The organism is Micromonospora sp. CPCC 205739 (assembly GCF_036906795.1).
Lineage (GTDB): Bacteria > Actinomycetota > Actinomycetes > Mycobacteriales > Micromonosporaceae > Micromonospora.
Genome location: NZ_JBAKHS010000007.1, coordinates 283,810 through 336,102 on the forward strand (window position 1 = coordinate 283,810; position 52,293 = coordinate 336,102).

At 72.5% G+C, this 52,293-nt stretch carries 46 protein-coding genes (1 of these 46 only partly in view); 25 read left to right on the forward strand and 21 right to left on the reverse strand.

Going from position 1 to position 52,293, the window contains the following annotated elements; translation table 11 throughout:
* Positions 1 to 1,233 carry the 3' portion of a hypothetical protein gene (locus V6U88_RS13665; RefSeq protein WP_334452962.1) on the forward strand. Its footprint begins 291 nt before the window's first position, so the window shows 1,233 of its 1,524 coding nt (coding positions 292–1,524); its start codon lies off the left edge, out of view; the stop codon is at positions 1,231 to 1,233.
* A gap of 133 nt (positions 1,234 to 1,366) precedes the next feature.
* Here V6U88_RS13665 and V6U88_RS13670 read toward each other — a convergent pair whose 3' ends face one another.
* Complete coding sequence (locus V6U88_RS13670) at positions 1,367 to 2,428, reverse strand: NAD-dependent epimerase/dehydratase family protein (protein WP_334452963.1); 1,062 nt, start codon at positions 2,426 to 2,428, stop codon at positions 1,367 to 1,369.
* Between the two features lie 181 nt (positions 2,429 to 2,609).
* On the opposite strand from V6U88_RS13670, the gene V6U88_RS13675 reads away from it, so the two are divergent.
* Together V6U88_RS13675 and V6U88_RS13680 are read left to right on the forward strand one after the other, a co-directional pair.
* A complete protein-coding gene (locus V6U88_RS13675; RefSeq protein ID WP_442934625.1) occupies positions 2,610 to 4,010 on the forward strand; it encodes a molybdopterin-dependent oxidoreductase in 1,401 nt (466 codons plus the stop codon).
* Entirely contained in the window at positions 4,003 to 4,446 is a 444-nt protein-coding gene (locus V6U88_RS13680; RefSeq protein WP_334452964.1) for a hypothetical protein, read from the forward strand. The genes V6U88_RS13675 and V6U88_RS13680 overlap by 8 nt, the downstream gene beginning before the upstream one ends.
* Positions 4,447 to 4,492: 46 nt before the next feature.
* Here V6U88_RS13680 and V6U88_RS13685 read toward each other — a convergent pair whose 3' ends face one another.
* On the reverse strand, positions 4,493 to 4,735 hold the full coding sequence (locus tag V6U88_RS13685; protein ID WP_334452965.1) for a hypothetical protein: 243 nt from the start codon (positions 4,733 to 4,735) through the stop codon (positions 4,493 to 4,495).
* Between the two features lie 194 nt (positions 4,736 to 4,929).
* On the opposite strand from V6U88_RS13685, the gene V6U88_RS13690 reads away from it, so the two are divergent.
* The 5 genes from V6U88_RS13690 (at position 4,930) to V6U88_RS13710 (ending at position 10,777) form a co-directional block, all read left to right on the forward strand.
* Complete coding sequence (locus tag V6U88_RS13690) at positions 4,930 to 5,619, forward strand: hypothetical protein (protein ID WP_334452966.1); 690 nt, start codon at positions 4,930 to 4,932, stop codon at positions 5,617 to 5,619.
* Complete coding sequence (locus V6U88_RS13695; protein WP_334452968.1) at positions 5,616 to 6,026, forward strand: phage holin family protein; 411 nt, start codon at positions 5,616 to 5,618, stop codon at positions 6,024 to 6,026. Before V6U88_RS13690 ends, V6U88_RS13695 begins: the two co-directional genes overlap by 4 nt.
* A gap of 17 nt (positions 6,027 to 6,043) precedes the next feature.
* A complete protein-coding gene (locus tag V6U88_RS13700; protein ID WP_334452969.1) occupies positions 6,044 to 6,730 on the forward strand; it encodes a DUF3618 domain-containing protein in 687 nt (228 codons plus the stop codon).
* Between the two features lie 160 nt (positions 6,731 to 6,890).
* On the forward strand, positions 6,891 to 8,225 hold the full coding sequence (locus V6U88_RS13705; RefSeq protein ID WP_334452971.1) for an SWIM zinc finger family protein: 1,335 nt from the start codon (positions 6,891 to 6,893) through the stop codon (positions 8,223 to 8,225).
* Positions 8,222 to 10,777, forward strand: a complete 2,556-nt coding sequence (locus tag V6U88_RS13710) for a DUF6493 family protein (RefSeq protein ID WP_334452973.1) — start codon at positions 8,222 to 8,224, stop codon at positions 10,775 to 10,777. Before V6U88_RS13705 ends, V6U88_RS13710 begins: the two co-directional genes overlap by 4 nt.
* A 52-nt stretch (positions 10,778 to 10,829) precedes the next feature.
* Here the strand turns inward: V6U88_RS13710 and V6U88_RS13715 are convergent, their stop codons facing one another.
* Complete coding sequence (locus tag V6U88_RS13715) at positions 10,830 to 11,906, reverse strand: PIN domain-containing protein (protein ID WP_334452974.1); 1,077 nt, start codon at positions 11,904 to 11,906, stop codon at positions 10,830 to 10,832.
* A gap of 417 nt (positions 11,907 to 12,323) precedes the next feature.
* Here V6U88_RS13715 and V6U88_RS13720 point away from each other — a divergent pair, with 417 nt between their 5' ends.
* A complete protein-coding gene (locus tag V6U88_RS13720; protein WP_334452977.1) occupies positions 12,324 to 12,557 on the forward strand; it encodes a hypothetical protein in 234 nt (77 codons plus the stop codon).
* An 89-nt stretch (positions 12,558 to 12,646) separates the two neighbouring features.
* Positions 12,647 to 13,294, forward strand: a complete 648-nt coding sequence (locus V6U88_RS13725; protein ID WP_334452978.1) for an aspartate/glutamate racemase family protein — start codon at positions 12,647 to 12,649, stop codon at positions 13,292 to 13,294.
* A 72-nt stretch (positions 13,295 to 13,366) separates the two neighbouring features.
* Here V6U88_RS13725 and V6U88_RS13730 read toward each other — a convergent pair whose 3' ends face one another.
* From V6U88_RS13730 to V6U88_RS13760, 7 genes are all read right to left on the reverse strand, one after another.
* Positions 13,367 to 17,023, reverse strand: a complete 3,657-nt coding sequence (locus V6U88_RS13730) for a discoidin domain-containing protein (protein WP_334452980.1) — start codon at positions 17,021 to 17,023, stop codon at positions 13,367 to 13,369.
* Positions 17,024 to 17,144: 121 nt separating this feature from the next.
* On the reverse strand, positions 17,145 to 20,003 hold the full coding sequence (locus V6U88_RS13735; RefSeq protein ID WP_334452982.1) for a galactose-binding domain-containing protein: 2,859 nt from the start codon (positions 20,001 to 20,003) through the stop codon (positions 17,145 to 17,147).
* Between the two features lie 185 nt (positions 20,004 to 20,188).
* Entirely contained in the window at positions 20,189 to 21,829 is a 1,641-nt protein-coding gene (locus V6U88_RS13740; protein ID WP_334452984.1) for a glycoside hydrolase family 13 protein, read from the reverse strand.
* Positions 21,830 to 21,940: 111 nt separating this feature from the next.
* The gene (locus V6U88_RS13745; protein ID WP_334452985.1) at positions 21,941 to 22,828 is read right to left on the reverse strand and encodes a carbohydrate ABC transporter permease; all 888 of its coding nucleotides are present in this window, start codon (positions 22,826 to 22,828) and stop codon (positions 21,941 to 21,943) included.
* 13 nt (positions 22,829 to 22,841) lie between these two features.
* Complete coding sequence (locus tag V6U88_RS13750; RefSeq protein ID WP_334452987.1) at positions 22,842 to 23,798, reverse strand: carbohydrate ABC transporter permease; 957 nt, start codon at positions 23,796 to 23,798, stop codon at positions 22,842 to 22,844.
* Between the two features lie 83 nt (positions 23,799 to 23,881).
* Positions 23,882 to 25,261, reverse strand: a complete 1,380-nt coding sequence (locus tag V6U88_RS13755; RefSeq protein WP_334452988.1) for an ABC transporter substrate-binding protein — start codon at positions 25,259 to 25,261, stop codon at positions 23,882 to 23,884.
* A 561-nt stretch (positions 25,262 to 25,822) separates the two neighbouring features.
* Positions 25,823 to 26,824: a LacI family DNA-binding transcriptional regulator gene (locus V6U88_RS13760; protein WP_334452989.1), complete on the reverse strand. Its 1,002-nt coding sequence runs from the start codon at positions 26,822 to 26,824 to the stop codon at positions 25,823 to 25,825.
* Positions 26,825 to 27,208: 384 nt separating this feature from the next.
* Here V6U88_RS13760 and V6U88_RS13765 point away from each other — a divergent pair, with 384 nt between their 5' ends.
* The 3 genes from V6U88_RS13765 to V6U88_RS13775 all read left to right on the forward strand — a co-directional run bounded on the left by V6U88_RS13765 (position 27,209) and on the right by V6U88_RS13775 (position 31,164).
* Positions 27,209 to 29,173, forward strand: coding sequence for a glycosyl hydrolase family 28-related protein (locus tag V6U88_RS13765; RefSeq protein ID WP_334452990.1), 1,965 nt, complete (start codon positions 27,209 to 27,211; stop codon positions 29,171 to 29,173).
* A 288-nt stretch (positions 29,174 to 29,461) separates the two neighbouring features.
* Positions 29,462 to 30,370 (forward strand): TIGR03620 family F420-dependent LLM class oxidoreductase, encoded by a 909-nt coding sequence (locus tag V6U88_RS13770; protein ID WP_334452991.1) that lies wholly within the window; start codon positions 29,462 to 29,464, stop codon positions 30,368 to 30,370.
* Between the two features lie 44 nt (positions 30,371 to 30,414).
* The gene (locus V6U88_RS13775) at positions 30,415 to 31,164 is read left to right on the forward strand and encodes an SDR family oxidoreductase (protein ID WP_334452992.1); all 750 of its coding nucleotides are present in this window, start codon (positions 30,415 to 30,417) and stop codon (positions 31,162 to 31,164) included.
* Positions 31,165 to 31,249: 85 nt separating this feature from the next.
* Here V6U88_RS13775 and V6U88_RS13780 read toward each other — a convergent pair whose 3' ends face one another.
* Positions 31,250 to 31,723, reverse strand: coding sequence for a molybdenum cofactor biosysynthesis protein (locus V6U88_RS13780; protein WP_334452993.1), 474 nt, complete (start codon positions 31,721 to 31,723; stop codon positions 31,250 to 31,252).
* Between the two features lie 214 nt (positions 31,724 to 31,937).
* Here V6U88_RS13780 and V6U88_RS13785 point away from each other — a divergent pair, with 214 nt between their 5' ends.
* From V6U88_RS13785 to V6U88_RS13815, 7 genes are all read left to right on the forward strand, one after another.
* Complete coding sequence (locus tag V6U88_RS13785) at positions 31,938 to 32,666, forward strand: alpha/beta fold hydrolase (RefSeq protein WP_334452994.1); 729 nt, start codon at positions 31,938 to 31,940, stop codon at positions 32,664 to 32,666.
* Positions 32,667 to 32,801: 135 nt separating this feature from the next.
* Positions 32,802 to 33,425, forward strand: coding sequence for a TetR/AcrR family transcriptional regulator (locus V6U88_RS13790; protein WP_334452995.1), 624 nt, complete (start codon positions 32,802 to 32,804; stop codon positions 33,423 to 33,425).
* A gap of 177 nt (positions 33,426 to 33,602) precedes the next feature.
* Positions 33,603 to 34,523 (forward strand): alpha/beta fold hydrolase, encoded by a 921-nt coding sequence (locus V6U88_RS13795; protein ID WP_334452996.1) that lies wholly within the window; start codon positions 33,603 to 33,605, stop codon positions 34,521 to 34,523.
* Between the two features lie 230 nt (positions 34,524 to 34,753).
* The gene (locus tag V6U88_RS13800; RefSeq protein ID WP_334452997.1) at positions 34,754 to 37,654 is read left to right on the forward strand and encodes a ricin-type beta-trefoil lectin domain protein; all 2,901 of its coding nucleotides are present in this window, start codon (positions 34,754 to 34,756) and stop codon (positions 37,652 to 37,654) included.
* A gap of 164 nt (positions 37,655 to 37,818) precedes the next feature.
* Positions 37,819 to 38,241 carry a hypothetical protein gene (locus V6U88_RS13805; protein ID WP_334452998.1) on the forward strand — a complete coding sequence of 141 codons (423 nt, stop codon included), beginning with the start codon at positions 37,819 to 37,821 and terminating at the stop codon, positions 38,239 to 38,241.
* Between the two features lie 148 nt (positions 38,242 to 38,389).
* Complete coding sequence (locus V6U88_RS13810; protein ID WP_334452999.1) at positions 38,390 to 38,560, forward strand: hypothetical protein; 171 nt, start codon at positions 38,390 to 38,392, stop codon at positions 38,558 to 38,560.
* A gap of 186 nt (positions 38,561 to 38,746) precedes the next feature.
* Positions 38,747 to 39,700 (forward strand): TerC/Alx family metal homeostasis membrane protein, encoded by a 954-nt coding sequence (locus V6U88_RS13815; RefSeq protein WP_334453000.1) that lies wholly within the window; start codon positions 38,747 to 38,749, stop codon positions 39,698 to 39,700.
* A gap of 26 nt (positions 39,701 to 39,726) precedes the next feature.
* Here V6U88_RS13815 and V6U88_RS13820 read toward each other — a convergent pair whose 3' ends face one another.
* Positions 39,727 to 40,239 carry a MarR family winged helix-turn-helix transcriptional regulator gene (locus V6U88_RS13820; protein WP_334453001.1) on the reverse strand — a complete coding sequence of 171 codons (513 nt, stop codon included), beginning with the start codon at positions 40,237 to 40,239 and terminating at the stop codon, positions 39,727 to 39,729.
* Positions 40,240 to 40,351: 112 nt separating this feature from the next.
* Between V6U88_RS13820 and V6U88_RS13825 the strand changes: the two genes are divergently transcribed.
* The 4 genes from V6U88_RS13825 (at position 40,352) to V6U88_RS13840 (ending at position 43,692) form a co-directional block, all read left to right on the forward strand.
* Positions 40,352 to 41,401, forward strand: coding sequence for an LLM class flavin-dependent oxidoreductase (locus V6U88_RS13825; protein WP_334453002.1), 1,050 nt, complete (start codon positions 40,352 to 40,354; stop codon positions 41,399 to 41,401).
* Entirely contained in the window at positions 41,394 to 42,425 is a 1,032-nt protein-coding gene (locus V6U88_RS13830) for an LLM class flavin-dependent oxidoreductase (protein ID WP_334453004.1), read from the forward strand. Before V6U88_RS13825 ends, V6U88_RS13830 begins: the two co-directional genes overlap by 8 nt.
* 40 nt (positions 42,426 to 42,465) lie before the next feature.
* Positions 42,466 to 43,194 carry an NADPH-dependent F420 reductase gene (locus V6U88_RS13835; protein WP_334453005.1) on the forward strand — a complete coding sequence of 243 codons (729 nt, stop codon included), beginning with the start codon at positions 42,466 to 42,468 and terminating at the stop codon, positions 43,192 to 43,194.
* A 99-nt stretch (positions 43,195 to 43,293) separates the two neighbouring features.
* Positions 43,294 to 43,692: a hypothetical protein gene (locus V6U88_RS13840; protein ID WP_334453006.1), complete on the forward strand. Its 399-nt coding sequence runs from the start codon at positions 43,294 to 43,296 to the stop codon at positions 43,690 to 43,692.
* Between the two features lie 41 nt (positions 43,693 to 43,733).
* On the opposite strand, the gene V6U88_RS13845 is transcribed toward V6U88_RS13840, so the two are convergent.
* The 4 genes from V6U88_RS13845 to V6U88_RS13860 form a co-directional block, all read right to left on the reverse strand.
* Positions 43,734 to 43,898, reverse strand: coding sequence for a hypothetical protein (locus tag V6U88_RS13845; RefSeq protein WP_334453008.1), 165 nt, complete (start codon positions 43,896 to 43,898; stop codon positions 43,734 to 43,736).
* A gap of 96 nt (positions 43,899 to 43,994) precedes the next feature.
* A complete protein-coding gene (locus tag V6U88_RS13850; protein ID WP_091094605.1) occupies positions 43,995 to 44,201 on the reverse strand; it encodes a helix-turn-helix domain-containing protein in 207 nt (68 codons plus the stop codon).
* Positions 44,201 to 44,635, reverse strand: coding sequence for a DUF2975 domain-containing protein (locus V6U88_RS13855; RefSeq protein WP_334453011.1), 435 nt, complete (start codon positions 44,633 to 44,635; stop codon positions 44,201 to 44,203). Before V6U88_RS13855 ends, V6U88_RS13850 begins: the two co-directional genes overlap by 1 nt.
* Positions 44,636 to 44,701: 66 nt before the next feature.
* The gene (locus V6U88_RS13860) at positions 44,702 to 46,246 is read right to left on the reverse strand and encodes a flavin-containing monooxygenase (RefSeq protein WP_334453013.1); all 1,545 of its coding nucleotides are present in this window, start codon (positions 46,244 to 46,246) and stop codon (positions 44,702 to 44,704) included.
* Between the two features lie 332 nt (positions 46,247 to 46,578).
* Here V6U88_RS13860 and V6U88_RS13865 point away from each other — a divergent pair, with 332 nt between their 5' ends.
* Positions 46,579 to 47,541, forward strand: coding sequence for an AraC family transcriptional regulator (locus tag V6U88_RS13865; protein ID WP_334453015.1), 963 nt, complete (start codon positions 46,579 to 46,581; stop codon positions 47,539 to 47,541).
* A gap of 9 nt (positions 47,542 to 47,550) precedes the next feature.
* On the opposite strand, the gene V6U88_RS13870 is transcribed toward V6U88_RS13865, so the two are convergent.
* The 5 genes from V6U88_RS13870 to V6U88_RS13890 all read right to left on the reverse strand — a co-directional run bounded on the left by V6U88_RS13870 (position 47,551) and on the right by V6U88_RS13890 (position 52,127).
* Positions 47,551 to 47,853 (reverse strand): GNAT family N-acetyltransferase, encoded by a 303-nt coding sequence (locus tag V6U88_RS13870; protein WP_334453017.1) that lies wholly within the window; start codon positions 47,851 to 47,853, stop codon positions 47,551 to 47,553.
* Between the two features lie 102 nt (positions 47,854 to 47,955).
* Positions 47,956 to 49,239 (reverse strand): multidrug effflux MFS transporter, encoded by a 1,284-nt coding sequence (locus V6U88_RS13875; RefSeq protein ID WP_334453019.1) that lies wholly within the window; start codon positions 49,237 to 49,239, stop codon positions 47,956 to 47,958.
* A 192-nt stretch (positions 49,240 to 49,431) separates the two neighbouring features.
* Positions 49,432 to 49,869 (reverse strand): hypothetical protein, encoded by a 438-nt coding sequence (locus V6U88_RS13880; protein ID WP_334453021.1) that lies wholly within the window; start codon positions 49,867 to 49,869, stop codon positions 49,432 to 49,434.
* An 812-nt stretch (positions 49,870 to 50,681) separates the two neighbouring features.
* Positions 50,682 to 51,533 carry a pyridoxal kinase PdxY gene (pdxY, locus tag V6U88_RS13885; RefSeq protein WP_334453023.1) on the reverse strand — a complete coding sequence of 284 codons (852 nt, stop codon included), beginning with the start codon at positions 51,531 to 51,533 and terminating at the stop codon, positions 50,682 to 50,684.
* 222 nt (positions 51,534 to 51,755) lie between these two features.
* Positions 51,756 to 52,127, reverse strand: coding sequence for a DUF4383 domain-containing protein (locus V6U88_RS13890; protein WP_334453051.1), 372 nt, complete (start codon positions 52,125 to 52,127; stop codon positions 51,756 to 51,758).
* Positions 52,128 to 52,293 lie beyond the last annotated feature (166 nt).

Genomic DNA, 52,293 nt, shown 5'->3' on the forward strand with positions numbered 1-52,293 from the left:
GGCGCCGGCTACCTGGCCGCGGTGGCCTGGACGCTCGCCCTGGCGCTGGTGGACGGCTGGTCGGCGGGGCTGACCCGGCGGCTCACCCCGCAGGCGGAGTACCTGCACGAGGTGCCCGGGGTGACCGACGTCCGGCGGATGCTGGCCGGCTTCACCGACCGGATCCTCGACTTCCAGCCCGACTCGTGGTCCACCCACACCGCCGGCCACCCGCCAGGGGCGCTGCTGGTCTTCGTCGGGCTGGACCGGGTCGGCCTGGGCGGCGGCACGGCGGCGGCGCTGGCCTGCGTCCTGGTCGGGGCAAGCGTCGCGGTGTCCGTACCGGTGGCGCTGCGGGCGCTGGGCGCCGGCGAGGCGGCCCGCGCGGTGCTGCCGTTCCTGGTGCTGCTGCCGGGGGCGGTCTGGGTCGGCGCCTCCGCCGACGGCGTCTTCACCGGCGTGGTCGCCGCCGGCCTGGCCCTGCTCGCGGTACGCGGCCCCGCGATCGCGCTGGCCGGCGGGCTGCTGCTCGGCTTCGCGCTGTACCTGTCGTACGGCTTCGTGCTGGTCGGGCCGCTGGCCCTGGCGGTGCTGGCGCTGCGACCGGCGGGACGGCGGAACGCGCTGCTCGCCGGGGCGGCCGGGGTGGCCGCGGTGGTGACGGCGTTCAGCCTCGCCGGGTTCCACTGGTGGCAGGGGTACGACCGGGTGGTGGAGCGCTACTACCAGGGCTGGGCGGCCGACCGCCCGTACGCCTACTGGGTCTGGGCCAACCTGGCGGCGCTGCTGCTCTCCGCCGGGCCGGTGGCCGGGCCGGCGCTGCGCCGCGCGCTGCTGGCGGCCAAGGCGAGCTGGCGGGCGACGGCCCGGGCCGCAGCCGCCGGCATGGGACGAGCCGCTGCCGTGGCACCGGCGGGCGGGGATGCCGTGGAACGGCTCGGGTCCGTCTCGACGGCCGGCGGTGCCGGGACGGCTGGCGGCGGTCTCGCTGCGCGCCGATGGCCGGCCGCACTCGTGGACCGGGTGCGGGCGCTCGGGCCGGCCGTGCTGCTGCCGGCGGCGGCCGCGCTGGCGGTGGTCGGCGCGGACCTGTCCGGGATGAGCAAGGCCGAGGTGGAGCGGATCTGGTTGCCGTTCGCGGTGTGGCTGCTGGTCGCCGCCGCGCACCTGCCCGCCCCGGCCCGCCGCTGGTGGCTGGCGGGGCAGGCACTCACCGCCCTCGCCGTCAACCACCTCCTCTTCACCGTCTCCTGACCCCACACCCCCGCGCTCGGAACGCAGTTTCAGAGGATGCGGGCTCATTCCGCCGCCCAAGGCCACTCATGCACGGAAAGAGCGCGGATCTGGGCCTGACGCGGCGCGGGGCGGCGGGCGGCGCGGCGGGCGGTCAGGCTGGTAGGGCGGCTGGGTCGCGGAGGGGGTCGGTGGCGAAGGCCGTGATGCCGTCGAGGAATCCGACCCGGGCGGTGTAGCCGAGCAGCTCGCGGGCGCGGGCGGGGTCGGCGACCACGTGCCGCACGTCCGCGGCGCGGGCCCCGCCGACCACCTCCGGCGCCGGCCCGCCCATCGCCGCTGCGAGCGCGGCGGCGAGGTCGCCGACGGTGTGCGGCTCGCCGGAGCAGACGTTGAGCGGCACCAGGCCGTCCGGGACCGGCGCGGTCAGCGCCAGCAGGTTCGCCCGCGCCACGTCGGTGACGTGCACGAAGTCGCGGCGCTGCCGACCGTCCTCGTAGACCCGGGGCGGCCGGCCGGCCGCCAGCGCCGACCGGAAGATCGACGCGACCCCGGCGTACGGGGTGTCGCGGGGCATCCGGGGGCCGTAGACGTTGTGGTAGCGCAGCGCCCACACCCCGCCCCCGGTCTGCCGGGCCCAGGCGGCGGCCAGGTGCTCCTGCGCCAGTTTGCTGGCCGCGTACGTGCTGCGCGGCTCCAGCGGGGCGTCCTCCGGGACAAGTTCGGGGGCGAGGGTGCCGGCGCATCGCGGGCAGGTGGGGTCGTACCGGCCGGCGGCCAGGTCGGCGGCGCGGCGCGGGGCGGGGCGGACGACGCCGTCGCGGGCGCAGGCGTAGCGCCCCTCGCCGTAGACCACCATCGAGCTGGCCAGCACCAGCCGGGACACGCCGGCCCGGTGCATCGCGGCGAGCAGCACCGCGGTGCCGTAGTCGTTGTGGCTGGCGTAGTCGGGGGCGTCCGACGGGTCGAGTCCGTGCCCGACCATCGCCGCCTGGTGGCAGACCGCGTCCACCCCGGCCAGCAGGTCGTCGAGCAGTCCCGGGTCCCGCACGTCGCCGATCACCGGGTCGTGCTGGCGGGACCACTCGGGCAGCGCGCCCCCGTGTGCCTGCGGCAGCAGCGCGTCCAGGCCCACGACCTGGTGCCCCTCGGCGACGAGCAAGTCCGCGACCTGCGATCCGATGAACCCGGCCGCGCCGGTGACCAGTACCCGCATTCCCGTCACGCTAGGTCAGTCGGGTGGCTTGCGGGCCGGTTCGGGCCGGACGTCAGCACTCCGTAAGGGACGGACGGTAAGCCTTCGGTAATGCGGCAAAGCAGACCGGCCGGCGGCAGCGCCGTCTAGCGTCCTGCACCAGGGGCGCCGGCCCCGAGCAGTCCCGCCCGCAGGAGGAACCGTGTCCGCCGACCCGCCGCCACCGCCCGGCGACCCGACGCCCGGGCACGGCGGGCCGGGGCGGGCTGCCGGGTCGTCCACCGGGACGACCGACACCCAGGGGTACGCCTACCCGGCGCGGCTGTGGCGGGCGCTGGACCGGCACCGCCCGCCGGGTGTCGACGCCACCGCCGAGGCCTGGCGCAGTCCGGTACGCGGCCCGTGGCTCACCTCCCTGTTCGGGGCCGTCCTGCTCGCCACCCTGCCGCTGGTGATCGTCACCGGGCTGCTGGACTGGATCGCCTACGGCCCCCGGCTCGGCCAGGCGTTCCCCCGCGACGTGGGCTGGCTGCACCCGCCCGTCTTCGACTGGCCGACCCGGCCGGCCTGGCTGTTCCGGCTCACCCAGGGCCTGCACGTCACGCTCGGCATCGTGCTGGTCCCGGTGGTGCTGGGCAAGCTCTGGTCGGTGGTGCCGAAGCTCTTCGACTGGCCGCCGGCCCGCTCGGTGGCCCAGGTGCTGGAACGGCTCTCGCTGCTGCTGCTGGTCGGCGGGATCCTCTTCGAGATGGCCACCGGCCTGCTCAACATCCAGTACGCGTACCTGTTCGGGTTCGACTTCTACACCGCGCACTGGTACGGCGCCTGGGTCTTCACCGCCGCCCTGGTCACCCACGTGGCGGTGAAGCTGCCCCGGATGGTCACCGTGCTGCGCGGGCCGGGCTTCGCGCGTACCCCGTTGGCGCGGACCCGGGCGGAGCCGCCGGATCCGGACGGCCTGGTGTCCCGGCGGCCCGGGCCGGCGACGATGAGCCGGCGTGGGGTGCTGGCCCTGGCCGGCGGCGGCGCGCTGCTGCTGGCGGCGCTGACCGTCGGGCAGAGCCTGGACGGGGTGCTGCGCCGCACCGCGCTGCTGCTGCCCCGGGGCCGGCAGCCCGGCGACGGGCCGAACGGCTTCCCGGTCAACCGCACCGCCGCCGCGGCCGGCATCCAGCCCGCCCACACCGGGGCGGGCTGGCGGCTGACCGTACGCGCCGGCGACCGAAGCGTCGAGCTGGACCGGGCCGGGCTGCTCGCGATGGCGCAGCACACCGCAGACCTGCCGATCGCCTGCGTGGAGGGCTGGTCGACGTCACAGACCTGGACCGGGGTGCGGCTGCGGGACCTCGCCGCGCTGGTCGGCGCGCCCGCGACGGCCACGGCGTCGGTCCGGTCGCTGGAGCGGGCCGGCCTGTTCAGCGCGGCCCGGTTGCAGGCCAACCAGGTCCGCGACCGGGACTCGCTGCTCGCCCTGCGGGTCAACGGGGTCGACCTCTCCCCCGACCACGGCTATCCGGCGCGGATCGTCGTGCCGGCGCTGCCCGGCGTGCATTGCACCAAGTGGGTCCGGGAGATCGCCTTCGAGGGGCGCGCCGATGGCTAGGTTCCGGCGGGCCTACGGCGCCGCGCCCTGGCACCTGCTGCTCCTGCTCGGCTGCTTCGCGGTGACCGGCTGGGTCGTGCTGCGGCTGGCCGGGGAACCGACGGCGGTGCAGATGCTGCTCTGGTTCCTCGGCGCGGTCGTCGCCCACGACCTGCTGCTGTTCCCGGTCTACGCGCTGGCCGACCGGGCGCTGCGCGCCGGCGTGCGTCGTCGGGGTGCCCCGTCGGCGCTGAACCACGTCCGGGTGCCCGCCCTCGCCGCCGGCCTGCTCCTGCTCGTCCACCTCCCCGGCGTCCTCGGTCTCGGCGACGGCACGTACCGGGCGGCGACCGGGCTGGAGCCCCGGCCGCTGCTGGCCCGCTGGCTGGCGGTCAGCGCGGCGCTCTTCGCCGCCAGCGCGGCCCTTTACGCGCTGCGCCGGCGGCGACACCGCTGAGCGGGACGAGCCGATGGGTCGGGCCGGGCACTCTCGTGCCCGGCCGTCACCGCTTCGAGGACAACGAGGTGTCCCCTGGGCCACCGGTCGGCGTGATGAAGGCCGGGGATTCACCGGCCGGGGTCTCGGTCCCGCCGCCGGTGCCGGTCCACTCGCCACCGGCCCCCCGACGGCGCCGCAGCGCCGCGGCCCCGGCCGCTCCCACCGTCATGACGACCGCCGCCAGCGGCCACCAGTTCCGGCGCCCCATCTTGGCGGCTCGCCTCTTCTGCAACATCGTCATTCTCATGCGCCCATTGTCGGTGGCCCCACCGGCGCCGGGCGGCGAAATCGAGACCTCCATCCGCCCTGTTCGGGTGATTCCCCGGGCCTGCCGGTGGCCGTCGCGCACACCGGCGGCCCGGATGACGAGTACGCCGGGCGTCGACGGGTAACCGCCGATCCCGTTCCTGCACGAAGGCGGGCCCGACGAAGGGAGATCGGATGACGACGGGTAGGGGATCATCTCCGCCGCCGGCCGGATCGGGCGGCGGCGCGGCCGGAAAGGTCCAGCAGGCGGCCGGACAGGTCCAGCATGCGGCCGGACAGGCGCAGCAGGAGGCGACCCGGCTCGGCCACGAGACGGCGCAGGCCGGCGGCCACACCGCCCGGCAGGCGGTCGAGCAGGGCAGGCAGGTCGCCTCGGAGGGCCGCCAGCAGGTACGCAACCTGCTCGGCGAGGCCTCCGCGCAGGCGCGTACGCAGGCGCATGAGCAGCAACGGCGCGCCGCCGAGAGCCTGCGCTCGCTGGGTTCGCAGTTGCGCACCATGGCCGACGGCACCGAGGGTGGCATGGCCGCGGAGGTCGTGCGTCGCGGCGCTGACGCCGCCCAGCAGGCCGCCGGCTGGCTGGACGAGCGGGAGCCCGGGACGCTGCTGCGGGAGGCGCGCGACTACGCCAGCCGGCACCCGGGCGCGTTCCTGGCCGGTGCCGCGATCGCCGGACTGCTCGCCGGACGGTTGGGCCGCGCGCTCACCGGGGGCCCGGATGGCCAGGGCGGAGGGGGTGGCATCGACACGTCCCGCGCGGAGGGCTTCCAGCCGGCGGGCGAGACGCCGTTGCGGGCGCCGGCCACGCCGGACACCGCCGCACCGCTGCGCCACGGGCCGATGGGCCGTGAGGTGGGCCCATGAGCGCATCGCCCATGGGCGCCGGCGGTGGTCCCGACAAGACCCAGGCCTCCATCGGTGAGCTGCTCGCCGACGCCACCCGCAACTTCTCCACCCTCCTGCGCAAAGAGGTCGAACTCGCCAAGGCGGAGGTGCGGGAGGAGGCCCGCAGCCTGGGCATGGTGGCCGGCATGTTCGTCGCCGCCGCGATCGCGGCGCTGCTGACCCTGGTGTTCCTGTCGCACGCCCTGTGGTGGGCGCTGTCCAACGTCATGGACCAGGGCTGGGCCGCGCTGATCGTCGCCGTGATCTGGGCGGTGATCGGCGCTGTGCTGGCCGCCAAGGCCCGGCAGCAGCTACGTACGGTGCGTACCCTGCCGCGTACCAAACAGACCGCGCACGAGATTCCGGATGCGGTCAGAGGCCGCTGAAGCCGAAGGGAGTCGCCATGTCCAGCGATCCGGACCGGATCCGGCACGACATCGAGACAACCAGAGCCGACCTGAGCAGTGACGTCGACGCGCTGACCGACAAGGTCAACCCGCGCCGGATCGCCGCCGCGCCGGTGAACCGCGCCCGTGGCGGGGTGAACCGCGCCCGTGGCCGGTGGAGCCGGATGGTCGACACGATCATGGGCAATGCCCGGCACGCCCGCGACGTCACCGCCCATCAGACGGACAACATGACGCACCGGTTCTCCGACACCGCCCACCAGGCGGCCGACGTGACGCACCGGGTCTCCGACACCGCCCAACAGGGCGTCGCCACCGCAGGTGAGCGGGCGCGGACGCTCACCCACGCCTCACGTGAGCGCGCCGAGGGCAACCCGCTCGCCGCGGGTCTCATCGCCTTCGGCGTGGGCGCGCTCGCCTCGTCCCTCCTGCGGCCGAGCCGGCGGGAGCGGGACCTGGCGGAGCGGGCCAAGCACGAGCTGATGGAGCACTCCGGCCAGCTCAAACAGCAGGCCGGCGGGCTGATGCACGAGGTTCAGGACAATCTGCGGGAACCCGTCCAACAGGCGGCCCGGCAGGTCGGGTCCACCGCCGCCCGAGGCGCGGCCGCGGTCGGGGAGACCGGCGTCGGGGAGGCGCGGCACATCCGCGACGACGCCCGGGAGGCGCCACGCCGGTGGTGACACCGGCCGACACCGGGTACGGCGGCGGGCCCGCCCGGGCCCGCCGCGCCCGGCTGTAAGGGCGCCGACCGAGGCGGGGCGGATCCGGTGCCGCGGCTGAGCGTCGGACGCCACCACGACGATCCGTCGGTGTCGGGGGTCACTCGTACTGTTCCCAGCCGTGAGCGCCCTTCAGACGTACCGCTACCTCCGACCGTCCGCACTGCACGCCGGTGACCTGGCGTTGCAGACCAGCGGTGGGCCCGCCACCAATCCCCGGTTCTTCTCCGGTTTCCTGACCACGCCGCAGGCGGCCGCCGCGGGGCTGCTGGCGGTCGCCGAGGTCGCCCGGACCCGGTACCACCAGCCGGTCAGCCCGGCGAGCCTCGACCCCGTCGTCACCGGCGCCCGGGACCGGATGCGCTTCGAGTCGTTCTCCGGCTGCTGCGGGGTGTACGCGCGGCTGGACGTCGTACCGGCCGGCTTCGACGGCGACGTCGTCGAGCACGGCACCACCAACGTCGACGTGAACGCACCGCTGCGGGAGGCGCTGGCCCGGGTGGGCGGCATCGACCCGCTGCACCTGTCGGTGGGGCCGGACGACCTCACCGTGTCCACGCTCGACGGTCCGGTGGTGGAGAAGAAGGTGCCGCTGCCCGGGCGGTGGCTGCGGGGCTTCGCCGAGGTCCACGTGATGGCGGCGGCGATGGAGCCCCGGGCGGAGGTCCCGGCGGCGGAGGCGGCGGCCTTCCTGCGCCGGCTGCCCGCGGGCAACGACCGGTCGGTGCTCTGGGTGGTGCCGGCGGGGCGCTCGTTGCGGCTGACGTCGCGGCCCGCGCCCGGCGCGGTGTGCCTGGCCGGCGCCGGACGCCTGGCCACGCTGCGTGGGCTGCTCCGGCACGCGCGGACGCTGCGGATGTACGGGCCACCGGCGACGGCCGGCTCGCCTGCGCTGCCCAGCGTGTGGGAGCTCGACACGGGCGCGTTGCGGCTGTCGCTGACCCTGTCGCCGGAGCCCTACCGGGGCTTCTCCGGCGAGGGCGGGGCGCTGAGCGCACTCGCCGGCGACGACGTGGTGGACGACGCCGCGCTGGTCGGGGCCCTGCTGTCCTGGGACCCGACGATCGACGTGTCCGCGCTGGCCGAGTCGGCCGGGATCACCGCCGACCGGGTCCGCGCCGCGCTGGCCCAGTTGGGCACCGCGGGCCGGGTCGGCTTCGACGTGGCCGAGGCGGGCTACTTCCACCGGGTGCTGCCGTACGACGCCGGGCGGGCCGAACGGGACAATCCCCGGCTGGTCGGAGCGCGGGCGCTGGTTGAGGCGGGCGCGGTCACGCTCGACGGCGAGGCCGCGACCGTCCGCCACGGCGACGAGGTCTACCGGGTCCGCCGCCGACCGGACGGCTCGCACACCTGTTCCTGCCCCTGGTGGGCGCGGCACCGGGGTCAGCGGGGGCCCTGCAAGCACGCGCTGGCCACGACGATGGTGGGCGCGCCGGTGGAGGTCGGGGCGTGACCGATCCGTTCGAGTTCCTGGTCCGGGGCGATGTCGGCGCGGCCGTCGACGCGGTCGTCGCGTTGGACGACGAGCGCCGGCGGTCGTTCGCCGCAGGGCTGGTGGCCCACGTGCGCCGGCGGCGCGACAACTGGTGGTGGAACGACGAGGCGACAGCCCTGGCGGTGGCCGTGGTGGGGTGCCTGCCGACCGCCGCGACGGCGGCCGACCTGCTGGGCCGGCGCAACGTGTCGCTGCGGGCCGCCGACGCCGGCCCGGTGGTCCAGGTCGCGCGGATGCGCGGGGTGTCCTGGCTGGCCGAGCTGGCGTACCGGCTGGCGGACCGGCCCCGCCGGGACGATCCGACGGGCGACTGGGATTTCGTCGCCGAGTTGCTCCGGGTCGAGAAGGCGGCGGCGCCGACCGGTGACTGGTTCGTCGAGGGTTGGCTCGCCCGGATGGCGTGGCCTCCGGAGTGGCAGCGGCCGGTCCCGCTGGTGGACCGGCTGCGGGCAGACGTGTTCCTCGACGCCCTGGTGCCGCGGCTGTTCGAGGTGGACGGCGCCGGCGCGCGGATGGCCTTCGACGAGTTCATGACCGACGAGAAGCTGGCCCTGCCGCGAGCGCTGGTGCTACTGGCCGGCGAGGGCCGCCTGGACCGGACGACCCTGCTGGCCGGCTGCGTGAGCCGGCTGCTGCGCGGTGACCGGCCGGGCGCGTTGCGCCCGTTCGTCGCCCTGCACACCCTGCTGGAGCCCACCGCCGCCGAGGTCGACCGGCGGCGCGGTGACTATCTGCGCCTGCTCGCCGACGCCCCCGGGCCGGTGGCGTCGATGGCGCAGAAGACGCTGCGGGCGCGCGACGGCGGGGAGGTCGAGGGGTTGCTCGACGCGTCCCGGGCGGTCCTGGTCCGGCCGGACCGGGCGCTGGTGCGCGCCCAGCTCGGGTGGCTGGACCAGCTCGCCCGCCGCCACCCCGACCGCGCGGCGGAGATCGCCGAGGTCCTCGCGGTGGCGGTCGATCATCCGGCGGCGGACGTGCGGGACCGGGCCGGCGCGTTGGCCGCCCGGCACGGGCACGTGATCGCCCCGGTCGTCGTGGTGGGTCCGATGGGCGACGACCTGCCGCCACCGGCCGGGCCGCTGCCCGCGCTCCCGGCCATCGCCGACCCGGACGAGCTGGCGGAGGAGGTCGCCTCGCTGCTGGGCGGCCCCACGACGGTGTCCGGCCTGGAGCGGGTCCTCGACGGGGTGGTACGGCTCGCCGGCGCGGACCGCGCCCGCCTGAAGGACGCCCTGCTCCCGGTGCTGCGGCGGCATCGCGGCGGCGCGGAGGAGCACTCGTGGGATCCGTGCTGCCTGTGCGGTCTCCTCGGCGGGGTCCTGCTCGCGGCGGCCGACCCGGTCGAGGGGGGCGTACGGCGGGGCCGGTGGGCCGCGATGCTGGCGGCGTTGCGGCGCCGGACGCCCGGCGGGTACCCCCGCGATGCGCGGGTACCACCGCCGCACCGCCTGCTGCGCGCCCGGCTGGCCGAGATCGGTGAGCGCGTCGGCCCACCCCGCCACCCGGGTCTGCTCGCGGCCCCGACGACGGCCAACGGCGCCGTCGACCCGGAGGTGCTCTACGAGCGCCTGGCCCGGCTCGGCGACCGGGGCGCGTGGGAGGTGGACCTGACGCAGGCCCTGCTGCGGCTGCCCGCCCGGGTCGACGAACCGCTCGCGGCCCGGGCGGCGGCGCTCGGCACGCCCGCCGGGGACCGGCTCGCCGCGTGGCTGCGCGCCGGTGGTCTGCCGACCCCGGGCCAGCGGGTGGTCACGCTGCCGCGCCGGGAGCGCCGGCCGAACTACGACTGGGGGTACGACGAGCTGCCCCGGCAGCGCACGCATGTCCAGCTCGACCCGCCCGACGGGGTCGACGATCCGTTCGGCCTGCTCACCGTGCCGGCCGGGTCCGTCGACAGCTACGTCGGCGACGCGGCCCTGCTCTGGCCGGCCGTGCTGCCCGGGTACCGGGGGCTGGTCGCGGCGTACGCGCTGCCCGACGTCGCCAGCGGCGCCGACCAGGACGTCTCCGGCGGCGCCGCGATCCTGCCGCTGCTCGCGGAGTGCGGAGGCGACGGCGGCCCGGCGGTCGACCTCGCCCTCGCGTACGGCCTGGGGGCCCGGCAGGAGTCCGACCGGGTCGCCGCCGTCGACGCCCTGCTGGTGCTGGCCGCCGCCGGCGACCTGGACGCGCCCGCGGTCGGGACCCACCTGGGCGTCCTCGCCGCCGCCGGTGACCTCACGCTGGCCCGGGTCGTCCAGCCGCTGCGCGACGCGGCCGCCGCCGGCGCCCCGCTGAGCACCTGGCGGCTGCTCGCCGCCGCGTTGCCCGCGCTGCTCACGGCGGCGAAGGCCCCGCGGGGCACCCCGGACCTGCTGACTCTGGCGGCGGACACGGCGAGCGCGACCGGGGTCCGGATCGAGGTGCCCGGGCTGGCCGACGTCGCCGCCCGGGGCGGGTCGAGCCGCCTGGTCGGCGAGGCACGACGGCTGACGGCCGCGCTCGACGGAGCCGGAGTGCCGATCGGGTGAGCCGGCGGGCACGCCGGGGCCGACCGAGGCGGTCCCGGCGCGCCGGTCCGGGTCAGGAGGGCCGGGGCGTGAGCAGGTAGTCGTCGGCCTCGGTGTTCCACTCCAGCTGGACGACCCCGCTGGTGGCGGCGGCCTTGCAGAACTGCAGGAAGCTGCGGTAGCCGAGCTTCTTCTCGCTGAACTGCGGCCGCGCCCGCCGGAGCTGGTTCTTGAGGCCGGACAGCGCCACCGTGCCGTCGGCGCCGGCCAGCTCCTTCACCACGGTGCGGAGCAGCCCGAACGCCTCCTCCCGGTCACCGTGTTCGGGCAGGGAGACCTCGGGGTCGCCCTTGGCGGGGCCCTCCGCCAGCTCGACGACGTTCTGCGTGGCGAGGTGGCGCAGCAGTTCGCCGAAGGTGCGGAAACCGTAGTCGGACTCGCTGAAGGTCGGGTCCTTGCGCAGCAGCGTGCGCTTCAACGTCGAGGCGGTCACCGCACCGCTGGAGCTGCCCTGGAGGCCGGCCACGGTCTGGGCCACCAGCACCGCGAGGGTCTCCACGTCCCGGGCCGGTTCCTCGGCCGTGGCCCGGGGCTCGGGCTCCTGCTCCACCTGCTGCGGCTCCGGGCTGGGCAGCCGCGCCGGCCGGGTACGCGGGGCACGGGTCGGCGGGATCTCCACCCCCTCCAGCCGGTCGTAGTAGAGGAACTCGTCGCAGGCGGGCGGGAGCAGCGCGGACGTGGACTTCTCCACCCCGACGCCGATGACCCGCTTGTTGAGCTCACGGAGCTTGTGGACCAGCGGGGTGAAGTCGCTGTCGCCGGTGCAGATCACGAACGTCGAGATGTAGTCCCGCTCGAAGGCCAGCTCCACCGCGTCGACCGCCATCTTGATGTCGGCGGCGTTCTTGCGGGAGGCGCCCATGCGTTGGGGTATCTCGATCAGCTCGACGTGGGACCGGGTGAGCATCCGGCGGTCCTCGTCGAAGTACGACCAGTCCGCGTAGGCCCGCCGCACGACCACCCGGCCCCGCTCGGCGAGCGCGTCGGCGATGGGGCGGAAGTCGAAGGCCATCCCGCCGCGGTGGTCGCGCGCCCCCAGCGCGAGGTTCTCGTAGTCGAGGAACAGGGCGATCCGGTCTTCTTGATCCACGCCGGTCAGCCTACGCCGGGGTCCGGCCGGACATCGGCGACCTCGCGCGGCGCGCCCGGCGGGTCGGGCTCGCCGACGCGCTCGCGGGACGGGCGGCGCCGCCCGTCCCGCGTGCGGCGGGCGGAGTCGGATCAATGACAGTCGTTGCGCGCGCTGCCCCACCGCACGCTCACCACCTCGCCCAAGGCGAAGATCATATGGCGCTTGAACTGGCCTTTTGCTGATTGTTGCTGGCTATATTCAAGGCATCGCCCACCGTGCTGTGACTGACCGGGCCTGGCCGGTGCCGTGACCACAACGAATGACGACCGTCAGCGGTAATCGGCCGGTCGTCCTGTCAATGGGACTCGACCGGGGGTGGGAATTGCGCCGCCGACGCTCGAGAATCCTTCACAGCAGCACGGAGATCGGAGACCGATGCCCGCTCCGCACGATCCGATGATTCCGTCGTGGCAGTGCCGCGACTGCGGGAGTGAATGGCCGTGCCCCAGCCGGCGGCAGATCCTGCTCGACGAGTACCGGCAGCAGTCGACGAACCTGCGGGTCTACCTCGCCACCTGCCTCACGTCGGCCACCCAGGACCTCGCGGCCAGCCCCGCCGACCTGCGGGCCCGCTTCCTCGGCTGGGTGCCCCACCGGGTGCCCTCCTGAGAGCGTCCGCCGTGTCGCACGCCTCCGGTCAGCGGCCGGGCGGTCCACCGGGCCGGGGGCGTCTCGGGCGGCGGGTGTCATCCTGACGCGTGCCCATCATCGGTTTCCTGCACACCGCCGACGTCCACGTGTCGGCCTTCCGCGCCCTCACCGGGGAGCTCGCGCCCGACTGGCGGGACGTCCACGTCGTGGACCCGGGCCTGCTCGCGGACGCCAGGACCCACGGCGTCGACACCGACCTGCTGGCCCGCCTGCGCGCGCAGCTGCGACGGCTGGCGGCGGACGGGGCCGACGTGGTGGTCTGCACCTGCTCCACCCTGAGCGGGCACGCCGAGCGGGCGGCTCCCGAGGTGGGCGTCCCGGTGCTCCGCGTGGACCGGCCGATGGCCGAGGCGGCGGTCGCCGCCGGCCGACGCGTCGCCGTGGTGGCGGCGGTGCCGTCCACGCTGGAGCCGACCCTGGCGCTGCTGCGCGAGAGCGCGCACGCCGCCGGCGTGGACGTGTCGCTGCGTACGGTGTCCTGCCCGGACGCGTGGCCGCTCTTCGAGGCCGGCGAGCACGACGCGTACCTGCGCCGGATCGCCGCCCACGTGCGGGACGTCGCCGCCGAGGTGGACGTCGTGGTGCTGGCCCAGGCGAGCATGGCGCCCGCGATCGACCTGCTCGGCGACGTGGGCGTACCGGTGCTGTGCAGTCCCCGCTCCGCCGTGGCCCGGGCGACGGCGCGGCGCGGCTGACCCACCGGGCACGGCGCGGCCGCCGCCGGAGGGCGGTGTGCCCTCCGGCGGCGGCCGGTTCCCCGACGGGGGTCAGCTCCGGTTGATGGTGAAGGTGGACGTGGTGTTGCGGATGTCCTGGTAGTTGTTGCTCAGCCGCAGGTTGACGAAGGTGGCGGAGCCGACCGCCGGGCCCTGGCCGGGCTCCGGCATCTCGTTGGCCCAGATCCCGAAGCCCGACTTGGCGTCGAAGGCGTCACCACTCTTGCGGGCGCCGCTGATCGACACGTTGGTGAAGACCGTGTCGGTGACCGGGTTCTGCGGCTGGCCGCCGACGTAGTTGGTCTGGAACATGATGCCGCTGTAGGTCGGGTCGACGATGTCGACGTCGCTGACCCGGATGCCCTGGAACACCTTCGAGGCGGAGAAGACCCAGATCGCCGGGAAGGTCTGCCCGCCCCAGAAGTGCCCGCCGGCGCGGACGATGGAGATGTTCTCGAACCGGGTGGGCGGGTCGGCGCCGAAGCCGTTCATCGGGTAGCCGAAGTCCAGCGAGCTGATCGTGATGCCCGAGTAGACCAGCGTGTCGGCGATGTAGATGTTGCGGAAGGTGTTGCCGTACCCGCCGTACACGGCCACCCCGGCGGCCCGCCAGGTCAGGATCGACGTCAGGTTCTCGTAGACGTTGTCCTTCATGTCGGCGCCGCCGGCGTCGATCGCCGAGAAGAGCGCGAAGCTGTCGTCGCCGGTGGCCCGCGCCTCGTTGTTGCTGACCAGGTTGTTGGTGCTGCCGTTGGTCATGTTGACGCCGTCGGCGAACATGTTCCGGATCCGGGAGTTCTTGATCGTGACGTAGTCGGTGTTGGCGCCCCAGTAGAGGCAGACCATGTGCTCGTTCCAGATGTTGTCGATCACCATGTTCGACACGTTGGCGAAGTCGAACACCTTGCCCGGACCGTCGATCCGCGAGGTGTAGTTGCCGAAGTAGGCGAAGTTGGCGAACGACGATCCGTTGGCCGACGCCTCCGCCCGGAACCCGATGTCGGTGTTGTCCTGCGTCGACGGGGCGTTGAAGCGGGTGTACCAGGGGCCGGCGCCGACGACCTTGACCGCCTTGCCGTACACCTGGAACTTCGACGCGGTGGAGTAGTTCCCCGCCGGCAGGTACACCCCGATCAGGTTGCCGCTGGTGTCCATCCGCACCCGGTCCAGGGCGTTCTGCACGTCCTGATGGGTGAAGCCGGCCGGCACCGCGTAGCGGGCCGGGTCCGGGTTGGCGATCGGCGCGACCTGCTCGGTGTTGATGAAGTCGATCGCGTACGTGGTGGTGTTCGCCGGGTCCTTCTGGAGCCGGATCCTGCTGCCGGCCGGCACCGTCGAGTTGAGCATGACGTTGGCCTCGTCGTAGATGTGCCGCGGTCCGCCCGCGCCCGGCGAGTTGCCCGGGCTGGCCTCGGCCCCGTACAACCAGGCGTACCGGGAGGTGAGGTCGATGGCCTTGTGGAAGGCGCCGTTGACGTAGACGTTCAACGTCGAGTTGATGCCACCGCCGCCCGGGGCGTCCGGGATGGAGAAGCGGGTGACCAGCGTGTTGGTGCTGGCCCGGGTGGTGAACTCGACGTAGCTGCCGGTCGAGTTGAGGGTCACCGCGCGCCGGCCGGACGCCTCGCCGGCCAGGTCGCCGACGGTCCGGTTCGGTCCGACCACGGCCGCGCCGCCGCCGACCACGCCGTCCTCGGCCTCGTACATGTCGTACGGCATGTTGGCGCCCCGCCCGACGAAGAGCGGCCGGTCGCTGGTGTTGTTGGCCTGCTTGGCGGGCAGTTCGTTGGCGTCGGTCGCGAGCACCACCCGGACGGTGTACTTCCCGTTCGCGGCGGTCCACGTGCCCAGGTTGACCGGGCCGGCCGTGGCCCCGGCGTTGATCACACCCGAGTACGAGCCGGTCAGCGTGCGGACCACGGTGTTCGCCTCGTTGAGCACGGTCAGCGTGATGCCGTGCGCGCCGGAGGCCGAGGCGACGCTGCCCGCGTTGCGCAACGTCACGGAGAAGCTGACGGTGCTCCCGGCCGACGGGTTGCCGGGCGTCCAGGTGACCGCCGAGGCGACCAGGTCCGAGCTGGCCACCGGGTTCACCACCAGCGGGGACGGGCTGGTGTAGCTGTTGTTCGTCTCGTCCTGCTCGATAACCGCGTTCGCCTCGTCGACCTTGGCGCTCAGCGGGTAGCTGCCCGCCGCGCGGGTGCCGATGTTCGCCGTGACGGTGGTCGAGGCGCCGGCCGCCAGCCCGCCGACCGCGGCGGTGCCGACCCGCACGCCGCCGAGGTAGAGGTTGACGTTGGTCGCGGCGGAGGCCGCCGTCCCGGCGTTACGGACGGTGGCGGAGAGGGTGACCGCGTCGGCCTCGTTCGGGTTGGCCGGGCTGGCCGACAGGGCGGTGACGGTCAGGTCCGGGTTGGGGGCCGGCGTGCCGATCACCTGGAACTCGGCGACCTGGCCGCCGGGGGCGCCGGAGTTGGCGGTGAAGGTCAGCCGCAGGTCGGCGGCGGTGGCGGAGACCGGGATGGTCACCGTGTTGCCGGACGCCGGGTTGAAGGTGTAGCCGGCCGGGCCGACCAGGCTGGTGAACGACGTGCCGCTCTGCTCCCGGCCGAGCACCTGCACCGTCTGGGTGCGGGTCCCCCAGGCCGGATCCGGGTTGAGCTTGAGCACCACCGAGCTGACGCCGGCGTTCGCTCCGAGCTGCACGGTCAGCGTGCCCGGGTAACCGCCGCTCTCCCAGTACGTCGCCACGTTGTTGTCGATGGCGTTGGTCGCGACGTAGGTGTGCACGTACGAGGAGGCCGTGATCGGCTTGCCGACCGCGAGGTTGGTGCCGCCGGTGCCGCTGCCGGTACGGGTCACCGTGTTGCTGTTCGGCGACTGGTTGCCGGCGGCGTCCTTCGCCCGGACGTGATACGAGACCGTGGCGCTGGCCGGCTGGTTGTCGGTCCAGGTCAGCACGGTTCCGGCGACGCTGCCGCGCAGCACGCCGTTGGCGTAGACGTCGTATCCGGTCACCCCCACGTTGTCGCTGGAGGCGTTCCAGGTCAGCCGGATCTGCCCGCTGACCGGCTGGGTGTAGGCCAGGTTGGTCGGGGCGGTCGGCGCCTGGGTGTCCCCGGCGGCCGGCCCGTACAGCTCGAACTCGGAGAGCTGCCCGGCCGGCCAGCCGGTGTTGCCGGTGAAGTTCAGGCGGACGTACCGGCTGCCGGTGGCGGCGAACGTGATGGTCACCGTGTTGCCGGTGGCCGGGTTGAAGGTGTGGCCGGCGGACGCCTTCAGGGTGGTGAAGGACGAGCCGTCGGTGCTGCCGAGCACGGACAGCGTCTGGGTCCGGGTCTGCCAGGCGGCGGCCGGTGGCAGCTTCAGCACCAGCCGGTCCACGGTGACGGTGGCGCCGAGGTCGGCCTGGATCCACTGCGGGAAGGCGTTGTTGGCGCTCTCCCAGTAGGTGTCCGGGTTGCCGTCGTTGGCGTTCGCCGGGCCGTACGTCTGGGTGTGGCTGCTGGCGGTCATGCTGGCGGCGATCCCGGCGAGCGCCGCGGCGCTGGCGGGGGCCGGCGCGGCGGTCCGGGCGCCGCCGCCGGGGCCGGCCGGGGCGGCCGCCGCGGGCGGGGCCGGGGCGGCGGTCACCAGCAGGGCGGTGGCCAGCAGGCCGGCGGTCCACCACCGGCGGGGGGTACGTCGTCTCGTGCTGTTTCCGGGCATGGCGGGGTTGCACCTTCTTCCAGGGGTGGTGGGGTGCCCGCCGCGCGGGGGTCGCGGCGGGGTGCGGCTGCCGGGCCGGCCGGGTCGCGGGGACGGCCGACCGGCCCGGAGACTGGCGCCGTCAGGCGGCGTGGACCTCGAACTCGGAGACCTGGCCGGCCGGCCAGGCGGTGTTGGCGGTGATGGTCAGCCGCAGGTGGCGTCGGGTGGTGGCGGGGAAGGTGATGGTCACGGTGTTGCCGGTGGCCGGGTCGAAGGTGTAGCCGGCCGACGGCTTCACGGTGGTGAAGGACGCGCCGTCGGTCGAGCCGAGCAGCGCCAGCGTCTGGGTGCGGGTCTGCCAGGCCGTCGCCGGGGGCAGCTTCAGCACCACCCGGGACACCGAACGGGCGGTCCCCAGGTCGACGGTGAGCGACTGCGGGAAGGCGTTGTTGGCGCTCTCCCAGTAGGTGGCCGGGTTGCCGTCGACCGCGTTGCCGGCGCCGTACACGTCGGCGTGGCTGGTCTCGCTGACCGGCCGGCCCAGCGCCAGGTTCCCGGACGGCGGTGGGGTGGTGGTCGGCGGCGGCGTGGTCGGCGGCGGGGTGCCGCCGCCGTACACCTCGAACTCGGAGACCTGGCCCGCCGGCCAGCCGGTGTTACCGGTGAAGCTCAGCCGCAGGAACCGCCGGCTGCCGGCCGGCAGGTTGATCGACACGGTGTTGCCGGTGGCCGGGTTGAACGTGTATCCGGCCGACCCGAGGACCGTCGTGTACGCCGATCCGTCGGCCGAGCCGGCCACCGACAGGGTCTGGGTCCGGGTCTCCCAGCCCGCCGGCAGCTTCAGCACGATCCGGTCGGTGTCGACCGCCGCGCCCAGGTCGACGGTGAGCGACTGCGGGAACGTGCCGTTGGCGCTCTCCCAGTAGCTGCCGGCGTTGCCGTCGACCGCGTTGCCGGCCACGTAGGTCTGCGACACGCTCGACGCGGTCACCGGCCGGCCCTGGGCGAGGTTCCCGCCGGTCGGCGGCGGGGTGGTCGGGGGCGGTGTGGTGGTCGGGGGCGGGGTCGGGGTGCCGGTGGGCGGGCTGGTCGGCCCGCTGCCCCACTGGGGTGCCGGCCACGGCCCGCAGTACGGGGTGGGCGTGTACCAGCCGGAGTTGCCGGCGCCCTGGCTGATCTGGAAGCCGCTGCCCACGCAGTTGTGCATCGGGTTGCTCTGCGCGATCCCGGTGGCCCGCACGTTGGTGAAGGACACCTGGCTCGCCGCCTGCACCTGCAGCGCGTACGTCCCGGCGCCGTCGATCCGGACGTTGCTGAGGTTGATCCCGTTGGTCTGGCCCTCGATCCAGTGCAGCGCCGCGTAGGAGCTGTCCAGGATGTCGGTGTCGGTGATGTTGATGGTGGGGTTCTGGAACGGCTCGTTCAGCGCGGAGAACCAGATCGCGCCGACGCCGAAGTTCCAGTTGTAGTCGGAGTTGCCGTTGCGGATCAGGGTGTTCCGGGCGATCGTCCAGGTGCCCTGGACCCCGGTGGCGCCCTGCACCCCCGGGTAGCGGTTCGCGATGTGGATGCCGCCGCCGTTGGTCACCGAGTCGGCCGTCACGTTGTCCGTGATCTTGATGTCCCGGCCACCGTAGCTGACCAGGTGGTTCGCCAGGATGGTCACGCCGATGGTGTTGCGGGTGAAGGAGTTGTTGACGTTCGGCACGCTCTGCGCCCACATGGCGAGGGCGTCGTCGCCGGTGTTGCGGACGAAGGTGTTGGTGACGGTCGAGTTGGTGACGCCCCAGTGGAAGTTCACCCCGTCCGCGGTCTGGTCGAGGATGCGGCTGTTGCGGATGGTGAAGTTGTCCATCGGGCCGTCCATCCAGGCCCCGACCTTGGTGTGCTGCATCCAGACGTTGTCGACCACCGAGTTGCTCATCGCGCCGCCGATGGCGTTGACCTGGTCCTCGTCCACCCGCTCCCGGATGTCGCCGATGATCGCGAAGTCGCGCAGGGTGACGTTGCGGCTGGGGCCGCCGGCCTCGTGCGGCCGGATCTCGCCGCTGTAGCCGCCGCCGGGGACGTACTTGCCGTAGATGCCGGCGGCGCGCTTGCGGTCGGTGGGGTGCCGGCCGCCGAGCACCGAGTACCAGGGGCCGGCGCCGCGCAGGGTCACCCCGTCGACCACCACGTGGTCGAAGAGGGTGAAGTTGCCGGCCGGGATCCAGACCGCCCGGCCCTGGGCCTTCCCGGCGTCCACGGCGGCCTGGAACTTCGCCGTCGAGTCGGTGGCGCCGGTCGGGTCCGCGCCGAAGTCGGTGACCACGTCGAGTACGCCGGCGGGCTTGGCGATCGGCGCAGCGACCAGCTCGAAGTCGGCCAGGTCGACGGTGAAGGTCGGTGACTGGGCGGTCGAGGAGACCTGCAACCGGATCTTCGTGCCGGCCGGGTAGGTGGCGCCGAACATGGTCCGGGTCTCGTCGTAGAAGTGGTGCGGGTTGGTGTCGCCGGGGTTGTTGTTGAACGGGTATCCGCCGTAGTACCAGCCGTACCGGGAGGTGACCGGGACCGCCTTGACCAGCGCGCCGTTCGCCCGCAGGTCGATGCTGGCGTCGCGGCCGGTGCCGGCGGCGTTGTCGGGCAGGCTGTAGCGGAAGGTCACCGCGTTGGCCGGGGCGGTCAGGGTGAACTCGACGTACTCGCCGACGGCGTCGAGGGTGACCGCCTCCCGGCCGGACGCCTCGGACGGCAGCTGGCCGTAGTAGCGGGTCGGTCCGATCTTCGTACCGTTGTGGGCCGCCCGTTCCGCCTCGTGCTCGACGAACGGCACGGTGGCGCCCCGGCCGGCGATGTCGAACGGGGAGAGCCCGGCGGCGTGGGCCGGGGTGGCGGTGGAGATCGCGACGACCGAGATGGTGGCCGCCACGAGCGCGGCGCCGGCGAGGGCGGCCAGCGCGGCACGGGCGGGTCTTCCTGGTGGTGGTGCAGGGGTGCCGATGGTGTGGTGGGCCATGAGCGGTGCACTCCGTTTCGTCAGGCAGGCCGAGTCCCCCGTGGACTGGGCGTTCGCTGCGCTGGTGCCTCCTTCCGGTCACGTCGGCGGGGAGCCGGGGCGGACCACCTGCGGTCGGGACGGACCGGCCGGTGGGGGTGGCGGCGCCGGCCGGTCGGGACGGACCGGCCGGCGCCGGGTACTGCTCAGGCGGGCGGAGCCCCGACGGTGCGCAGCCAGACGGCCGTGTCCGGCGGGAGCTGATCACCCTCCAACGGGCCGCTGGCGAGTAGCCGGGACCGGTGCGGCGGCAACGGCACCGGGGTGCCGGAGAGGTTCACCACGCAGACGAACTCGTCGCTGCGGGCGAAGGCGAGCACGTCCGCCGGGGCGTCCAGCCAGCGCATCGGACCATCGCCGAGGCTCCGCTCGGTCCGCCGGATCCGGATCGCCGCCCGGTAGAGCGCCAGCATCGAGTGCGGGTCACCGGCCTGCGCCTCCGCGGTCCGGCCCTTCCAGTCCGCCGGCTGCGGCAGCCAGGGGCCGGCCGTCGCGCCGTCCGGGCTGAAGCCGAACGGGGGCTCGTCGCCGGACCAGGGCAACGGCACCCGGCAGCCGTCCCGGCCCGGGTCGACGTAACCGGAGCGCGGCCACATCGGGTCGGTACGCAGCTCCGGGGGGATGTCCTCGACCTCGGCGAGCCCGAGTTCCTCACCCTGGTAGACGTAGGCGGCACCGGGAAGCGCGAGGGAGAGCAGCGCCGCCGCACGGGCCCGAGTGGTGCCGAGTTCGAGGTCGGAGAAGATCCCCTCACGCTTCTTGGCAAAGCTGAAGGTGGTGTCCTCCCGGCCGTACCGGGTGACGTGCCGGGTGACGTCGTGGTTGGAGAGCACCCAGGTGGCCGGCGCGCCGACCAGCGCGTGCGCGCTCAGCGTCCCGTCGATGCTCTCGCGCAGCGCCGAGGCGTCCCAGGCGCAGCCGAGGAAGTCGAAGTTGAAGGCCGCGTGCAGCTCGTCCGGGCGCAGGTAGTTGGCGAACCGCTGCCGGTCCGGCATCCACACCTCACCGATCAGTGCCCGGTCGCCAAGGTACTCGTCGGCGATCCGCCGCCAGTCCCGGTAGATCTCGTGCACCCCGTCGAGGTCGCGGAACGGGTGCGGCCGGCCTGGCCGGGTCTCCGGCAGCGTCCCGTCCTTGACCAGCAGCCCGGCCGAGTCGATCCGGATCCCGTCCACGCCACGGTCGAACCAGAACCGCAGGATGTCCTCGAACTCCGCCCGCACCCTGGGGTGGTCCCAGTTGAAGTCCGGCTGCTCGGCGGTGAACAGGTGCAGGTACCAGTCGCCGGGGGTGCCGTCCGGGTTGGTGGTCCGGGTCCAGGTTCCGCCGCCGAACTCGCCGACCCAGTCGGTGGGCGGCTGGTCGCCGTTCGGGCCCCGGCCGGGGCGGAACCAGAACAGCTCCCGCTCGGGCGCGTCCGGCCCGCCGGCGAGGGCCGCCTGGAACCAGGGGTGCGCGTCGGAGCAGTGGTTCGGCACCACGTCGACGATGGTCCGGATGCCGAGCGCGTGTGCCTCCGCGATCAGCGCCTCCGCCTCGGCCAGGGTGCCGAAGACGGGGTCGATGTCGCGGTAGTCGGCCACGTCGTAGCCGGCGTCGGCCATCGGGGAGGGGTACCAGGGGCTGAACCAGATCGCGTCGACGCCGAGCGCGGACAGGTGGTCCAGCCGGGACCGGATGCCGGCGATGTCGCCGATGCCGTCGCCGTTGCCGTCGGCGAAGCTACGCGGATAGACCTGGTAGATCACCGCTGCACGCCACCACGGACCCTGGTCTGCTGTGGACACGAGCACCTGCTTTCTGCGTCGGTACGTCGGCGGGTTCGCCGGCCTGGACGTGCGTCGGGCGAACGGCCGTCGTCCGTCCCGGGAGGTGGCGCTGCTGGTGCGCCGGTGCGGTCAGCCCTTGAGGCTGCCGGTGGTCAGACCGGACATGATGTTCCGCTGGAAGATCAGGAAGACGAGGACGGTCGGGATCGCCGCGATCACCGACGCGGCGATCACCACGTTCATCGGGGTACCGCCCGAGAAGGCGTAGATGCCGACGCTGACCGTCCGGGTCTCGGGCGACGGCATGACCAGCTTCGGCCAGAGGAAGTCCTTCCAGACCGCCGTCACGGCGAAGATCGAGACCACGCCGAGGATGGGGCGCGACATCGGCAGGATGATCGACCACAGGGTGCGCAGCGGCGTCGCGCCGTCCATGAGGGCCGCCGCCATCAGCTCCTCCGGGATCGAGTCGAAGAACCGCTTCAGCAGGAAGATGTTGAACGCGTTCGCGACCGCGGGCAGCCAGATCGAGAACGGCGAGTCGAGCAGGTTGAGGTGCAGGATCGGCAGGTCGATCACGGTCACGTACTGCGGGACGATGAGGACCATCGCCGGGATCATCAGCGTCGCCAGCATCAGGCCGAGGATCACGTTGCCGAACGCCGGTCGGAGCTTCGACAGGGCGTACGCCGCGGCGGTGTCGAGGACGAGCTGGAACAGCAGCGCCCCGGCCGCGTAGTAGAAGGTGTTGAACAGCAGCTTGGCGAGGTTCAGGTTGTTCCACGCGTCGGCGTAGTTCTGCAGCTGGGGATCCTTCGGGAACAGCGACGGCGGGGTCTGCGCGATCTCCTGGCCGGACTTGAGCGCGCCGGTGACCATCCAGTAGAGCGGCCCGAGGAAGACCAGCGTGAAGCCCACGACGACGACGGCGAGCAGCGTCCAGTAGACGACCCTGCCGCGCCCCCGCCGGAGCTGGGCGTGAGAGATGAGGGTCCGGGTTCCGGAGTCGTGTGCCATTCCTCGTCCCGTCCTAGTCCTGTTTCGCGCTCAGCCGCACGTAGGCGGCGGAGAAGCCGGCCAGTACCACGAGCATGATCACGCCGAGCGCCGCGGCGCCGTTGAGGTCGTTCTGGAAGAAACCGTGCTGGTAGATGAGGTACGCCACCGAGGTCGCCGAGTCCTCCGCCCCCGTACCGTTCGCGAGGATCAGCGGCTCGATGAAGAACTGCATCGTGGCGACGATCTGCAGCATCGCCAGCAGCGCGAGGATCAGCCGGGTCTGCGGGATGGTCACGTGCCGGATCCGCCGCCAGATCCCGGCCCCGTCGAGCTCGGCCGCCTCGTAGAGTTCGCCGGGGATGTTCTGCAGGGCCGCCAGGTAGATCAGCACCGCGCCGCCCATGTTCATCCAGGTCGACGCGATCACCATCGCCGGCATCGTCATCCCGGGCGACTGCATCCACTGCGATGTCGGCAGGTGCAGCGCCTTGAGGATCGAGTTGAACAGTCCCGCGTCGCTGGGGTCGTACGCGTAGAACTTGAAGAGGAAGAGCGCCGACGCCGGGGGCAGCATCACCGGCAGGTAGACCAGGATCCGCAGGTACCCCTTGGCGTGGCGGAACTCGTTGAGCACGATCGCCACGAAGAACGGCACCGCGTACCCGAGCACGAGCGCCAGCAGGGTGAAGGAGAACGTGTTCTTCCAGGCCGTCCAGAAGCTGGGGTCGGCGATGATGCGGTCGTAGTTGTCCCAGCCGACCCAGGTGGTGACGCCGCGCCGGGTGCGCTGGAAGCTCATGACGATGCCGCGGAGCATCGGATACCAGGAGAAGAACGCGAAGCAGATCACCGCGCCGATCAGGAACGCGTGCCCGGTGAGGTTGTCCCGTACCTTGCGGCCGAGGCTGGTACGCGGCGGCCCTGCCGGGTACGACGACGCGGGGCGGCCCGGTTCTCTCCTGATCCCCGGGACGGTGGTGAGCGCCAAGGCAACTCCTGCGTGAGTCGGTGACGGAAGCTGTGCGGCCCGGAGGGTGTGGGAGCCGGCGTGCCGGCCCCCACCCCAGCGGATCAGCTCTCGGCGGCGAGGAGCTTGTTGACCTTGTCTTCGGCCGTCTTGAGCAGCGCGTCGATGTTCGCGTCGGGGTTCGTCAGCACCCCGGACATCGCGGCGTCGAGCACCGCGTAGATCGCCTGGGCGTTGCGGGGCTCCCCCTTGATCGGGACCGGGCTCGCCTCGAAGATCGCGAAGTTCGCGGTGTCGACGTTCGCGTTCGCCTTGCGGAGCTCAAGCTCCTGCTTCTGCGCGTCGCTGCCGCTCGCGAAGAGCAGCGGCTGGGGCAGACCCACCGGGTAGTTCTGCGGCTTGGCCCGGACGTAGTCGAACTGGCCCTTACCCGGCGTCAGCTTCTGGTACGCGATCCACTTCAGACCGGCCTTGACCTGCTCGGGGCTGAGGCCCTTCTTGAAGAAGTAGCCCTCGCCACCGCCGAGGGTGCCCTTCGCCTTGCCGTCCTGGCCGGGCAGCGGGGCCATCGCCCAGTCCTGGAACTTGCCCTGGAACTGGCTGACGATCGCCTGGGTGGCGTCCGGCGCGCCGATGAACATGCCGACCTTGCCCGCGCCGGCGTTGGTGAGCAGGTCGCCCCACTGCAGCAGCTGGCGGTCGCCCATGCTGTTGTCGCCGTACCGCATGTCCTTGAGGTTCTGCAGGACCTGCCGGCCCATGGCGTTGTTGAAGTCGGCCTTCTTGCCGTCGGCGGTGAGCACCTGGCCGCCCTGCGAGTAGAGCAGGGCGGTGAAGTGCCAGCCACCGGTGTTGCCGGCGGAGTACTCCGAGTAGCCGGAGATGCCCTTGCCGAGCGCGGCGATCTTCTTGGCGGCGGCCCGGACCTCGGGCCACGTCTTGGGCGGGTTGTTCACGTCGAGCCCGGCCTGCTGGAACAGGACCTTGTTGTAGATCAGGCCCATCGAGTAGTTCTTCACCGGGACGGCGTAGAGCTTGCCGCCGTCGCTGAAGACCTCCTTGAGTGCCGGGTCGACGCTCTCCCAGGTCGGCACCGTGTCCTTGGTGGCGTACTCGCTGATGTCCATCGCCTGACCGGAGTCGAGCACCTGCTGGAGATCGGTCATGTACCCGTAGAAGACGTCGGTGACGGTGCCACCGGCGAGGCGAGCGGTGAAGTCCGGCGGGTTGTTGCACTGCTCGCCGACGCTGACGCTCTTGACGACGATGTTCGGGTTCTGCCGCTGGAACTCGGCGACGTCGTCGTTCCAGTTCTTCAGCAGCTCTTTCTGCGAGCCGACCGGCTGGCAGTCGACGGTGATGGTGACCTTGCCGCCTGCATCGTTCGCTGCGTCGTCGCTCTTCGTGGAGCACGCCGTGAGGCCGAGCCCCAGGCCGGCCGCGAGCGCCAACGCCGCAGCCTTCCGGTACTGCGGTACGGACATCTGTCCATCCCTTCGGGAACGGGTCTCTTCAGGACGGCGCCGACCTGCGGTGAACGCACCGCGGCACCGCCCTGTCAGTGATCTGCGTCGATCGGGTGACCTGACCCCCGGTAGCTGCGTCGGGGTCAGCTGTGAGTGGAGTCACTGTAGCGAGGCGGACTCATCTCGGCAAGGTTTCGATCGTTGCTTGAAAGGATGTGACATAGGCATGGCAGATGCCGACAAGACCGCAGGCGCCGCCCGGGTTGTGGGGTGTTCGTAGCTTTTGGCGCTCGTGCTCGTCCGTCGCCTGCACCGGAACCTTCCGCTCGTCCAAGCGGCGTCCAACCTGGTCAGCGCGGGGGTCGCGCAGTGCGGGCCAACCGGATCGGGCCGGGGCGGCTCGGCGCCGTCGACCGCACCGACGGAGTGGCCGCCGACCGCGAGCAGCGGTCGGCGGCCCGGAGCGTGGTTCAGCGGGCAGGGAGGCGGTCGCTGCCCATCGGCGCCGGAATCCGGCCCGAGGGGGTCAGCGGTGGGAACGGTGGCCGGCGGCCGACCGACGACCCGGGCGGATCCGGGTCAGCGGCCGGGGGCGGGCGCGGTGGAGCCCCGAACCACCAGTTCGGGCTCGAACAGCAACTCGTCGTGCAGCACGCCGGCCCCCTCGATCTGGGTGACCAGCAGGTCCACCGCGGCCTGCCCCATCGTCTCGATCGGCTGCCGCACGGTGGTCAACGGCGGGTCGGTACAGGTCATGAAGGCGGAGTCGTCGAAGCCCACCACGGACACGTCGGTCGGCACCGCCCGGCCCAGCCGCCGGGCGGCCCGGATGGCGCCCAGGGCCAGCACGTCGCTGGCGCAGATGATGCCGGTCACGCCCCGCTCGACCAACTTGCTCGCGGCGACCCGCGCCCCTTCCATCGAGAAGCTGGACCGCTCGACGCGGTCCGCATGGTCGGCCCAACCGGCGACCTGAATCATCGCGTCGAGCTTGCGCCGGGAGGGCACGTGCCCCTCCGGGCCGAGCACCATGCCGATCCGCTCGTGCCCGAGCGACCGCAGATGCCCGTACGCCTGCTCCACCGCCACCGCGTCGTCGGTGGAGACCCGGGGGAAGTCCAGCGCGTCGACGCCGGCGTTGACCAGCACGACCGGCAGCCCCCGGTCGGTCAGCCGTCGATAGTGGTCGTGCGCGGCGTCGGCCAGCGCGTACGACCCGCCCGCGAAGATGACGCCGGAGACCTGGTGGTCGAGCAGCATCTCGACGTAGTCCGCCTCGGACACACCGCCGATGGTCCGGGCGCAGAGCGCGGGGGTGTAGCCGCGCTGGGCGAGCGACCCGGTCACCACCTCGGCCAGCGCCGGGAAGATGGGGTTCTGCAGCTCGGGGAGGACCAGCCCGACCAGGCGCGCCCGCTCCCCCCGCAGCTTGGTCGGGCGTTCGTAGCCCAGCACGTCCAGGGCGGTGAGCACCGCCGTGCGGGTCGACTCGGAGACGCCGCCACGACCGTTGAGGACCCGGCTGACGGTGGCCTCGCTGACGCCGGCCTTCCTCGCCACCTCGGTCAGTCGCTTGGTCACGCCGCGATGATACGGCACTGATCCTGAAAGAAATGAACCGCATCTTGACGTGTCACGTCACCTATCGACCGCGTGGCGGGCCGCCTCTCCTGGCAGGTGACCGGCCCGTCGGCGGCGCCGCCCGACCCCGGGACCCGCCATCGGCTCTGCAATTACTGCACAAACAAGTGCTTGAATATCGACAGCCATTCGAAATAACATCGCCGCAACCACCTCGCCTCGCTTCTGACATCCACCCGCGGCCACCACGGGGCTGCCCGCGGCGCCGATGACGGTCGCCGGGTCCTCGGAAGAACGGATCACGCGATGTCTCGACTCACCACAGGACGGCCGGGCGGACCGGCACGCTGGCGGCCCGTCCAGGCGGCAGCCGTGGCGGCGGTCATGGCGGCCACCGTGACCGGCGGGGCCGGGACGGCCCGGGCGGAGGGCGGCTCCTCCGCGCGTCCCGCCCCGGTGGTCACCCGCGCCGCCCTCGACCCGTCGCTGGTCGCGGGCCGGGGCGCCCAGGTCGCCTTCGTGGAGCAGGAGGCGGAGCACGCCACGACGAACGGCACGGTGATCGGCCCGGGGCGCACGGCGTACACCCTGGCGTCGGAAGCCTCCGGTCGCCGGGCGGTGAGCCTGGCGCCCGGCCAGTTCGTCGAGTTCACCCTGCCGGCCGCGGCCAACGCGATCACCGTCCGGTACAGCATCCCGGACGCGCCCACCGGCGGCGGCATCACCGCCCCACTGGACGTGTCGGTCGGTCGCCGGCCCGCCCGGACCATGACGCTCACCTCGCAGTACGCCTGGCTGTACAACCAGTACCCGTTCTCCAACGACCCCACCGCCGGCCTGCTGCACCCCGACTGGTGGATCACCGAGTGCTCCTGCGTCCCGGCCACCACCACCCCCGCCCCGACGATCACCACACCGTTCCGCCCGCACCACTTCTACGACGAGCGACGCCTGCTGCTCGGCCGGACGTACCCGGCCGGCAGCGTGCTGCGGCTCGCGGTGCCGGCGGGAAGCGTGGCCCCGTGGACGGTCATCGACCTGCTCGACTCGGAGCTGGTGGGCCCGCCACGCGTCGTGCCGGTCGCGGCGAACGTGCTGGCGTTCGGCGCGGACCCGACCGGCCGGCGCGACTCCGCCGACGCCATCGACCGGGCGATCGCCTTCGCCCGGCGCGCGAAGCTGAAGGTCTACCTGCCGCCGGGGACGTACCAGGTGAACCGCCACATCATCGTCGACGACATCACCATCGAGGGCGCCGGCAACTGGTACACGATCATCAAGGGACGCGAGGTCGCGCTCGACACCCCGGCCCCCGACGGCTCGGTGCACACCGGGGTCGGCTTCTACGGCAAGCCGGCGTCGGCGGGCGGCAGCCGCAACGTGCACCTCTCCGGCTTCGCGATCGAGGGTGACGTGCGCGAGCGGATCGACACCGACCAGGTCAACGGGGTCGGCGGCGCCCTGAGCCACTCCAGCGTCGACGGCCTCTACCTGCACCACACCAAGGTGGGGCTCTGGTTCGACGGGCCGATGAGCCACCTGCGGGTCACGAACAACGTCATCGTCGACCAGATCGCCGACGGCCTGAACTTCCACACCGGCGTCACCGACTCCGTCGTGCGGAACAACTTCGTGCGCAACACCGGCGACGACGGCCTGGCGATGTGGTCGGAGCGGATCGGCAACGCCCGCAACACCATCGACCACAACACCGTGCAGTCGCCGGTGCTGGCCAACGGCATCGCCGTCTACGGCGGCACGGACAACACGGTCTCGGGCAACCTGATCGCCGACCCGGTCCGCGAGGGCAGCGCCATCCAGGTCGGAGCCCGGTTCGGCGCCGAGGCGTTCACCGGGCAGCTCCGGATCACCGACAACACCACGGTCCGCGCCGGCACGTACGAGCTGAACTGGAACATCGGCCTCGGCGCCATCTGGTTCTACGCCCTGGACCGCAGCATCGACGCCGACATCCAGGTGGTGGGCGACCACTACCTGGACAACACCTACAACGCGATCATGCTGGTCAGCGACTGGCCGGTGAAGGACCGGTACTCGATCACGAACGTGCGGTTCCGGGACGTCCGGGTCGACGGCGCCGGGACCTCCGTGGTGAGTGCCCGCACGGCGGGCTCGGCCTCCTTCGCCAACGTCGACGCGCGCCACGTCGGGGCGGTCGGCGTCAACAACTGCGGCTCCTTCCACTTCACCCCCGCCGGCTCCGAGTTCGGCCTGACCGACCTCGGCGGCAACGACGGCGGGTGGCTCGCACCCTGGCTGCTGCCCAACACCATCACCTGCGACGACCGGCCGCCGGTCGTGACGCCGCCGCCACCGTCCACCTGGTGACCGCCGTCCCGGTCATCCCGCCCACCTGCTCCCACCCCAGCTGACCCGCCGAGCGGCGCCGGTCGGAATCCCCCGGGATTCCGGCCGGCGCCGCCGCGTCTCCGGCGACCTGCTGCGGCGGACAAACCTCGCTCGGGTGACAGGTTCGCCCATACCTCGCGCCCCTTCTCCCCCACTCCGCAGCGGACCGGCCCATCGATCCAACCGATCGGTACAGAAATTTGGGAATCGGTCGACCGCCTGCCAGGTTCTTGTGTACCGACCGGTACAGAATAGAAGGGGGTCGAGATGGACGGCATCAAGCAGATGCTCGGCGCGGTCGGCATCTGGAGCATGGAGCTGCGCGGGGCCGGCCGGCCCGAGGTCCGCGAGGCGGTCGCCGAGCTGGACGAGCTGGGCTACCCGGCGCTGTGGCTTCCGGGCCTGGACGGCCGTGGGGCGCTGGACGACATCGGGCACCTGCTCGCCGCCGCTCCGCGTGCCAGCGTCGCGCTGGGCGTGCTCTCCATCTGGGGCCAGGACCCGGCCGCGCTGGGCGCGTGGCTGGCCGACCTGGACGCGGCGCACGGACGCCGTACCCTCGTCGGGCTGGGCATCAGCAACGCCCACTCCGCCGCCAACGCCGGTCAGGACTACGGCCGGCCGACGGTCTCGATGGGCCGGTTCCTCGACGGGCTGGACACCGCACCGCACCCGGTCCCGGCCGATCGGCGGCTCCTGGGCGCGCTCGGCCCGAAGATGGTCGATCTCGCCACCGCCCGGAGCATCGGTTGGCACCCCTTCCTGGTGACACCCGAGTACTCCGCGCGCGAGCGTGCTCGCGTCGGAGAGCGGCCCCTGATCGCCGCGCACCTGGCGGTGGTCCTGGACCGCGACCCGGCCCGGGCCCGGGCGGCGGCCCGCGAGGGAGTCGGCATGTTCATCGGGTTCCCCGCCTACCGGGCCAACCTGGCCCGGCTCGGCTTCGCCGAGGAGGACCTGGTTCCGGGCGGCAGTGACCGGCTCATCGACGCCCTGGTCGCCTGGGGAGACCTCGACCGGATCGCCGGCCGCGTCCAGGCCCATCTGGACGCCGGCGCGGACCACGTCGCGCTGCACGTCCTGCAGCCGGCCACCCCGGAGCGCACCGATCTGCCCCGTCGGCAGTGGCGGGAACTCGCCGCGCTGCTGCCGCAGCTCAACCGCACCACCGACTGATCAATCGCCATTCACCGCACCACCTCATACAAGGGAGCACCACAGTGGGACAGCTCAACGGCAAGACCGCGCTCGTCACCGGCGGCACCACCGGTATCGGGCTGGCGGCAGCCCGCCGCTTCGCCGCCGAGGGGGCGCACGTCTTCCTCACCGGACGCCGCCAGCAGCAGCTGGACGAGGCCGTGGCGTCGATCGGCTCGGCCGCCACCGGCGTCCGCAGCGACGTGAGCAAGCTCGAGGACCTCGACATCCTCGTCGAGGCGATCGCCGCCCGCGGCGCCGGCCTGGACGTGCTGTTCGCCAACGCCGGCGGCGGCGAGTTCGCGCCCCTGGCCGACATCAGCCTCGAGCACTACACGGACACCTTCGATCGAAACGTGCGGGGCACCCTGTTCACCGTCCAGAAGGCGCTGCCGGTGCTCAACGACGGCGCGTCGGTCATCCTGTCCGGGTCGACCGCCGCCACCACCGGCACCCCGGCCTTCGGCGTCTACGCCGCCTCCAAGGCGGCCATCCGCTCGTTCGGCCGTACCTGGGCCGCCGAGCTGACCGACCGCCGGATCCGGGTCAACACCCTGATCCCGGGCCCGACCGAGACTCCGGGCATCACCGGGCTGGCCGCCACCCCGGAGGAGGCCACCGGGCTGGTGCAGATGCTCGCCTCCTCCGTGCCGATGCAGCGGATGGGCCGGCCCGAGGAGATCGCCAACGCCGCCCTGTTCCTCGCCTCCGACGAGAGCAGCTTCATGACCGGCGCGGAGATCTTCGTCGACGGCGGCTCGAACCAGGTCTGAGGCGACACCGCACCCGCCGGGACCGTTGGACCCGACGAGTGACCCGACCGGGGCGAGCCACCTGGCTCGCCCCGGTCGCGGTGCCCTAGCTTTCGACGAGGACGTCCACCGGGCCGACGCGCAGGGTGCCGTCGTTCAGCGGCGTGCAGCGCACGCCGCCGCGACGGCGCAGCGCCCGCCACGCGCCGGGGCCGATGGTGACGTCCATCCAGGCGCACGGGTTGGCCGGCCGGTTGACCCGCAACCTGACCGGGCCGTCCCCCGAGTCGAGGACGAGCACCGATCCGACCAGGTCGTCCACCGCGATGCCGGTCGTCAGGATGTTGCGCCGGACCTGCACCAGGTCGACGCCCGGCGGCAGCGACTCCTGGGCGATCACGGTCACGCTCGCCGCGCGGTGCGCCGGCCGACCGAAGTACCGGTCGCCGACGATGCCCAGTTCGGCCCGGAGCTGGACCTCGGTCACCAGTTCGCCGGGCGGGGCCGGTGACGGGCCGTCGGCGGGTCGGCCCTGGTAGCGGTGTACCGGCGAGGCCAGCAACTGGACGATGCGCGGCACAGCGGGGATTCTACGGAGCCGCAGCGGCCTCCCGGGCACACTCCGGCTGGTGACATGCAGGCGTGCCGGGCGGTTGTCCCGGCGTAGGCAACGACCCCCGCCGCCGGCAGCACGGAAACGCCGATCTCCCCGTACCGCACTGGCTACGCTCGGTAGTTGACCGGTGTCGGCGTGGATCCTCGTCCGCGCCCACGACTGCGATGAGGGGAACCAGATGGCCACAGCATCGAGCGGCACGCCGACCGTCGTTTTGGTCCACGGCGCCTTCGCCGACAGCTCGGGGTGGAACGGCGTGGTCGAGCGTCTCCAGGCCGCGGGCGTGGCAGTGAAGGCCGTGCCGAACCCGCTGCGCGGGGTCAGCGAGGACGCCGCGTACGTCGCGAGCGCGCTGAAGCAGATCAAGGGCCCGGTGCTGGCCGTGGGCCACTCGTACGGCGGGGCGGTCATCACCAACGCCGCGGCCCGCGTCGACAACGTGGTCGGCCTGGTCTACGTCGCCGCCTTCGCCCCCGACGAGGGTGAGACCCTGCTGTCGATCGAGGGCGACTCCAAGGACAGCGTGCTCACCTCCGCGCTGATGGAGGTGAAGTACCCGACCGCCCAGGGCACGGAGACGGAGTTCCTCATCGACCCGGCGAAGTTCCACGACGCGTTCGCCGCCGACGTGCCGAAGAAGGACGCCGCCGTCATGGCGGCCACCCAGCGCCCCGTCTCGGCGCTGGCCTTCGGCGAACCCACCGGGAAGCCGGCCTGGCGCAACCTGCCGTCCTGGGCCGCGGTCCCCGCCAGCGACAAGGCCGCCGGCAGTGACGTGTTGCGGTCCATGGCGCAGCGGGCCGGGGCGACCATCACCGAGGTCGAGGGCTCCCACGTGATCATGGTCAGCCAGCCCCAGGCCGTCACGGACGTGATCATGCAGGCGCTCGACGCCGTCAAGGGCTGAGCACGCCCGGGCCGCCCTTCGGCCATGACACCTGCGGCCCCAGCGGCGCGGCCCACACCTCGGTCCACCCGGACACGATTTTTGTACCGGTCGGTCGCACCGGAGGTACCATGGTGCCCGGGAGGAGGTGCCGGCATGCCGCAACGGGGCAGACCGCGGGGTTTCGACGCCGAGGAGGCGTTGGACCGCGCGATGGACGTGTTCTGGCGCCAGGGTTACGAGGGCGCCTCACTGGCCGACCTGACCGCCGCGATGGGCATCAACAAGCCCAGCCTCTACGCGGCCTACGGCAGCAAGGAGGAGCTCTTCCACAAGGTCGTGGCCCGGTACGCCGAGCGGGACATGGCGTACGCGCGCGACGCGCTCGCCCAGCCGACGGCGTACGAGGTGGTGGCGACCCTGCTGCGCGACAACGTGGTCGCCCTGACCCGCTCCGACTGCCCGGCCGGGTGCCTGTCGATCCAGGGCGGCATCTCCGGTGGCACCGACAGCGCCCCGATCGCCGAGTTCCTCGCCGCCAGCCGGCTGACCGGTGAACGCGCCCTCGCCGAGCGCCTGGCCCGCGCCGTGGCCGAGGGCGACCTGCCCGCGGACGCGGACCCGGCGGCGCTGGCCCGGTTCGTCTCGGTCGTCACCGAGGGGCACGCCGTGCACGCCGCGGCCGGGGCTTCCCGCGCCGACCTCCAGCAGTCGGCCGAGATCGCGCTGGCCGGCTTCGCGGCGGTGGCGGGGGTGGCGTCGCCGACCGCCGCCCGCTGACCCGCCCGGCCCGGCACCGGCCGGTTGCGCCGATCGCCCGATCCGGCCCGCCCCGGTCACTAGCGTGGGAGACGGCGGCACCCCCCTCGGCGCGCCGGTCCGGTCACGGGGCGGCGGACCGGGCGGCCGGACCCACCGGGGTCGACCGGACCGCCACCGCAAATCCGAGGTGGTGACATGTCCGGCGCACTGCCCGGGCTCGGCCCGGTCCGGCACGTACGCACCGACGTGCTCGACGTCGGCTACCTGGAGCTGGGACCGGCCGACGGCGATCCGGTGCTGCTGCTGCACGGCTTCCCGTACGACGTGCACGCCTACGCCGAGGTGGCCCCGCGGCTCGCGGCCGAGGGCCACCGGGTGGTCGTACCCTGGCTGCGTGGGCACGGGCCGACCCGGTTCCTCGATCCGGCGACGCCCCGCTCCGGTCAGCAGGCGGCGCTCGGCGCGGACGTGGTGGCGCTGCTGGACGCGCTGGACCTGCCCCGGGCGGTCCTGGCCGGGTACGACTGGGGCGGCCGGGCCGCCTGCGTCGTCGCCGCCCAATGGCCCGAGCGCTGCGCGGGACTGGTGTCGGTCAACAGCTACCAGATCCTCGACATCGCCGCCGCCGGGAAGCCGCTGCGCCCCGAGCTGGAGGCCGGCTTCTGGTACTTCTTCTACTTCACCACCGACCGGGGCCGGGCCGGGCTGGCCGCCAACCGCCGCGACGTCGCCCGGGTCATCTGGACCCGGAACTCGCCCCGGTGGCGCTTCGACGACGCCACCCTGGACCGGACCGCCGAGTCCTTCGACAACCCCGACTACGTCGACGTGGTCGTGCACGGCTACCGGCACCGCCTCGGCCTGGCCGACGGCGACCCCCGCTACGCCGACATCGAGTCGCGGCTGGCCGGGCTGCCCCCGGTCCGGGTGCCGGCGGTGACGCTGGACGGCACCGCCGACGGCAACTTCCCGGCCACCGACGGCAGCCCCACCGCCCGGTACTTCGCCGGCCCCCGCCGCCACCACCAGGTGCCCGACGCCGGGCACAACCTCCCCCAGGAGGCCCCGGAGGCCTTCGCCGACGCGGTCCGCGCGGTGACCGGGCTGGGGGCCTGACCGCCACACCGCCCACGACATGGGCAGGGCCGGGCATCTCCGGGTACGTCGAGGCGCACTCCTTCGCGAGTTGAGGCCCGACATTCTCAAGAATCTCGACAACTTTCGATTCCGTGCGGCCTACTTCTGTTCAGTTCGAACGAAAGACGTTAATGTCGTGGCCACCCCACGGTGCTCCTCGAGGCGGCGGCGGAAGTAGCACCGAGCTCGCCACCATGCTCGGAGGTCCCGTGTCTCGCGTCCCGCAACGATGCCTGCTCGTCGCCGCCACCGCCCTGCTCACCGCAATCGCCGCCGCCGTACCCTCGGGGGCGCTCGCCCATCCCGGCCACCCGCACCCCGCCGCCGAGCCGGCCCCGCCACAGGCGGCGGCCGTGGCCGCAGCCGTCCCGCCGACCAGCGGATTCGAGAAGATCACCCTCGACAGCGGACTCAGCATGGGTGAGCCGATCGAACTGGCCGTGCTGCCCGACGGCAAGGTGCTCTACATCAACCGGGGCACCAGTGCCGGGGGCGGCCAGGTCCGGCTCTTCAACCCGGTCACCAAGTCCACCACGGTCGCGCTCACCCTCGCCCTCGACGCCCGGTTCGAGGACGGCCTGATCGGCATCACCGTGCACCCGAACTTCGCCGCCAACCGCTGGGTCTACCTCTTCTACTCACCCAAAATCACCCCGCTGGTCAACCGGATCGCCCGGTTCACGTTCAACCCGTCCACACTGGTGCTCGACCCGGCCAGCGAGGACGTGCTCATCGAATGGCCCACCGAACGCGACCTCTGCTGCCACTCCGCCGGCTCGATGAGCTGGGACAGCGGCGGCAACCTCTACTTCGCCGTCGGCGACAACACCAACTCCGGCGGCGACTCCGCCGGCATGGCGCCGATCGACGAGCGGACCAGCCGCAACCCGCAGTACGACGCCCAGCGCACCTCCGGCAACACCAACGACCTGCGCGGCAAGATCAACCGCATCCACCCGGAGAACGACGGCAGCTACACCATCCCGTCGGGCAACCTCTTCCCCGTCGGCACCGCCAAGACCCGTCCCGAGATCTACGTGATGGGGGTACGCAACCCGTACCGGATCTGGGTCGACCGCAAGGCGGGGAACACCCTCTACTGGGGCGAGGTCGGTCCGGACGCCGGCGCCGACCTGGCGAACCGGGGACCGGCCGCCTACGACGAGTTCAACCGGGCCACCGGGCCCGGCAACTACGGCTGGCCCTACTGCGGCGGCCCGAACGTGGCGTACAACGACTGGGACTTCGCCGCGAACGCTCCGCGCGGCTGGTTCCCCTGCGGCGGCGCGACCGGGCCGGTCAACGACTCGCCCCGCAACACCGGCCTGACGCAGCTCCCGCCGACGAAGCCGGCGCTGGTCTGGGAGCAGCACGGCGGCAGCGACGACTGGCCGGCCCTGGACAACCCGGGCGGCTGCGGATCGCCAAACCACGTCGAGGTCTACCACTACGACCCGAACCTGGCCTCCGACGTCAAGTGGCCGCAGTACTACGACAACAAGTGGCTGATCTCCGAGTACTGCCGCAACTGGATCAAGGAGGTCCAGTTCGACAACGGCAACCCGGCCACCGGCGCGCCGACGGTGATCGAGCCGGTGCTCGCCGGCATGAAGTTCGTACACCCGATCGACGCGGAGTTCGGCCCGGACGGCTCGCTCTACCTGCTGGAGTACGGCAGCGGCTGGTTCTCCGGCGCCACCGACGCCGGGCTCTACAAAATCAACTACGTCCAGGGTGGCCGGTCGCCGGTGGCCAAGGCGGCGGTGAACAAGGACAACGGTCTCGCGCCGCTGGCGGTGACCTTCTCCAGCGCCGGCAGCTCCGACCCCGACGGCGACCCCCTCTCGTACGCCTGGGACTTCACCGACAACGGCAGCGTCGACTCGACGGCGGCCAACCCGTCGTTCACGTACCCCTCGAACGGGAGCTTCAACGCCCGGCTGACGGTCAGCGACGGCACCGGACGCAGCGGCACCACCACGGTGCCGATCGTCGTCGGCAACAACCGGCCGACGGTGACCCTGAACGGGCTACCGGCGGGTGGCCTCTTCGACTGGGGTCAGGACCTGACCGTCTCCGCCTCGGCCAGTGACCCGCAGGACGGCACCCCGGCCTGCTCGGCGGTGGTGGTCCGGGCCGCGCTCGGGCACCAGGAACACGCCCACGAGGAGGGTGAGGGCACCGGCTGCGGGGCGACCTTCAACACCGGCCCGGTGCACTCGGGCCCGGACTCGGTGCTCTTCTTCGTGCTGCGCGGCAGCTACACCGACAAGGGCGCGACCGGTTCCGCGCCACTGACCGGGGAACGGGAGATCAGTCTCTATCCCAAGCAGTGGCAGGCCGAGCACTTCGTCACGCTCAACGGCCCCAAGGTGATCGACCAGACCGCGGCCCAGGGCGGCAAGCGACTCGGTGACATCCAGAACGGGGAGAACGTCCGGCACCACGCGGTCAGCCTGAAGGGCATCACCGGGGTCAAGGTCCGGGTCTCCTCCGGCGGCGCCGGGGGCACGGTCTCCTTCCGGTACGACTCCCCCACCGGCACCGAGGTCGCCCGCCTCGCGGTGCCCAACACCGGTGGCTGGGACAACTACACCGAACTCAGCACCACGGTGACCAAGCCGGACGACGGCACCCACGACCTGTACCTGGTGTTCACCGGCGGCAGTGGCGCGCTGCTCGACGTCGACAGCTACACCTTCACCGGCCCCGGCGTGGGCACCGGCGGGGCCCGCACCGGCGAGATCAAGGGGCTGGGCAAGTGCGTCGACATCAACTCCAGCCAGACCGCCGACGGCACCAGGGTGCAGGTGTGGACGTGCAACGGCACCGCCGCCCAGCGGTGGACGCTGCCCGGCGACGGCACCGTCCGCGGCCTCAACAAATGTCTGGACGTCAAGAGCAGCGGCACCACGAACGGCACCCCGGTCCAGCTCTGGACGTGCAACGGCACCGGCGCCCAGCAGTGGGCGGCGCAACCCGACGGCAGCCTGAAGAACCCGCAGTCGGGCCGCTGCCTCGACATCCCGGCCTCCAACACCACCGACGGCACCCAGTTGCAGATCCACGACTGCAACGGCACCGGCGCCCAGCGCTGGACCCTGCCCTGACCCACCGGCAGCCGGCCGGGGCGACGAGTCGTCGCCCCGGCCCACCGCCCGGGTCCGCTCCGCGCGGCGCGCAGCCGGATCACCCCCGCTCATCGACTGCTGCCGTCCGTGCGCAGGGGTGCGACGATGACACGGACGGCACCCCGGCCGAGCGGAGGACTGTCGTGGCAGACCGAGACGACCCGACGGTGAACCGGCCGCGGCACCGGGTGGACCGGAGCGCCGTCCCGCACCTCCTGGCGATGGTGATCTTCGGATTGCTCGCCTGGTCGGGGGCGAGCATGCTGCGCCAGGGGGTGGACGGGCTCGCCGTGCCCTCGCTGATGATCGGGGCCGCCGGTGCTGCCGGTGCCCTGCTGACGGTGACGGGCACCCCGTCCCGGCGCCCCGGACCCGGTCCCCGCCGGCTCGTACGGGGGGCGATGGTCCTGGTGGCCGTCGCGGCCGTGCTGACCGGCACGGCGCTCGCCCCGAGCGGGATCGACCGGGGCTTCGTCATCTCCGTGGACGCGGTCCTCGCCGGCGCGCTGGCCTCGTACGCCCTGCTGGCGGGCGAGCGGCGCCGTACCGCCCGACTGCCGGGCTGAGCGCGCATCGTCGCCGCGGTCGCGCCGCCCGTACGGATCGTCGTGCTGCCACCCGGCCCCCTCGACCGGCACGTACCGGGCTGAAACGGGACCGACCGGCCGGCCGGCCGCGTAGCGTGGGCGACACGAGCGGCGGCAGGAGGGTGACGTGACGGAGCCGGAGGAAAACCGGGAGAAGACCGGCAAGACCGACCGGGTGCTGTACTCCCCGGACGGGGATCCCCACCACACCATGGCGCAGGCGCCCCAACCCGACGAGCACCCGCCGGTGACCGTCACGCGCGACGACCGGACCGAGGTCGTCGACGACGAGCAGTGACCGGCCGAGGCGTCGCCGGGCCGCTCTCCCCACCCGGCGCCGGGCAGGTCCGGCCGTGGGTGATGCCGCACTGCCCCACCGGGAACTCGCCGCCGGCGTGGGCGACGGCCGGTAGCCGCTGCCCGACCAGCCCGCCGCGGCACGACAGCCACCGGCCAGGCCTCGGGTGGATGCGGAGGGCGCCAGATGGACCAGGGGACGTTCAACGCTCCGCTCTGGGCCTGGGCCGCGGTCGGGGCGGTCATCGCGGTGATGCTCGCGGTGGACATGCTCTCCCACCGCGACAACCACGTGATCGAGCTGCGGGAAGCGCTGATCTGGACCGGCGTCTGGGTCGCCGCCGGGCTGGCCTTCGGCCTGGTCGTCTGGATGGGGTGGGGCGGCGAACCGGCGGTCGCGTACTACTCGGGCTACCTGCTGGAGAAAGCGCTCTCCCTCGACAACGTCTTCGTCTTCGCGCTGCTGTTCGGCTACTTCCGGGTGCCCGCCGAATACCAGCACAAGGTGCTGTTCTGGGGCGTCGTCGGCGCGCTCGCGTTCCGGCTGATGTTCATCTTCGCCGGGGCGGAGCTGCTGGACCGGCTGGCCTTCGCCGGGGTCGTGCTCGGGGCCTTTTTGATCTGGACCGGTTGGCGCCTGGCGGTACGCGGCGAGCCGGACGTGGACCCCGACCGCAACGTCGCGGTCCGGCTCTTCCGCAGGTTCGTTCCGACCGAGCCGCGCTACCACCACGGCCGGTTCACCGCCCGGGTCGACGGTCGGCGCCGGGCGACGCTGCTACTGGTGGCGCTGGTGGCGATCGAGGCGACGGATGTGATCTTCGCGATCGACTCCGTGGCGGCGATCCTGGCCATCACCACCAACACGTTCCTCGTCTGGACGGCGACCGCCTTCGCGGTGCTGGGGCTGCGCAGCCTGTACTTCTGCCTGGCCGGGCTGCTGCGTCACTTCGGCCACCTGCGTTACGGGCTGGCGGTGCTGCTGGCGTTCGCCGGGGTCAAGCTGATCCTGGCCGACACGCCGGTGGGAGAGCTGCCGCTCTGGCTAACCCTGCTGGTCGTGGTGCTGACCCTGTCGATCGCGATCGGGTGGAGCGTGGTGAGCGCCCGCCGGGAGTGGCGCGGCCACGCCCGCCGCTGAGGCCCGCCCGCCCGGTCGGTACCCGCTCAGGGGACGTCCGGCGGCGCCTGACCGGCGTGGCGCGTGTCGAGGTGCGCCCGGAGCGCGGCGGCGATCTCGCCCGCCGCGCGAAGTTGATCCGGGGTCAGCGCGTCGACGAAGAGTTCGCGAATGGCGCGCAGGTGCGGAACCGTGGACCGCCGGAACGCCTCGGCTCCGGCCGGCGTGAGCAGGACCTCCGCCCCGCCGCGTTCGGTGGCGCACTCCTGGCGGCGGATGAGTCCGCGCCGCTCCATCCGCCCGAGGTGGTGGGAGAGCCGGCTGCGCTCCCAGCCGATGTGTGCCGCGAGCGCGGAGGAGCGCAACTGCCGCTCCGGCGCCTCGCTGAGGGCGAGCAGTACGGAGTAGTCCCCCGGCGAGAGGGAAGACTCGACCTGGAGGCGTGACGTGAGCCGGGACCTGAGTGCCTCCGCCGTCTCGATGTACTCGCGCCAGGCCCGTAGCTCCTCTGCGGTCGGAAGTTGGCGCCCCTTTCGCCGGGCGGGTGTGGCGCTCGTCATCTAGCCCTCCTGGTTGACATGTCAATCCAGAGGCTAGCATGGTTGACACGTCAATCGTCCGGGCTTCCTCCGGCGAAGGTCGTCGGCCGGGAGCGAGCGTGAGGAGGAGACGATGGCAGCAGAAGGCTTCGAACTGGGGCTCAACTCGTTCGGGGAGGTGGCCACCGATCACGGCCGGGTCCTGAGCGACGCCGAGACCGTGCGGCTGATCGTCGACGAGGCGCGGCTCGCGGAGTCGGTCGGGCTCGACGTGTTCAGCGTGGGCGAGCACTACCGGGAGGGCCACAACGACTCGGCCACGCCGGTGCTGCTCGCGGCGATGGCGACGGCGACCGAACGGATCCGCCTCGGAACCTCGGTCACGGTGCTCAGCACGAACGACCCGGTCCGGCTCTATCACGAGTTCGCCACCCTGGACGCGGTGTCCAACGGTCGCGCCCAGCTCGTCCTCGGGCGGGCGTCGGCGACCGAGTCGTTCCCGCTGTTCGGGTACGACCTGGCGGACTACGAGCGCCTGTTCGAGGAGAAGCTCGACCTCTTCGTCCGGCTTCAGCGGGACGAAGAGGTCACCTGGTCGGGTACGGTACGCAGCCCCCTGGTCGCGCAGCGGCTGCACCCACGGATGCCGGCGGGTGGCATCCCCACCTGGATCGGCGTCGGCGGGAGCCCGAACTCGGTCATCCGGGCCGCTCGCTACGGCCTTCCGCTCATGCTCGCGATCATCGGCGGGCGTCCGCAGCGGTTCGCCGGCCACGTCGACCTCTACCACCGGGCGCTGGAACAGTTCGGGCATCCCGTGCAGCCGATCGGGCAGCACTCGCTCGGCCTCGTCGCGGACACCGACGAGGAGGCCGCGGAGACCTGGTGGCGGTACTGGCAGCCGGTCGTGGCCCGGACCGCCGAGGAACGTCAGTTCTACAAGCCGGACCGCAAACGGTACGAGGCCGAGCTCGACCGCGGCGCGCTGTTCGTCGGTTCGCCGGAGACGGTCGCGCAGAAGATCGCCACGATGGTCCGCGACCTGCGGCTGAGCCGCTTCGACCTGAAGTACGACATCATGCACCTGCCTCGCGAGGCACGCGCGCGCACCATCGAACTGCTGGGCAGTGAGGTCGCGCCGCGGGTCCGGGAGCTGCTGGCGAAGGAGCCCACCCATGTCTGATCTCGAGTTCGGCCTCGACACCTTCGGCGACGTGCCAGAGGACGACTCCGGCAAGCTCGTTTCCTACGCCGCGGCGATCCGTCAGGTCGTCGACGAGGCGGTGCTGGCGGACGAGCTGGGCGTCGACGTCATCGCCCTCGGCGAGCACCACCGGCCGGAGTACTCGGTGTCCACGCCGGAGACCGTGCTGGCGGGGATCGCCGGCCGCACCTCGCGGATCCGGCTCGCCTCCGGGGTGACCGTGCTGAGTTCGGACGACCCGGTCCGGGTGTTCCAGCGCTTCGCCACGGTGGATGCGCTGTCGAACGGCCGGGCCGAGGTCATCCTCGGGCGGGGTTCGTTCACCGAGTCCTTCCCGCTGTTCGGCTACGACCTGCGCGACTACGACGTGCTGTTCGAGGAGAAGATCGAGCTCTTCGTGAAGCTGCTGGACGAGAAGCCGGTCACCTGGAGCGGTACCGTGCGCGCCCCGCTCGAGCAGGCCGACGTCTTCCCGAAGACCGAGTCGGGACGCCTCAGCACCTGGGTGGGCGTCGGCGGCTCGCCGCAGTCGGTCGTGCGTACCGCCCAGTACGGCCTGCCGCTCATGCTCGCCATCATCGGCGGCGCCCCCGAGCGCTTCGCCCCCTACATCGACCTCTACCGGCGGGCGGCCGACCAGTTGGGCACCACCGCCCACCCGGTCGGGATGCACTCGCCCGGCTTCATCGCCGACACCGACGAGGCGGCGAAGGAGCTGTACTGGCCGTACTACCGGGTCATGCGAGACCGGATCGGCGCCCTGCGGGGCTGGCCGCCGGTCCGCCGCGCGGAGTTCGACGCAGAGGTGGAGCACGGTTCCCTTTACATCGGCTCGCCGGAGACCGTGGCCCGTCGGGTGGCGCGGGCGATCCGCAGCCTGGGCGTCGGCCGGTTCGACCTCATCTACACCGCCGGAGCGCAGCCGGTGAGCGCCCGGATGCGCGCCGTGGAACTGTACGGCAGCAAGGTGATTCCCATGGTCCGTGACATCCTGGCCAGCTGACCAGGCCCACGGACGCCCGATCGACACCCGGAAGGACGACATGAACGACAGCGCCCCGAGCGGGCCTCAGACCCTCGGCATCCTCGGTGCCGGCAAGGTGGGCACCGTGCTCGCTCGGCTCGCTCTCGCCGCCGGCTACCGGGTACTCGTCGCCGGCTCCGGCGATCCGGCGAAGATCGCCCTCACCGTCGAGGTGCTCGCGCCCGGAGCGGTCGCCACCACCGCGGCCGACGCCGTGGCCGGCGCCGACATCGTCATCCTCGCCCTCCCGCTGGGAAAGTACCGGAGCGTCCCCGCCGAGGGGTTGCGCGGCAAGCTCGTCGTCGACGCCATGAACTACTGGTGGGAGATCGACGGCATCCGCGACGACCTCACCAACCCGCGTACCTCGTCGAGCGAGACCGTCCAGGCGTTCCTGTCCGACTCCCGTGTGGTCAAGGCGTTCAACCACATGGGGTACCACGATCTCGAGGACGGGGCGCGGCCGAGCGGCACCGCCGACCGCAAGGCCATCGCCATCGCCGGCGACGACCCCGCTGATCTCGCCGCCGTCGCCGTCCTTGTCGACCGGCTGGGCTTCGATCCGGTCGTCGCCGGCCCCCTCGCGGAGGGCGTACGGCTGGAGCCGGGCAGCGAGTTGTTCGGCGCCAACGTGAGCGCGGACGAGGTGCGGGCCATGCTCGACCGCTTCCCCGAGTCCGAGCGTGGGCGGACCGTCGCCCGCGCCCGAGCGGGAACGTCCACCGAGGCGGGCCAGCCCGACGACTGACACCCGGCGGCAGGCGGCTGGTTGCCGCACGCTGCCGAGCCGTTGGTGGCGACGGCGGGGCACTCCCCCGCCGCTCCCCGGTCGCGTACGGTCCCGAGGGTGAGCTACCAGATGTGGGTCCAGCGGTTCGTCGACGGCGAACCTGTGGCCATGCCGGGCGAGGCGTTCGCCGCCGTCTTCGGGCCGTATCTCGACCGGCTGCAGCCGGAGTTCAGGTCTGCGCGTGTCACCGTCCCCGACGGCGGTGATGCAACCGTCTACGGATACACGGGCGACGACCAGCTCGGTAGCCTCATGATCAGTCGCTTCTCACCCGGGCAGGTTCTCGACCTTCTGGTCGAGTACGCCCGCCGCGCCGACGCGGTCGTGATCCCACCCGACTGCCCCACGATGATGACCAGCGAGAACCAGCGCGGCAGCCTGCCCGACGAGTTGCGCGACCGGGCGGTGGTGGTGGCGAACGGCGCCGATGTCGAAGCGGTGCTGGCAGCCGGCTGAACCGGCCCGGCAGCAGGCCGGCCGCGCCCTGACCGGTGCGGCTACCTGCTGCGTCGGACGAGCCGGACGCCGATCGCCACCGCGCCGATGACGAGCACGGCACCCAGCAGCTGGAGGCCCGGCGAGTCGTCGGCCTCCCCGTAGACGACGCCGGCGACGCCCAGCGCGACGACGAGGACGGCGACCAGGGCGAGGAAGTACTTCATGGGGTCTCCTGTCAGAGGGCGAACCTGCCGCCGATCCTGCCGGTGGGCGAAGTCGACGATGTGTTCAGTGCGTGGCGCGGAGAGCGCCGGGGCGGTTCATTCCTCGACCCACTCGAGCAGGTCACCGGGCTGGCAGTCGAGCACCCGGCACATGGCCTCCAGGGTGCTGAAGCGAACAGCTTTCGCGCGGCCGTTCTTCAGCACCGCCACGTTCGCCGGCGTGAGCCCGACCCGCTCGGCGAACTCCCCCACGCTCATCTTGCGTTTGGCCAGCTCGACGTCGATGCGCACGACGATGGGCATCAGATCACCGCTTCCATGTCGGTCCGCAGGGTGGTGGCCTGGCGCAGCAGCGCGCGCATGACCACCATCAGCAGCCCCAGCACGGCGACGCCCACCAGCATCAGGAACAGCAGGAGCGGCAGGCCGGGGTCGGACGCGTTGAAACCGACATAGAGAAACACGCCCAGCAGCACCACCCAGGCGGCGACGACCGCCCACACGATCGCGTCCACCCACGCCAGCGAGGCGTCACTGAAGATGCGGTCGTTCTTGACCAGGGTGAGCAGCTTCCAGGTGGACACGATCACCACCTGGACGCACAGCACCCAGAACGCCGCGACGGCAGTCAGCGGCCACCTGAGGTAGGCGTGGTCCGGGGACTCCTCGGCCATGTGCGCGAACTGTCCGGGCAGGGAGAAGGTCTGCAACACGACCAGGATCCCGAACAGCACCACGAGGAAGACTCTGAGAGGGGCTACCGCCCGATGTTCTGTGAGCACCCATCGAGTATCAGTCGTATCCTATCGATTGTCAATCGGTGCGACCGCCTCCTGCGGCCGCGCGGCCGACCGGTCCGCCGTCGCGGCCGTACGCCGGATCATGCGGGGCGTGACCCCTCGGTACGAGCGCGGGTCGACGGGGAGCAGCCACTGCCGGGCCCGGGCAGCACGCCCGAGGTTGAGCCCGAGCTCGTCGAGCACCTCGTCGATGTTGTGCATCGAGAACGGGATGATGTTCGTGCCGCGGGCGTGCTTTCCGCTGGTCCGCGCCGTCATCCAGGCCAGGCGCGTGCGCACCTCGTCCCGCATCCGATCCGCTGACGGCAGGGTGAGCCCGCCCCGGAGGTAGGCGGCCGTCCAGACCGCGGCCATCTCCGCGCTGAGCGGGCTGAAGAACGAGGAGTTGTAGCCGGCGAAGGTCAGGCGCGGCACGCCGATCGGCAGGATCTGGCGGTACAGCATGAAGTTGCCGGAGTCGTCCTGGAGCCGGGCGTGCAGCGCCTCGTCGAAGAAGGGGACGTGCTGCCGGAAGCCGGTGCCACAGATCACCAGGTCCGCGGGGAGCACCGTGCCGTCGACGAGGCGGGCGGCCGGTCGTCCGCCGTCGACCAGGAGTTCGTCGATCACCCGGTCGCGGTGGACGACGATCCTGCCGTCGGCGACGCGCTCGAAGAAGCCGTCCGTGGCGAGGCTGACGGTGCTGCGGGCGATGTCCTCGAAGGTCCCGTTCGGTACCAGACCCAGCTCGCGCAGCTTGAGCTGCCGGGTGGCCACCGACCCGACACTGTCGAGCATCCGGCGGCGCAGGCCGTTCCCGGGACCGTGCAGGAACCGCTCGAAGCCCTTCAGGCTGATGTACCGGAACAGCGCCTCACCCATCCGGGTGAGCAGGAGGTACTTGTAGTTGAGCGCACCGCCGAGCTTCTTGGGCATCTTCCAGAGCAGCTCGCGCGCGACGAGATGGGTCTGGGCGGCGACGTCGCTCAGCGGGATCGCCACGTCACACGACGACTTTCCGTACCCGACGACGAGGACGTTCCTGCCTCGGGCGGCCTCCAGGTCGTGGAACTCCCCCGACGCCAGGACCCGTCCCCCGGCGGCGGTGAAGTCCGCCCGGCCGGCGAAGGACGGGACGACGGGGTCGGAGAAGATGCCGTTGGCGACGACGAGGTGGTCGTACCGTTCCAGGGTCACGGCGTCCGGCAGGTCCGTCGGCCGCGACGCGATCAGCCACGCGGTCTCGTCGTCCACGAGCTCCGCGGAGAGGACCTCGGTGGACAGCCGCAGGACGGCGTGGAGCCCGAACTTGTCCGCGTAGCTCTCGAGGTACTGCTGGACCTGCTCGCCCGTCGGCCACTCCGGATAGTGCGCGGGCATGGGCAGGTCGGAGAGATGGTAGGTGCCCTTGTTGTTCTGGGTGCGCAGCCCGGGGTATCGCCGGGTGCGGCTCCACACCCCACCGACGTCGGGCGCCTTCTCGAACACGGTGACCTCGAAGCCGCTCTGCCGCAGCACCTTGGCTGCGCTCAGTCCGGCGAAACCCGCACCGACGATGGCGATCCTCATGGCAGCCTCCCAAAGAACGTGACCCGATGACGGGGCCGCGGCGGCAGGAATGCGGCGGCGATCGCACGCTAACGAGGCCGGCGGAGGGGCCGCTATCCGATGGACGCGAGCGGTGTCCGCGCCGCGCAACCGGCCCGCGCAGACGGCCCGGTTCCCGCCCATCGGACCGTTTCCTGTCGGATCTGCGGCTCTCCCGCGCTGTTCGACACGGCCACGTCCTAGGGTTGGCGCAACCGGGCGCCCGGCCGCCAGGCCCTACCCTGGACAGACTGTCGTCCGACGAATGTCACCACCGGTGCGCAGTCACCTCGGCCCGGTTGGGAGGTGCCCAGATGGATGCCGCGACGGTCCGGACCGACGACGTCGAGCACGCCCGCGCGGAGGTGGGGCGCGTCTTCTGTCCGCACCGGCTGATCCCGCAGTCCGGCGTCCGCAACGTCCGGCTGCGGATGGAGGCTCGCCGGGTGGGCGGCGTGGGCATCGTCGACCTGGACTACGGGCGGGCGGTGCGGATCCAGCCCGCGCCGCTGGAGAACTTCTACCTGGTGCAGATCCCCCGCGAGGGCAGTACGCTGATCCGTCACGCCGGCCAGACCGTGACCTCGACGCCCGACGTCGCCTCCGTCCTCTCGCCCTACGACGCCTCGGACATGCACTGGTCCGAGGCGTCGCCGCACCGGATCTTCTACGCCGACCGGCAGGCCGTCCACCGGGAACTCGCCCGGTTGCTGGGCCGCCCGGTGGACGGCCCGGTCCGCTTCGACGTCGGCATGACCATGAACACCCCCACCGCGCAGGCGTGGACACGCGGGGTGGACTTCCTCGCCGACGAACTGTCGCAGCCCACGGACGCGTCCCTCCTCGACCACCCACAGGTCGCCGGCCGCTTCGAGCAGGCACTCATCGGCAAGCTGTTGCTGGCCCACCGTCACACCTACACCGACCTGCTCGCGGAGCCGGCCCAGCACCCGACCCCCGGGCGACTGGTCCGGCGCGCCTGCGCCCTGATCAGGGACCACCACGGCGAGGCACTGACGGTCGGGGACGTCGCGGAGGCGCTCCGGGTGAGCGTACGGACGCTGCAGGACTGCTTCCGCCGGGAGTTGCAGACCACGCCGACGGCGTACCTGCGCGCGTGCCGGCTCGACGCGGTGCACCGTGCGCTGCGCGCCGCCGGCCCCGGGGCGTCCGTGACGGCCGTCGCTCTGCAGCACGGATTCGCCCACCTCGGCCGCTTCGCCGGCGAGTACCGGGCCCGCTTCGGCGAGTCGCCGTCGACGACCCTGCGTCGCTGACCTCGGCGCCTACTTGACCTTGCGGGTCGATCGCACCACGAGGTCGTCGTACTCGGGGTGCTTGCCCAGCCATTCGCTGAGGAACGGGCAGATCGGCACCACAGTCCGGCCCCTGCCGCGCGCGTCGTCCATCACCGCCCGGGCGAGGAGCGATCCCACGCCCCTGCCTTCGAACTCCGGATCGACCTCGGTGTGCGTGTAGGCGATGATGTTGCCGGTCAGCTGGTAGGTCACCAACCCGGCCACCGCGCCAGACTCGTCCCGCGCCTCGAACCGCTCCCGCGTCGGCGCATCAGTAACCGTGAACTCCACGAGACCATCGAAGCACGGCTGCCGTCGGCACCGCCTGTGATGCCGACAACGCCGAGGGAGCCGCACCCGGACACCGTGGCCGGGCAGACCGAGCCGCGGCCGTCAGTGCGCCGCCACGACCACCGCTTCCGGCTGGAGGCCGACGAGCCGGGCCGGCCGCACCACGACGAGCAGCACCACCATCGCCGCCACCATCCCACCGGCGACGACGAGGGCCATGGCCACCGCGCCGGTGCCCAGCACGCCCACCAGGGGCGCGGCCAGCGCGCCGACACCGAACTGCACGGCGCCGAGGAGGGCGGACGCCGTACCGGCCGCTTCGCCGTGCCGGGACAGGGCCAGGGCGGGCGCGTTCGGAATCGCGAGGCCGGCCGCCGCGAGCACCACCCACAGCGACACCAGCAGGCTGGGCAGCCCACCGAGACCGGTGGCGGCGAAGGCGAGCAGCGCCAATCCGGCCACGGTCCCCACGCTGAGGGCGGCGACGAGGATCCGCTGCGGTGAGTAGCGTCGCAGCAGCCGTACGTTGAACTGGGTCGCCGCGATCAGCCCGACCGCGCCCGCGCCGAAGGCCAGCCCGAACTCCTGCTCGTCCAGCCCGTACTGCTCCTGCAGGACGAACGACGACCCGGCCACGTAGGCGAAGAGGGCCGCCATGGCCAGGCCGGCCACCAGCACCAGGCCCACGAAGGTACGGTCCCGCAGCAGCGAGCCGTACAGGGTCATCGTCCCGACCACCCCGCCGCGCCGGCGCCGCTCGACCGGCAGCGTCTCGCGGAGGCCGACCACGGCGACCACGACGAGCAGCACGCCCATGGCGGCCAGGGCCACGAACACACCCCGCCAGTCCGTCCAGCGCAGCAACGCGCCACCGAGGGTCGGCGCGAGGATCGGCGCCGCCCCCATGACCAGCAGCAGCCGGGAGAGCAGCTTGGCGAAAGCCGCGCCGTCGAAGAGGTCGCGGACCACGGCCATCGCGACCACGGACGCCGCCGCCACGCCGAGTCCCTGCACCACCCGCAGGGCACCGAGAAGCGCGATGTTCGGTGCGACGACGCAGAGCACCGACGCCACGACGTGCAGCGCGATGCCGGCGATCAACGGCACGCGCCGGCCGACGGCGTCGGACAGCGGGCCGATCAGCAACTGGCCGACCGCGAGGCCCGCCAGCGTGCCGGTGAGGGTCAGTTGCACCGCCGCCGCCGTCGTGTGGAAATCGGCGGCGATCGCGGGCAGCGCGGGCAGGTACATGTCGATGGTCAGCGGGCCCACTGCGATCAGCGACCCGAGCACCAGGACGAGCCGCAGCCGTTGTCGGGGGCTGAGCAGGTCACCCGGCGTCGGCGCGCCTGACGCACTGTCCGGGGCGTCGACGGTGGCGGTCATCGGGTCGTCTCCGGCCGGCCGTCGCGCAGCCGGGCCGGAAGCAGGTCAGCATTCACATCTGGCTGCAAACCCAGATCCGGCGATCTGATTCCCCGTGAGCGAAGAGGTATCGGAGGTCACAGCCGAGCGGATGCTGTCATCGGGGGTCCGCCGGTGCTCGGGCCGCGCTGGTGGCGCGGCCCGAGGCCCGGGTCAGTCGGCCGGCGGGACGTACGTGTCGCAGACCCGGCCACGCTCCGCCCGGGCCACCGTGGTGCCGACGCAGAGCCGGACCCGCGGCTTGAAGCCACCGAACAGCAACTCGGCCCGGGTCTGGGCGGTCGTCTTACCAGGAGTGCACAGCGTGGCGAAGGTCCGCCACACGATCTCGTCGGCCGGCCCGTTGGTGGCGATCTGGACCACGCCGCACCGCCCGGGGGCGTTGACCGCGAGCGTCCCGTTGACCGCCACCGGCGGTACCGGCCGCTCCGGGATGCTCATCATCATGTCGTAGCTGCCATAGGCGCTGACCCCGGCACGCTCCAGCGCGAAGTCGCTGTCGGCGGAGGCCGTGGCGGGGGACGCGCCGGCCACGAGGGCGATACCGGTGACGGCGACCGCACCGAAGATCCTGACACCGAGTGACGTCATAATGCACTCCTTTCGAAAGGCCCACCGATCGGGCGGGCGAATGGGCCGGCGTCCACGGTGGTCGCACGCCGAGGGTGAATGGCACGACCACGATTGACGGAACGCCGGACGGCGCCGGCCGTTTGATGATTCGTCGGCGCCGGCCACGATGAGATCGCATCACCGATACGCGGTCAAGGAGTTCGGCGGGCCCGGGAGACGCTGCGACGGGCGCGGCGGAACACTTTCGCTGTTCAGCGTCGGCGGCGCCGGCAATCAGCACCCACGGATGTGTCATTCTTCACTGCGGCGGCGGCCCGCACCATTTCACGATTGTCGCAACGAATTCTTTTCGCACACATATTCGTTGCCGGGAGACGGTCACCGTCGCCTTTGGGCAGCTGAGTCCCGCCCGGGTGGCCTGCCCCGGTCGGCCCGAGCGACGCCGTCGCGCGACAGGCACGGCGACGCAGACGGCGTGTTCGCCGGCCGACGGTCCGACGGGAGTTCGTGATGAAAGAGAACGGACAATGGCGATTGATACGCGGTGAATCTGCACCGTCGGAAGACTGCGCCGACGAGGGGAATGTTCAACACCTCGACATAATCGACCGCGCTGATCTCCGCGACTCTGCCCGGCGGACAGCCGATCGGAGCAAATGTGAACGCCGGCCACCAATGGGTGGCCGGCGCCGGGTGGGCAGGCATGGAGAACGAAAGGGCCGCTCGGAGCCGAGGCGACATCTGACGGGCCGAGACTGGAATGGGCCGATGCGACGCCGTCCAGTGCTCCCGACCCCGGTGTCGTGGGGCCGGCGTGTCAGGAGGTCACGTCAGCGCACCCGCCGGGCGGTGAAGCTGGCCGGTGGCGCGGCGATCGCGTCCTGGGCCGCGATCAGCTGGATCTCCCGGGTGCCCGCCGCGAGGGTCGCCTCCAGGACGGCGAAGACGGAGGCGATGGTGCGTTCCAGCGCCGTCGCGGGCGAACCCGTCGTCCGCAGGTGCGCCAGGTACAGCGCCGCGGTGACGTCGCCGCCGCCGTTGGGGTTGATCGGCAGCAGCGGCGTGGTCACCGCCCAGGCGCCCTCGTCCGAGACGGCCACCACCTCGAGTGAGCCCTCCGGCACGTCGCCGTGGAGCACGCTGGTGACCAGGACGTGCCGTGGTCCCGTCTCGCGCACCACGTCGACCGCCTCCAGCAACTCGGGCAGGGAGGTCGTCGTACGGCCGGCGAGAAAGTCGAGCTCGAAATGGTTCGGGGTGATGATGTCGGCGCGCGGGACGACGATGTCCCGCATGTACTCCGGGATGCCCGGCCGCACGAACATGCCGCGGTCGGTGTCGCCCATCACCGGGTCGCAGCAGTACACCGCGTCCGGGTTGGCCGCCTTGACCTTCTCCACCGCGTCGAGGATCACCGCGCCCATCGCCGGGTCACCCTGGTAGCCGGACAGCACGGCGTCGGCGCTGCCGAGGACGCCGCGGTCGGCGATGCCCGCGATCACATCGGCCACGTCGGCCGGCGCCAGCAGCGGCCCCCGCCACGCGCCGTACCCGGTGTGGTTGGAGAAGTGCACCGTCAGTACCGGCCAGACCTCGTGCCCGAGCCGCTGGAGGGGGAACACGGCCGCCGAGTTGCCGACATGGCCGTAGGCGACCGAGGACTGGATGGACAGGATCTTCACCGGCTCATCATGGCGGGTCACGCCGGCGGTCGTGCGTACTGCCCGCCGTTTCTGTCGGGTGACCCACTCCGTGGCCTTCCTTCGAGGGACACGGACTCGCGGCGCGCAGGGCCGGGGTGGCGGCAGAGCCGCCACCCCGGCTGCACCTCGACCCCGGTGGTGAGACGAGGTACTACACGCGCCCAGCGACCTGACGGGCGCTGCGGCACAGGTTCGTGACGGTCAGCGGCGGTCGGCGGGCCGGCGGGTCAGGGCCAGGCCGAGGGCGATCATGCCGAGGCCGAGGAGCAGGTGCAGCCAGTTGTCCGCGCCGTTGAGCGGCACGAAGTTGGCGCCGCTCTCGTGGTCGATGACCAGACCGTAGAGCCAGAGCACCAGGTAGACCGCGCCGCCACCGATCAGGTAGCCACGGGCACCGGAGATGGTGCGGGCCAGCGCGAGCCCGGCGACGCCGAACGCGAGGTGCACCAGATTGTGCAGGATGGACACCTGGAAGAGCCCGAGCAGCTTCGCCTCGGACTCGTGCCCGGCGAACATCATGGTGTCGTAGTTGCTGGTGATGCCCGGGATGAAGCCGAGCACCCCGACCAGCAGGAAGACCGCGCCGACGGCCTGGGACGGCCGTGCGTACCGGGTGCTTGGCGGCCGTGGCGGCGGAGGTGTACGGCCGAGCCGGATGCTCCTATGGATGTCAAGTGGTGTTGAGGGCGGCGAAGTCGGCCATGAGTGCGGCGTGGATTTCACGGACGATGTAGCGCTT

Excerpts from the sequence above, each read along its gene's own strand:
- V6U88_RS13735 (WP_334452982.1), bottom strand. The coding sequence starts at position 20,003 with ATGGCCCACCACACCATCGGCACCCCTGCACCACCACCAGGAAGACCC.
- V6U88_RS13770 (WP_334452991.1), top strand. The coding sequence starts at position 29,462 with ATGGACGGCATCAAGCAGATGCTCGGCGCGGTCGGCATCTGGAGCATG.
- V6U88_RS13745 (WP_334452985.1), bottom strand. The coding sequence starts at position 22,828 with ATGGCACACGACTCCGGAACCCGGACCCTCATCTCTCACGCCCAGCTC.
- V6U88_RS13720 (WP_334452977.1), top strand. The coding sequence starts at position 12,324 with ATGCCCGCTCCGCACGATCCGATGATTCCGTCGTGGCAGTGCCGCGAC.
- V6U88_RS13850 (WP_091094605.1), bottom strand. The coding sequence starts at position 44,201 with ATGCCCATCGTCGTGCGCATCGACGTCGAGCTGGCCAAACGCAAGATG.
- V6U88_RS13830 (WP_334453004.1), top strand. The coding sequence starts at position 41,394 with ATGTCTGATCTCGAGTTCGGCCTCGACACCTTCGGCGACGTGCCAGAG.
- V6U88_RS13670 (WP_334452963.1), bottom strand. The coding sequence starts at position 2,428 with ATGCGGGTACTGGTCACCGGCGCGGCCGGGTTCATCGGATCGCAGGTC.
- V6U88_RS13700 (WP_334452969.1), top strand. The coding sequence starts at position 6,044 with ATGTCCAGCGATCCGGACCGGATCCGGCACGACATCGAGACAACCAGA.
- V6U88_RS13690 (WP_334452966.1), top strand. The coding sequence starts at position 4,930 with ATGACGACGGGTAGGGGATCATCTCCGCCGCCGGCCGGATCGGGCGGC.
- V6U88_RS13865 (WP_334453015.1), top strand. The coding sequence starts at position 46,579 with ATGGATGCCGCGACGGTCCGGACCGACGACGTCGAGCACGCCCGCGCG.
- V6U88_RS13755 (WP_334452988.1), bottom strand. The coding sequence starts at position 25,261 with ATGTCCGTACCGCAGTACCGGAAGGCTGCGGCGTTGGCGCTCGCGGCC.
- V6U88_RS13875 (WP_334453019.1), bottom strand. The coding sequence starts at position 49,239 with ATGACCGCCACCGTCGACGCCCCGGACAGTGCGTCAGGCGCGCCGACG.
- V6U88_RS13835 (WP_334453005.1), top strand. The coding sequence starts at position 42,466 with ATGAACGACAGCGCCCCGAGCGGGCCTCAGACCCTCGGCATCCTCGGT.
- V6U88_RS13860 (WP_334453013.1), bottom strand. The coding sequence starts at position 46,246 with ATGAGGATCGCCATCGTCGGTGCGGGTTTCGCCGGACTGAGCGCAGCC.
- V6U88_RS13695 (WP_334452968.1), top strand. The coding sequence starts at position 5,616 with ATGAGCGCATCGCCCATGGGCGCCGGCGGTGGTCCCGACAAGACCCAG.
- V6U88_RS13685 (WP_334452965.1), bottom strand. The coding sequence starts at position 4,735 with ATGAGAATGACGATGTTGCAGAAGAGGCGAGCCGCCAAGATGGGGCGC.
- V6U88_RS13815 (WP_334453000.1), top strand. The coding sequence starts at position 38,747 with ATGGACCAGGGGACGTTCAACGCTCCGCTCTGGGCCTGGGCCGCGGTC.
- V6U88_RS13730 (WP_334452980.1), bottom strand. The coding sequence starts at position 17,023 with ATGCCCGGAAACAGCACGAGACGACGTACCCCCCGCCGGTGGTGGACC.
- V6U88_RS13820 (WP_334453001.1), bottom strand. The coding sequence starts at position 40,239 with ATGACGAGCGCCACACCCGCCCGGCGAAAGGGGCGCCAACTTCCGACC.
- V6U88_RS13680 (WP_334452964.1), top strand. The coding sequence starts at position 4,003 with ATGGCTAGGTTCCGGCGGGCCTACGGCGCCGCGCCCTGGCACCTGCTG.
- V6U88_RS13880 (WP_334453021.1), bottom strand. The coding sequence starts at position 49,869 with ATGACGTCACTCGGTGTCAGGATCTTCGGTGCGGTCGCCGTCACCGGT.
- V6U88_RS13825 (WP_334453002.1), top strand. The coding sequence starts at position 40,352 with ATGGCAGCAGAAGGCTTCGAACTGGGGCTCAACTCGTTCGGGGAGGTG.
- V6U88_RS13845 (WP_334453008.1), bottom strand. The coding sequence starts at position 43,898 with ATGAAGTACTTCCTCGCCCTGGTCGCCGTCCTCGTCGTCGCGCTGGGC.
- V6U88_RS13785 (WP_334452994.1), top strand. The coding sequence starts at position 31,938 with ATGGCCACAGCATCGAGCGGCACGCCGACCGTCGTTTTGGTCCACGGC.
- V6U88_RS13790 (WP_334452995.1), top strand. The coding sequence starts at position 32,802 with ATGCCGCAACGGGGCAGACCGCGGGGTTTCGACGCCGAGGAGGCGTTG.
- V6U88_RS13795 (WP_334452996.1), top strand. The coding sequence starts at position 33,603 with ATGTCCGGCGCACTGCCCGGGCTCGGCCCGGTCCGGCACGTACGCACC.
- V6U88_RS13765 (WP_334452990.1), top strand. The coding sequence starts at position 27,209 with ATGGCGGCCACCGTGACCGGCGGGGCCGGGACGGCCCGGGCGGAGGGC.